Origin of the sequence: Paenibacillus sp. GM2 (genome assembly GCF_900069005.2) — a bacterium.
In the GTDB taxonomy this organism is placed as follows: Bacteria; Bacillota; Bacilli; order Paenibacillales; family Paenibacillaceae; genus Fontibacillus.
Window position 1 is genome coordinate 57,672 of the sequence record NZ_LN831274.1, and the last position, 44,164, is coordinate 101,835.

General features: G+C 49.1%; 35 protein-coding genes, 2 tRNA genes and 1 pseudogene (1 of these 38 running past the window's edge). 10 read left to right on the plus strand and 28 right to left on the minus strand.

Annotated elements, in window-relative coordinates; translation table 11 throughout:
• A protein-coding gene (locus BN1360_RS01515; protein WP_068778148.1) for a phospholipase D-like domain-containing protein crosses the window boundary here: on the plus strand, positions 1–1,254 show its 3' portion. The gene continues 207 nt to the left of window position 1, outside the view; 1,254 of the gene's 1,461 nt are visible here — the last part of the coding sequence; its start codon lies beyond the left edge, outside the window; its stop codon occupies positions 1,252–1,254.
• A 187-nt stretch (positions 1,255–1,441) separates the two neighbouring features.
• Here BN1360_RS01515 and BN1360_RS01520 read toward each other — a convergent pair whose 3' ends face one another.
• The 8 genes from BN1360_RS01520 to BN1360_RS01560 all read right to left on the minus strand — a co-directional run bounded on the left by BN1360_RS01520 (position 1,442) and on the right by BN1360_RS01560 (position 11,960).
• Positions 1,442–1,759, minus strand: a complete 318-nt coding sequence (locus tag BN1360_RS01520; protein ID WP_068778149.1) for a cupin domain-containing protein — start codon at positions 1,757–1,759, stop codon at positions 1,442–1,444.
• A gap of 73 nt (positions 1,760–1,832) precedes the next feature.
• A complete protein-coding gene (locus BN1360_RS01525; RefSeq protein WP_068778150.1) occupies positions 1,833–4,139 on the minus strand; it encodes a DUF4962 domain-containing protein in 2,307 nt (768 codons plus the stop codon).
• A gap of 303 nt (positions 4,140–4,442) precedes the next feature.
• Positions 4,443–5,210 (minus strand): SDR family NAD(P)-dependent oxidoreductase, encoded by a 768-nt coding sequence (locus tag BN1360_RS01530; protein ID WP_068778151.1) that lies wholly within the window; start codon positions 5,208–5,210, stop codon positions 4,443–4,445.
• On the minus strand, positions 5,207–7,012 hold the full coding sequence (locus BN1360_RS01535; protein ID WP_229520742.1) for a sensor histidine kinase: 1,806 nt from the start codon (positions 7,010–7,012) through the stop codon (positions 5,207–5,209). Before BN1360_RS01535 ends, BN1360_RS01530 begins: the two co-directional genes overlap by 4 nt.
• A 50-nt stretch (positions 7,013–7,062) precedes the next feature.
• Complete coding sequence (locus BN1360_RS01540; protein ID WP_068778153.1) at positions 7,063–8,100, minus strand: response regulator transcription factor; 1,038 nt, start codon at positions 8,098–8,100, stop codon at positions 7,063–7,065.
• 77 nt (positions 8,101–8,177) lie between these two features.
• Positions 8,178–9,731 (minus strand): extracellular solute-binding protein, encoded by a 1,554-nt coding sequence (locus BN1360_RS01545; RefSeq protein WP_068778154.1) that lies wholly within the window; start codon positions 9,729–9,731, stop codon positions 8,178–8,180.
• A gap of 403 nt (positions 9,732–10,134) precedes the next feature.
• On the minus strand, positions 10,135–11,016 hold the full coding sequence (locus BN1360_RS01555; RefSeq protein WP_068778156.1) for a carbohydrate ABC transporter permease: 882 nt from the start codon (positions 11,014–11,016) through the stop codon (positions 10,135–10,137).
• 17 nt (positions 11,017–11,033) lie between these two features.
• Positions 11,034–11,960, minus strand: a complete 927-nt coding sequence (locus BN1360_RS01560) for an ABC transporter permease (protein ID WP_068778185.1) — start codon at positions 11,958–11,960, stop codon at positions 11,034–11,036.
• 178 nt (positions 11,961–12,138) lie between these two features.
• Here BN1360_RS01560 and BN1360_RS01565 point away from each other — a divergent pair, with 178 nt between their 5' ends.
• Positions 12,139–12,303: a hypothetical protein gene (locus tag BN1360_RS01565; protein ID WP_195714215.1), complete on the plus strand. Its 165-nt coding sequence runs from the start codon at positions 12,139–12,141 to the stop codon at positions 12,301–12,303.
• Positions 12,304–13,456: 1,153 nt separating this feature from the next.
• Here the strand turns inward: BN1360_RS01565 and BN1360_RS01570 are convergent.
• From BN1360_RS01570 to BN1360_RS01595, 6 genes are all read right to left on the minus strand, one after another.
• Positions 13,457–14,767: an MFS transporter gene (locus BN1360_RS01570; protein ID WP_068778157.1), complete on the minus strand. Its 1,311-nt coding sequence runs from the start codon at positions 14,765–14,767 to the stop codon at positions 13,457–13,459.
• 60 nt (positions 14,768–14,827) lie between these two features.
• On the minus strand, positions 14,828–15,985 hold the full coding sequence (locus tag BN1360_RS01575; protein WP_068778158.1) for a winged helix-turn-helix domain-containing protein: 1,158 nt from the start codon (positions 15,983–15,985) through the stop codon (positions 14,828–14,830).
• A gap of 180 nt (positions 15,986–16,165) precedes the next feature.
• On the minus strand, positions 16,166–17,749 hold the full coding sequence (locus BN1360_RS01580) for a multicopper oxidase family protein (protein ID WP_068778159.1): 1,584 nt from the start codon (positions 17,747–17,749) through the stop codon (positions 16,166–16,168).
• 120 nt (positions 17,750–17,869) lie between these two features.
• Positions 17,870–18,748, minus strand: a complete 879-nt coding sequence (locus tag BN1360_RS01585) for a M15 family metallopeptidase (protein ID WP_068778160.1) — start codon at positions 18,746–18,748, stop codon at positions 17,870–17,872.
• 110 nt (positions 18,749–18,858) lie between these two features.
• The gene (locus BN1360_RS01590; RefSeq protein WP_068778161.1) at positions 18,859–19,968 is read right to left on the minus strand and encodes a HAMP domain-containing sensor histidine kinase; all 1,110 of its coding nucleotides are present in this window, start codon (positions 19,966–19,968) and stop codon (positions 18,859–18,861) included.
• On the minus strand, positions 19,961–20,656 hold the full coding sequence (locus tag BN1360_RS01595; RefSeq protein ID WP_068778162.1) for a response regulator transcription factor: 696 nt from the start codon (positions 20,654–20,656) through the stop codon (positions 19,961–19,963). Before BN1360_RS01595 ends, BN1360_RS01590 begins: the two co-directional genes overlap by 8 nt.
• 227 nt (positions 20,657–20,883) lie before the next feature.
• Here BN1360_RS01595 and BN1360_RS01600 point away from each other — a divergent pair, with 227 nt between their 5' ends.
• From BN1360_RS01600 to BN1360_RS01615, 4 genes are all read left to right on the plus strand, one after another.
• A complete protein-coding gene (locus BN1360_RS01600) occupies positions 20,884–21,084 on the plus strand; it encodes a DUF6199 family natural product biosynthesis protein (RefSeq protein WP_068778163.1) in 201 nt (66 codons plus the stop codon).
• A gap of 84 nt (positions 21,085–21,168) precedes the next feature.
• Positions 21,169–21,651, plus strand: coding sequence for a glutathione peroxidase (locus tag BN1360_RS01605; protein WP_068778164.1), 483 nt, complete (start codon positions 21,169–21,171; stop codon positions 21,649–21,651).
• Positions 21,652–21,708: 57 nt separating this feature from the next.
• A tRNA-Gly gene (locus BN1360_RS01610) sits at positions 21,709–21,782 on the plus strand.
• A gap of 154 nt (positions 21,783–21,936) precedes the next feature.
• Positions 21,937–22,614, plus strand: coding sequence for a phosphatase PAP2 family protein (locus tag BN1360_RS01615; RefSeq protein WP_179015555.1), 678 nt, complete (start codon positions 21,937–21,939; stop codon positions 22,612–22,614).
• Between the two features lie 60 nt (positions 22,615–22,674).
• Here the strand turns inward: BN1360_RS01615 and BN1360_RS01620 are convergent, their stop codons facing one another.
• From BN1360_RS01620 to BN1360_RS01640, 5 genes are all read right to left on the minus strand, one after another.
• A complete protein-coding gene (locus BN1360_RS01620) occupies positions 22,675–23,616 on the minus strand; it encodes an ROK family protein (protein WP_068778166.1) in 942 nt (313 codons plus the stop codon).
• A gap of 100 nt (positions 23,617–23,716) precedes the next feature.
• Complete coding sequence (locus BN1360_RS01625; RefSeq protein WP_068778167.1) at positions 23,717–24,397, minus strand: N-acetylmannosamine-6-phosphate 2-epimerase; 681 nt, start codon at positions 24,395–24,397, stop codon at positions 23,717–23,719.
• A gap of 794 nt (positions 24,398–25,191) precedes the next feature.
• Positions 25,192–25,265: transfer RNA gene (locus BN1360_RS01630), tRNA-Arg, on the minus strand.
• 68 nt (positions 25,266–25,333) lie between these two features.
• The gene (locus BN1360_RS01635) at positions 25,334–25,714 is read right to left on the minus strand and encodes a hypothetical protein (RefSeq protein WP_068778168.1); all 381 of its coding nucleotides are present in this window, start codon (positions 25,712–25,714) and stop codon (positions 25,334–25,336) included.
• 23 nt (positions 25,715–25,737) lie between these two features.
• Positions 25,738–26,046, minus strand: coding sequence for a hypothetical protein (locus BN1360_RS01640; protein ID WP_068778169.1), 309 nt, complete (start codon positions 26,044–26,046; stop codon positions 25,738–25,740).
• A 154-nt stretch (positions 26,047–26,200) separates the two neighbouring features.
• Here BN1360_RS01640 and asnB point away from each other — a divergent pair, with 154 nt between their 5' ends.
• On the plus strand, positions 26,201–28,045 hold the full coding sequence (asnB, locus tag BN1360_RS01645) for an asparagine synthase (glutamine-hydrolyzing) (RefSeq protein WP_068778170.1): 1,845 nt from the start codon (positions 26,201–26,203) through the stop codon (positions 28,043–28,045).
• A gap of 92 nt (positions 28,046–28,137) precedes the next feature.
• Here asnB and BN1360_RS01650 read toward each other — a convergent pair whose 3' ends face one another.
• The 5 genes from BN1360_RS01650 to BN1360_RS01670 form a co-directional block, all read right to left on the minus strand.
• On the minus strand, positions 28,138–31,893 hold the full coding sequence (locus BN1360_RS01650; RefSeq protein WP_068778171.1) for a glycosyl hydrolase family 18 protein: 3,756 nt from the start codon (positions 31,891–31,893) through the stop codon (positions 28,138–28,140).
• A gap of 55 nt (positions 31,894–31,948) precedes the next feature.
• Entirely contained in the window at positions 31,949–32,131 is a 183-nt protein-coding gene (locus tag BN1360_RS01655; protein ID WP_068778172.1) for a hypothetical protein, read from the minus strand.
• Between the two features lie 282 nt (positions 32,132–32,413).
• Positions 32,414–33,046, minus strand: coding sequence for an XTP/dITP diphosphatase (locus BN1360_RS01660; RefSeq protein ID WP_068778173.1), 633 nt, complete (start codon positions 33,044–33,046; stop codon positions 32,414–32,416).
• Entirely contained in the window at positions 33,046–33,807 is a 762-nt protein-coding gene (gene rph, locus BN1360_RS01665; RefSeq protein ID WP_068778174.1) for a ribonuclease PH, read from the minus strand. Before rph ends, BN1360_RS01660 begins: the two co-directional genes overlap by 1 nt.
• Positions 33,808–34,141: 334 nt before the next feature.
• Entirely contained in the window at positions 34,142–35,203 is a 1,062-nt protein-coding gene (locus BN1360_RS01670) for a GerMN domain-containing protein (protein ID WP_068778175.1), read from the minus strand.
• Between the two features lie 144 nt (positions 35,204–35,347).
• Here BN1360_RS01670 and BN1360_RS01675 point away from each other — a divergent pair, with 144 nt between their 5' ends.
• Positions 35,348–35,917: a phosphatidylglycerophosphatase A family protein gene (locus BN1360_RS01675; protein ID WP_068778176.1), complete on the plus strand. Its 570-nt coding sequence runs from the start codon at positions 35,348–35,350 to the stop codon at positions 35,915–35,917.
• A gap of 50 nt (positions 35,918–35,967) precedes the next feature.
• On the opposite strand, the gene BN1360_RS01680 is transcribed toward BN1360_RS01675, so the two are convergent.
• From BN1360_RS01680 to BN1360_RS01690, 3 genes are all read right to left on the minus strand, one after another.
• Positions 35,968–36,978, minus strand: coding sequence for an MBL fold metallo-hydrolase (locus tag BN1360_RS01680; protein WP_068778177.1), 1,011 nt, complete (start codon positions 36,976–36,978; stop codon positions 35,968–35,970).
• On the minus strand, positions 36,975–37,727 hold the full coding sequence (locus BN1360_RS01685; RefSeq protein WP_068778178.1) for a class I SAM-dependent methyltransferase: 753 nt from the start codon (positions 37,725–37,727) through the stop codon (positions 36,975–36,977). Before BN1360_RS01685 ends, BN1360_RS01680 begins: the two co-directional genes overlap by 4 nt.
• 177 nt (positions 37,728–37,904) lie before the next feature.
• The gene (locus BN1360_RS01690) at positions 37,905–39,152 is read right to left on the minus strand and encodes a peptidyl-prolyl cis-trans isomerase (RefSeq protein ID WP_068778179.1); all 1,248 of its coding nucleotides are present in this window, start codon (positions 39,150–39,152) and stop codon (positions 37,905–37,907) included.
• A 210-nt stretch (positions 39,153–39,362) separates the two neighbouring features.
• On the opposite strand from BN1360_RS01690, the gene BN1360_RS01695 reads away from it, so the two are divergent.
• Both BN1360_RS01695 and BN1360_RS01700 read left to right on the plus strand, forming a co-directional pair.
• Complete coding sequence (locus BN1360_RS01695) at positions 39,363–40,718, plus strand: dipeptidase (protein WP_068778180.1); 1,356 nt, start codon at positions 39,363–39,365, stop codon at positions 40,716–40,718.
• Positions 40,719–41,151: 433 nt separating this feature from the next.
• A complete protein-coding gene (locus tag BN1360_RS01700; protein WP_068778182.1) occupies positions 41,152–43,782 on the plus strand; it encodes a cation-translocating P-type ATPase in 2,631 nt (876 codons plus the stop codon).
• 171 nt (positions 43,783–43,953) lie between these two features.
• Here BN1360_RS01700 and BN1360_RS01705 read toward each other — a convergent pair.
• Positions 43,954–44,055: pseudogene (locus tag BN1360_RS01705) on the minus strand (LuxR C-terminal-related transcriptional regulator); the annotation flags it as partial.
• Positions 44,056–44,164 lie beyond the last annotated feature (109 nt).

Here is a 44,164-nt window from a genome sequence, read left to right on the forward strand (position 1 = left end):
GAGGCCGGGCTGGAAGCGCGTGTTGGCCTGATTCATGCCGCTCAAAGCAGCCTAGATGTATCGTATTACTCCACCCATTGGGGCGACAGCACCCAAGTCTTCTTCGGCGCTCTGCTTGATGCTGCGAACCGTGGAGTTAAAGTCCGCTTTCTGATTGACGGAGTTGCCCATCACCTGACAAGCCAAGCGAAAACAACGGCCTATGCATTGGTGCAGAATCCAAATGTTGAGTTGAAATTTTATAATCCCGTGCAATTGCTTAAACCATGGACCTTCAATGGGAGGCTGCATGACAAATACATCATCGTGGATGATACGTTTGTGTTGCTTGGCGGACGGAATATCGGAGACAAATACTTTGAGATGGAAGGATACAACAAGTCATACAGTCTGGATCGGGACGTACTGGTCTACAACACGGCTGCCGGAACATCTGATTCAGCTCAAAGCGTCATTCCACGGGTAAAACTGTATTTTGGGAAAATATGGGGCCTGAACACCTCTAAGCATACTTACGGCAAATTATCAGCGGTGCAAACCGCTGCTGGACAGCTGCAGACGGAGAGATTGGTTGAAACTTATCAGCATTTCATCGAGAACAAACCTTATCTTGTATCCGAGCATATTAATGCGGAGAAGATCACCGTACCTACAGCAAAAATCAGCTTCATCCACAATCCAAGCTATACGCTGAAAAAAGAACCCCTTCTATGGTATCAACTCAGTGAACTAATCCTGAACGCCGATCATAAAGTGACTATCCAAAGCCCTTACACCGTCTTGAATCGGACCATGGAAAATACCTTGAGGCAGGTTGGAAATAAAATTGAGCAATTCAGTCTGCTCACGAACTCACAGGCTTCTTCACCAAATGTGCTTGCTTATTCCAGTTACCTGGCCTCACGGACGGCTCTGGCAGATACCTTTGATCAAATCTATGAATATCAAGGCGATCATTCCTTACACGGAAAATCCTATTTAATTGATGACGATCTATCCTTGGTCGGCTCCTACAATCTGGATCTAAGAAGCACCTATATTAATACCGAGGTCATGCTGGTGGTTCACGGTCGTCAGTTCCATGACCGGCTTGAAGATCATATGAGTGCTTACCAAACCGCTTCTGTGGTATACGACAAAAAGAATGGCTATTCCGATAGCTCGCAAATCCCCCCAAGAGACATCCCGTGGTACAAAAAATGGATCTCCTACCCGCTGCAGAAAATATCTTGGCTGTATAAGTTTTTACTATAAAAAATAAAACAAGGGGGCAGGCGCCCCCTCTTCTATTCATATTTCTATACATATTACCTCTGTGCAGGCTAACGAATTTTTTATTTGGTGAATGTCGTCTCGGTTGATGGCTGTCATATGACAAGACGACGGCTAAGCAACTTCAAGCATGACACGATAGATATACCGCTTTCTACCCTGGAACCTGCTACCTTCTGACTAAATCCTCCCGTACTGGTGTAAAGCAGTCCAGCAGCGCGCTTGGCTCCAAGGCTTTGGCGCCATGTCTGGCTCCACCCGGAATAACCATGGTTTCCCCGGCCGCAATAACCCTCTTCTCTCCATCAATCGTAAACTCAACCTTGCCCTTCAGGCAGTAGGACATCTGCTCATGCGGATGCGCATGCTCATATCCTTCTGCCCCCGCTTCGAAATGAACCTCCATCATCATCAATGCAGCACCGGGCTGCATAATTTTGCGTGTGACACCAGGCTCGGCATTCTCCCATTTTCCAATATTGCTCATCTCCGCTCCTCCTCTCCATGCGTAATTCCTTGGACCTAGGACAATAATTTCAGCCTGTTTTTAACCATTCCTATCAAAAAGCCTTGCCGATCTCTATTTTCTGCGTCCGCCCCTGATCCGTAAAATAAAGATTGTAGCTGAAGCCTTGGTCATCCATAAAGTAGGACACATATTTTCCGCGTTCACTATGCCGCTTCGGTACAAGCAATGTAGCGATCCGGTGCGCGGCCGCAGGCGGCGTCTCGGCACGCAAATGCCAGTGTCTGGCAAGCCCTTCAATTTCCGCCGAATCAACACCTGTAAACTCGTCAGACTGGGTCAAGGTTAAATCCCCTGCAGAGCTGAACACAAAGCGGCCCTCCATATCCGCCTTGCACCCATGAACATGAAATGCCTGACCCTTCAGCTCCATCTCATAGAGCGTGTGAAAGAGCCACTCTACACGTCCTGGCTGCTCCAAATCTATCGAATCGACGATCACGAAATAAGCGTTCTGCACAAAATAAATTTCCCTTTTATATTGTTTTAAATAGGGTACGTGCTCAAGATAAGCTGGTGTCGGATTCATCCGCACATAGCAATAGTCTTTGTGGTGAAAGGCGTCCTCCACTTCGCCCCGGGCAGCAATATTCAGCGGCTTATTCATATCTGCAAACTGGCCTTGATTATCGATCAGGATGGCGTTCTTGGAATGCGTCTGTCTGCGCCACTTCACATGCATCGAGCTGTTAAAAGCAATATAATACCCGCTCTCTATCGCCAGCGGCTCGCCGAAGGCATGCAGCAGGAATGCCCCTTGATCACCGTGGCTATGGCTAACAGAGCCGTAACGACTGCTCTTGGCAATCAGCGTGATTTGCTCCTCAGGATTATGCATCCGATGATGTAGCGCTACCCAGCCGATATCTCGGAACCATTTGACCGGCTCAATCCCCTCAGGCTCTACCGCTTGAACTATCGGATAGTTATAGCGATACAACAGCTCGTCGAAGTGGAAATCCCACCAACCATAGTTATAAAACATTTTATCCGCTTCCGGGTTCCGATCCTTGAGCTGTTCATAATACCATTGATACCAACCGTTGCCGGTCACCCCCGCATACTGGCGCATGTTATAGCCCGCTTTCTTGATGAAGCCGTCCCCCAGCGAAGAATTATCACCGAATGAAGCACGGGTCGATGTGACGGGGCTGTAGCAGTATAGCGGAAAATCTCCCGTACGCTGAAAAAAGGGCCGCCGGAATACGTCCAGCCCGGTAAAGTTTCTCAGCAAATCGAGCGCTTCAGTCAGATAAGCCATGCCTGTAGTCCAATAATGCGGGCCTTCGGCCCAACCGCCATCTTTTCCTCCCCAAGGAGAGAACAGCGTATAGTAATACTCTACCGTATAATCGAGCCACTTCCTCACCTCGGGCTCATCATCCAATAAAGCGATGCAGCAAGGAATCAGCACCGACGAAAGAGAGCGGACAGCGTGGCTGTCATAAGGCACATGATGGATTTTGGAGCGTTCTATCACATGTACAGCAACCTGACGGGCGCGGCGCAGGAGTTGATTCCGCACAAGTCCCCGCTCATCCTCCGACAGCTCTTCAAAGAGCCAGTCATACCCCCAGGCAAGCGCACCGGCGATGCGGAAGGCAGCCTCATCGTTATAATCGCGGCTGGTTGGGCCATCGGGATCCCAAGAAGCGGCATGCAGCAGCCAGCGTTTAGCCTGATCAAATAGTTCTTCGTCCTTCAGCACGACAGCAGCAATACTCAAATGCCGAATCGCATACAGAACCTCCTGGCAATCTAGATAGCTCTGACGCCACAGCGCAGCCGTCCGCTGATTGCCCGGATATGGCTTCGGCTCCGCGATTAAATCCCGGCTGACCCAGGGCAACACGGACCGTTCGTAAAACTCAGACCAGCCAGCGTCCGCTGCGTTATGCTCTATCCTTTCACGAAAAGCTTCCAGCTGATGAGCCTGAAGCCATAACCTAGGATGTGCAGTCTGAGCCTGTACATATCGGTCGACCCGTGAAGCCAGAGGGGTCTCCGGCAGCCCGACAGGAACCATAAACCTCCGTACCTGGCTCCAGTCAGACCGCTCGCCCGTGCTCTCTATCAGCGCATAACGCCAATAATAATTCCCCGGCGATAGCGCTGCATCAGGGGTGAAAAAATTATAGGAAACCGGTCCATACGAGCGAGTGTGCTCCTGGCTAAAATCCGGAGCCGCGGAAATCTCCAGCATATATCTATCCTCTTCCAGCTTGGCGGGAATCCAGGTGAACCGCGGCGGATTCTCATAGATTTCCGTCTCTTCGTCGGGCTGGTATTGAACCGTCAAATCTCCACTTAAAGGCTGGTACAACGCATTCGTGGTGCTCATCAGAAAGCATGCCTCCATCCTCTTATTATTGATATATGTTGAACTGCTGGCAGAGCGAAAATAGGCAAGCGGGTACAATCTTCAAAAGAAGAACCACTTTGGAGATTGATCCCAGGTGAAGTGATTCAGAAGAAGCAGCAAGCTTGCTGTAAGAAAGCTGCTTCGAAGCGAAGCGGGCTTCGCCTTTGTGAACGGATTTCTGCCTTATTGGATGCAAATACTTCATAAAGAAAATCTGTAACAGACAGCGATCGCGAGAACATTTCACCTGGCTGCCTTCATCCGTACAAATGAGTTCAACAGCTAGCGCATAAATAATCCACCATTAACCTCGATCGTCTCTCCTGTCAGATAATCGGATAGGGATGAAGCCAGATACAAGGCTGCATTCGCCACATCCTGAGGCGCTCCTTCCCGGCCAAGCGGAATTTTCGCCACGGTTGCCTCTCTCCCCTGATCGGAGGTATGCGTAGCATGAAACGCCGTCCGTCCGATAAATCCCGGCGAGATACAATTCACTTGAATGCCGTGCGGAGCAAGCTCTTTAGCCAGGCCTTTGGCATAAGCCATGACCGCAGCTTTACTCGCTGCATAGATCGAGGCTCCGGGACCACCCCCGTCATGCGCTGCTACCGAGGTCAAATGAATGATTTTCCCTGCGCCCTTGGCCTGCATCCCTGAAATCACAAGCTTGCTCATGAACACGCAGGACTTGAAATTCACATCCATGACGCGGCTATAATGCTCCTCGGTCATCTCGCCATTTAATATGCGCTTGATCAAATCTCCGGCATTGTTTACTAGAATATCTACCGTTCCGCCAAGCCGCTCCTGTGCCTCATGAACCAAAGAGGTCATATCCTCTAGCTTTGTCAAATCGGCATAACATGCCACCGCGCGGCCGCCGGCCTGAATAATGCTCGCGGCTGCGGCCTCGGCCTCCTCTTTGCCCTTGCGATAATGCACAGCAACAGCCGCTCCCGACGCGGCCAGCGTCTCAGCTATCTGCCGTCCGATTCCGGCACTTGCGCCGGTGACCAAAGCGATTTTCCCTTGCAACTGAATCATCATCCCGTACCCTCCTCATATCTGCAGACGATGCTGCCATCCGATGGCAGCGACATTATAATCTTCGTTCCCTGACCTATGAGACTATCGATTGATAAGCCATACGTCTCCCCATATACCATCTGAATCCGGCGATGCACATTCATCAGCCCCAGTCCGCCTTGATGATACGTCGTCTGCGAATCAGCTTCGGCCAACTGGTTCAAGCGCAGCTTCTCCCTGACCGCATGCAGCTGATCCACGGATATCCCTACCCCGTTATCAGCTACGGCCAGGATGAAGCGATCTCCTTCCGTATATCCGCGAATCCCGATGAAGTGATGTTTTTGAATTCCGTTCGGGAAAGCGTGCTGAAACACATTTTCGATCAACGGCTGTAAGGTGAGGCGCACCATTTTATGAAGCAGCAGATGGGGCGGTATATCTACCTCCAGCTCAAATTGCCTCTGCGTGCGATACTGTAAAATTTTCATATAATTCAGCACATGCTTCAGCTCATCAACGACCGTGATCTCCGTCAGACTCGTCTGAATGGCATAACGCAGCATCGACGCCATGGCCTCGACCATCTCCATAATCTCCTCGGAGTCCTGTACTACCGCATAGCATTTAATCGTTTCCAGCGTGTTGTAGAGAAAATGGGGATTAATTTGCAGCTGCAGCGCCTGGAATTCCGCCTTATGCTGCTCCAAGGCGATCCGCTGCACGCTCAGCTCAGCTTTCTGGGATTTCAGCTCGGCTTCATAGACCTGCTCGATCATATCCGACAGCCGGGTCAGCATTTTGTTATAGTTGTGAATCAAATAACCGAATTCATCCTCACGATCGCCTGGATCGATCGTTTGCCATTCCCCCTTTTCCATCAGACGCATATTTCGTACCAGCTTCCTCAGCGGCTGCACCAGCGACTTGCCAAATCGACCGGCGATCCAAAGCGCAACGAGCAGGGTGACCGCCCCGGCAATAACGGTCGTATAGCGAATATTCATAATCGGCTGGCGCAGTTCGCTGACCGGTACGGATATGACCATACGCCAATCGGCGGCCTGCAGCTGCTGCGAGACGTACATCCGATTCTGTCCGCCAATCCGCTCGGTAAAGGTATCCTCTCCCGCCAACAGTCTTTGTTTAATCACTTCGTCCATATATTCATCGGCCTCTACCTGATGTGGTTTGTCAACGAAGTTCCCCTTCGCATCAATAATGAAGGAATAACCTTGCTCCCCCAGATCCATCTGGCCCCACAGCTTGGAGATCTCCCGCGTATTCAGCTTCATGCCGAGGATTCCCCTCGGCTTATGCGATACGATGCCGCGTACCCGCCGCACAAAGGTAATATACTGCTCATCCTCCGGGGCAACTGACGCCGAATTAATAAGCGCTCCCATGCCATTTTCCGGGAGACTTTGTTCTATCAACTCATAATAGGATATATAATCCTTCACTTCGCTCTGGATCATATCTTTGGTTGTGATCGCTTTGCCATCCTGATTAATGATATAGATCAGCTCGATCTGCGGGTACACTATAAAAGCCGAATCGAAAACTTCGCTCTGGATTTTCTGCGACAGCTCGTAATATTGATAGCCATCGTCCGGGTCCATCTCCATGAACTTCAGGACATCGCTGCTCGATAGAATCGTCTTGCTGGCATTATCAAACGTCTGCAAATATAGGTCCGTGTGATAGGCCGCATGAGTGATCATTTGTGACAGATACCGTTCGAGCTGACGATCCAGAAGCTTGGAGGATTGGAAATAGGTAATGGTGCCGACCACCGATAAAGAGACAACGATCAGAATCATGAAATAACCGAAAATACGGTTGGATATGCTTCTGCGAAAAAAACGCGGCATCAGATTCCCAGCTTCTGACGATATTCCGAAGGTGAGATGCCTTCGTATTTTTTGAAGGTCTTGGTGAAGTTGGAGTGATCGGCATACCCAACCGCATAGGAAATATCCGTAATTCGATACCGCTCTTCGCCCAGCATTCGCTTGGCATGCTCCATTCGCCGTTTTGTCCGGTACTGTACGAAGGTCTCGCCGGTCATCTGTTTGAACATGACGCTGAAATAATTCGGATGAAGCCCAAGCAGCTCGGCAGCCTCCTCCAGGGATATTTCACTGCCCAGATTTTGCTCGATGTATTTCTTCACTTCTTCAATCGGGTCTTTTAGCTTCCCCTTCCGCCGTTTCTGTAAAAAGCATACGGTTTCCCGGATTCCATCGACAAAATAGCGATAGGCCGTGGGGAACAACATACCTTGCTCAGGTTTGAACGGAGGCAGCAGAATGTTTACATCCCGGGCCTTTAATTTCTTCTCCAGCAGGGCGTGGAGCTCTGCCAGCATCTTGGTCCGCTCCGCATCCGGCCATTGATAGGAGCCCATTTCCTGTTCCCGGATTCGCAGAAGCTCCTCCACTCGTTCCTGGTTCAAATAATAAACCGCTTGCTCCATCTCCTGGATCCATTCATCGGCTTTGGCAACAGACAGATACGAAGAAGCGGTCTTGGCGGCTTCCGCTCGCTGTACAAGCTTGCGCAGCGTATCCTGCAAATCTCGCTTACTGATTGGTTTAAGCAAATATTCCTTGACCCCGTAACTGATGCAGGTCTGCGCATACGTAAAATCACCGTAACCCGAGATGACCACCGTCTGAATCGGTACATTCATCTCCTCAATCTGTGCGCACAATGCCAGACCATCCATCACCGGCATCCGGATATCGGTAAACACAAAATCGGGGAGCTCCTCCTGAATCGCGGCAAGCGCCTCCTCACCGTTCGCGGCCTGGCGGATCGAAGCGATATCTATCCCGGACTGCTGCAAAAATACCGTCAACCCTTTTAGAATCATAGGTTCATCGTCCACAATCAGAATTCGGTACATGCTTAAGTAGCAGCTCCTTTCGATTTCGGATTTTGCTTAGCAGTTAGCCAGATAACCGTCTGCGAGGCGATTCACGTCTACTTTCTCGGCAGGAATACACCTTCTTTGGACTGATAACGGTCATTCGCTTCCTTAAGGACGTCATTTCCCCCTTTGGACTTCCATTCCTCAATAACTTTAGGCCAATTCTCGATCGGCTCCTGGCCGTACACCATCTTCACCATATGGGTAATGAGCAATGGCGGAGGTGTATCGGATAGCGGTGTAATATCCGGATTCTTCTTTAACGCTTCTAGCCGCGGATCGAATTCAATTCCGTCCCGGCCCTCATTAGCCAGCGTGTTGTCGAACACGCTCATCAGATTTCTGCCTTCCTCCGTCAGGCTTAATGAGCCTTTATTGTAGGTTGTATCTTGGACCATCCACAGAAATGCCTGGCGATAACGCTCTTCGTCAACGGCCTGAACATCGGTGGGCTGTTTATAATTAATTTTGTCTCCATCCATCGTGTAATCTTCCCCTTCAACTCCGAAGGTGAAGAACTGCTCGGCTTCATCGGATACCATCCAATTGAAGAACTGAATAATCTTCTCCGGATGCTCATATTTCGCGTTAATAAAGTAGGAGCGGGCCACATCGCCATAAAGATAATATCCGCCCTTGCCGTCCGGTCCGACCGGAGAAGCGATGATGGCAAGCTCGGCCTCCGGCACACTCTCCTTCAGCTGCGTCTGCCACTGGATCAGCTCATTGGCATTCATGGACCAAATGCCCGCTTTACCGGCCAGGATCGTATTCTTGAATGTCGTCGGATTAATGGTGGCGAACTCCTTATTGATCAGCCCTTCGTCAAACATCGTTTTATAAGTAGATAGCGCTTTCATCATATTGTCTGCGTCGAGGAATTTCGGCTGTATCTTGCCATCTACCTCCTCAAACTGACTCAGATACGGAAACACATCATAAGCTCCGAAAAACGTATCGGCATATTTGAAATCCTGCCGTCCCATATACGGATTTTCCACCCCCAAATCCTTGAAGGCGCGCATTACATTCAAATAATCGTCCACCGTCTCGGGTACAGGCAATCCCGTCTTGTCGAGCAGATCCTTACGGATCCATGTAGCGCGGCGGGAAGGGTTGCCCAGCCACTCCGGGATACCATAGATTTTACCTTGATAGCTCATCCGATTCCATGCTTCTTGCGGAATTTTCTTAAGCAGATTCGGACCGTACTCCTTCAGAAGATCGTCCAGCGGCATAAAAACCCCCGCCTCCACAGAGCCGGCCATTTCTTTCCCGGTCGTGCCGCCCCCACCCTGCACTACGTCCGGAATATCATTGGTGGCGAACATCTGCGCCATCTTCTGCTCATATTCCTTATGCGGCACGAGGCGGATGTCCATATCGGTATTGGTTAGCTCCTCCAGCCGTTTCACCCATTTATCCGCATTGATGTCCGGCGATTGCTCCACATACCCGAAATTAAGCGTCCGCAGCGATATTGAGAATTTCGTCACCGCTTCCCCCGATTCGCCCTGCTGCTCGGCAGTTCCCGGAGCCTGCTCCTTCGCTTCCTCTTTCCCCCCGCATCCTGCCAATAAGCTGATGGCGAACAAACAGGTTAACATNTGGTTAGCTCCTCCAGCCGTTTCACCCATTTATCCGCATTGATGTCCGGCGATTGCTCCACATACCCGAAATTAAGCGTCCGCAGCGATATTGAGAATTTCGTCACCGCTTCCCCCGATTCGCCCTGCTGCTCGGCAGTTCCCGGAGCCTGCTCCTTCGCTTCCTCTTTCCCCCCGCATCCTGCCAATAAGCTGATGGCGAACAAACAGGTTAACATCAAGCTTGCCCACTTCTTCAAACCGATCCCCTCTTTCCCGATAATTGAATTTACATTTGCGGGTAGCTTCATTTTGTAAGAAAATTGTATCCTTAAAATTCTAGCAAGCGTGAGGTTGCTACTTCATGTTTACCTGTCATTTTTTAAGATTATAGAAAATGAGAGTTTATAAAGTCCAGCACAAATCATGCTTTTACCGCTCCTATTGTAAGCCCTTTCACAAAATGCCTTTGCAAAAATGGGTAGATCATAATGATCGGCAGCGTCGCGATAATGATCGTGGCCATCTTGATTCCCTCAGGCGAGGTATGGGCCAGGTCGCTGAATTGCGAGGCTCCCGGATCAATGCTGATGTCATCCGTCTCGAACATCCGCTTCAGCTTGACCTGCAGCGGCCACCATTTGGGCTGATCAATATAGTAGAGCGCCCCCATATAAGCATTCCAATGGCTGACCGCATAGAAGATGCCAAGCGAAGCCATCACCGGCTTGGACAACGGCGTCACCATGCGGATCATGATGCCCAGCTCGCCGCAGCCGTCGATTCGTGCGGAGTCGATAATTTCCGGCGGCAGCTGCTTGAAGAAAGAATGCATGACGAAGAAGTTAAAGGCGCTGATCGCGCCGGGAAGAATTAATGCCCATGGCGTATTCATTAAATGTAGATTTTTGATTAGCAGGAAGTTCGGAATCAACGGTGCGCTGAATATCATCGTCACCAGGACCATGAGTACAATCACCCTTCGGCCCACATATTCCTGCCGCGATACCGGATAAGCCAGCGTCGCTGTGGCGATCAGATTGATCATCGTACCAACTATAGTCACGAACACCGATACTCCAAACGCCCGCCAGATTGAGGCATCATTGAATACATAATCGTAATTGATCAGGGTGAACTCTATTGGCCAGAAGCTGACCTTCCCCTCGGTAATGGCGCTGGATGAGCTGAACGACTGGGCGAGGACATTCAGAAACGGCAGAAACATCATCAGCCCGATCAGGGTCAAGAACAGGATATTCAATATATTGAATAGTTTATAGCTTGTTGACAATTTCGGATGCATTCTGTTCTCCCTCCCTATCAATACAGGCTCTCGCCCGTCGTTTTCCGGCTGAAGAAGTTCCCGGTCATTACCAGCGTCAGTCCCACAAGCGACTTGAAAATGCCCACTGCTGTCGTATAGCTATACTGCTGCGATAGAAGCCCCGCCCGGTAAATATAAGTATCCAGAATTTCCCCACTTTCGGTATTCAGCGCATTCAGGAACACCCATACCCGTTCAAACCCGAAGTCGAGAAATTTCCCGATATGAAGCAAAAATAAAATCATGATTGTCGGCAGCAGTGCTGGCAGGGTAATTCTTAGCGTTTGCTTCCAGCGGTTGGCCCCGTCGATCTGCGCTGCTTCATACAGTTCCGGATTGATCCCCGCCAAGGCTGCTAAATATAGAATGGTGCCATAGCCGGTATCGCGCCAAACTCCGGATCCGATAAGGACGCCGCGGATATATTTATTGTCTCCGAGAAAATATAGAGGATCGAGACCAAACCAGCCCAGCAGCTGATTTAAAATTCCCGTTGCCGGCGATAAAATCGCTACTGACATACCGGCGATGACTACCCAAGAGAGAAAATGCGGCATATATACCACGGTTTGTACCACTCGTTTGAACATCACCAGCCGCAGTTCATTAAGCAGGAGCGCCAAAATAATCGGTGCGGGAAAAGCAAAAACGAGATCATATAACCCGATCAGCACCGTATTTTTTAAAATCCGCAAAAAATCATAATGCCTGAACATTTCGGCAAAATGAGCAAACCCCACCCACTCGCTGCCGCCGAAGCCTTTGAAAATGTTATATTCCTGGAATGCAATGATTGAGCCGCCCAGCGGAATATATTTGAAGATCAGAAAATAAAGGATGCTGGGAATGGAAATCAGATAAAGCGCCTTATACTTCCATATCAAGCGCCATGTGCTGCCTTCCTTGCCTGGTCTGGGCGCCATGCCCGCGGGCAATCTTGCCGCTGTGTCCATTTTGTTATGCATCACTAGTCTTCTTTGCCTCCTTTCTGGCTTTCCTTAATAGTACTGCCGAGAAGGGCGACACTGCATGGTGTCATATGCTGTGGTCTGGTGATTTTTTAAGGTGTTTTTTTGCACGCCCAATCGTTGTTCATAGCATGTGGTCAACCGACGCCGTCATGCTGCGAAGCACCGCGCGCTGGGAGCTGCGCGCGGTGCGGAAAGAAAAACGCCGCAGGACCGATTGGCCCTGCAGCGCAGAGAGGTTGATCATTGGTGGATCATTGGTGAATCATTGGCAAATCCAGCCGAAACACGACTCTAACGAAACACCATATCTCTATTCTCCCTAAATGGAGCCGATAAAAAATTTAACGAAACTGGGGATCGTTATTTAGGTCAAATTGGGGGTTTGAGACGGGATTTCTCTTAAATAACGCTCTGTAGTTTCGTTAGATCTAGATTGCTGCTGTTTTGAGGGAAATAGCGTTCTGTAGTTTCGTTAGATTCATATTGTCGCTGGTTTTGACGGAATAACATTCTGCATGGCGATCTGCGGTTATGGTAATTTCAAATTGCTGCTGTTACTAACGAGATAGCGTTCTGTAGTTTCGTTAGATCTAGATTGCTGCTGTTTTGAGGGAAGTAGCGTTCTGTAGTTTCGTTAGAATCCATTACCGCTGGTTTTCATTCTGCACAGCAATCTACGGCTATGTTAACGTTACTGACGGAAAAACGCTGCAAGACCGATTGGCCTTGTAGCGCAGAGAGGTTGATCATTGATGGATCACTGGTGAATCATTGGTGAATCATTGGCAAATCCAGCCGAAACACTACTCTAACGAAACACTATATCGCTATTTCCCCTAAATTGGGCCCCAAAAAATTTTAACGAAACTGGGGATCGTTATTTAGGTCAAATTGGGGGTTTGAGACGGGATTTCTCTTAAATAACAATCTGTAGTTTCGTTAGATCTAGATTGCTGCTGTTTTGAGGGAAATAGCGTTCTGTAGTTTCGTTAGAATCCATTGCCGCTGTTTTGACGGAATAACATTCTGCATGGCGATCTGCGGTTATGGTAATTTCAAATTGTTGCTGTTACTGACGAAATAGCGTTCTGTAGTTTCGTCAGATTCAATTGACACTGGTTTTGACGGAATAACATTCTGCGTGGCGATCTGAGGTTATAGTAAATTCAGGCTTCTGCTGTTACTGACGAGATAGCGTTCTGTAGTTTTCGTTAGATTCAAATTGCCACTGGTTTTGGCGAAAAACATTCTGCACAGCGATCCGAGATTATGATAAATTCAAGTTCATACTGTTACTGACGAGATAGCGTTCTGTAGTTTCGTCAGATTCAATGGCCGCTGTTAACGGACCGAGCAACAATCCGCATTTCCGTTAAACATTGAATGACCAGGCTGATTCCTCTTGAAGCAGGCTTTATTCAGAGCGATTCATCCTCTTTGAACCCCGGTTAACCGGATACCTCGCCTATCTCCTGCCGCTGGACGGACTGAAGCTCTACTGGCCACAAAACCCGCCGCATAGCCAAACTTATAATGCCGATGAGGAGGATCACCAGCCCTAACCAGAAAAACACACTGCTGACTCCCATGTTGCGAATCAATAAACCGCCGATTAAAGGCGCACCGATCATCAGTGTGCTGGTGGACATGTTTTGAATGCCAAAAATCCGGCCGGTCTTGCCCTCAGGTGTTTCCTTCTGCAGCAGATAATTATAAGTTACGATACAAAGCCCGTTGCCGATACCAATTACAAAACCCAGTATAATACTCCATATCTCCTGCGAGCCTGCGGTCAGCAGTCCCATGCTTCCAAGGGCACCCCCGATCAGTGCAGCCCCTCCTCCGATGCCAAGCCCATAGCTCACTTTGCCAAGTCGGTTCAGCAGTAAAATGGTAATAAACGCTCCAACTCCGGTAGCTGCCAGCACCCAGCCCAGCAGGGATTCGTTATAGGGAGCAATCTCCCGGTACAATGTTGGAAATTGAAAATCAACCATCAGAATGATCAGCATGATAAGCAGATTCACAATAAAGCTGCTATAAAGAGCCCGGGTCTTAACGATCGCCGCCCAACCCTGCTTCCATAATGAGATAAATCCTGGCTTATCCCCTTCATTAGACCCTGTTTTTTCAGCTTTCTCGTACTTCTCGGCCTGATCGTTTTGGTCGATATGCCGCAATGTGAACAGCAGCATACAAGAGACTAAGCGCGTCACAGCATTCACCAGAATGCATAATTGCGGTGAGATCACCGTCAAGGCTACCGCCCCAAGAAGCGGGCCGATAATTTTGGAGAATTGATTGACAAGCCCATTGTACGAAGTCGCCTTGAGCAGTTGATCCTCTCTGACAACCTGTCGCGTTAACGCCTGATGCGCAGGAACACGGAACACTCCCATGGTGGCCCGAAGTGCAAGCAAAGGCAGCAGCCAGTACATACCGGGGGCAAAGAGCAGCGATATGGTAAGCAGCGCCTCGGCTGCATCGGCCAGCATCATGAGATTAACCTTCTTCCACCGGTCAGCGATGACGCCGGCAAATGAACCGAACAGAATTCCAGGAAGCGCGAGCATTACCGGGATCAGAGCGATCATGAGCGGATCAGCGCGCCAGCGGAATGCGACCAGAATCTCAATGGCAAAGGCATCAAACCAGTCGCCAAAGGATGAAATAGCATAAGCCGAGTACATTTTTGTAAAGATGCGATTGCGCCAGACAGAGGCCTGCGAGCCGATTGAGACAGATGTTGCTGTAGACATGTATAATTCCTCCGCTATCAAGATTTAAATCCACTCTAACGGAGAAATATCAGAGGAATATCAGACAGCATCCAATATCCGTTCGATCATCTGCTCGATGGGTCGCTTATGTACTGTGAGTTTATAGGTCCTTCCCAATTCATCATATCGGGCTTGGAATACCTTAAGCAGTTTGGCATCCGTATATGTCGTCTGTAAAAAATGATGCATGCCTACGACCACCCCGATAAGCAACGGGATATTATGCGCGGTCTCAGCCGCTTTCAGACCGTACTCCAAGGCGGCTACGGCCTCTTGGCGCCGATCCTGAAGGAGCAGCAATCTGCCTTTCAAGCTGTAGTAAGCTCCGATTTCCCGCAAATAAGGGGTCTGCACCAGCATTTCTTCAATCTGCGATGAGCAGCGTTCCGCCTCGGCGATACGGCCTGCGTGCAAATGAATTTGCATCTCCGATGTTGCAATATGAATTTTGAAAATATCCAGTTCGCCATTTTCTTCTTCTACAGCGCGATATGCCTCCTGCACACGCCGCAGATCCTCTTCGACCCGTCCGTTTCTGGCATATAGGCCAAGAATATTTAGTATTTTTAGCTCCCGATGCATTTCAAATGGCAATATCTCTAAATCAATGGTCCGTTCATAATAATCCAAGCATTTTTCCGGTTCGAGGTAAAAAACACAATAAAAATTCAACAGCCAATATAGTTTTCCACAGTCTTCAACGTCGCTCGCCAGGAACCAGTCCAGATCTGCCCGTACAAACTTCAGGAACATTTGGTGCATGGGATCGATACTCACGCCAAGCATTTCCTGCTGATTGACAAGGGCCTGCATCGATTGGCTCTGCCCCAGTCTGAGATAAGTGTCGAGCAGTTGTCCAATCTGCTGCTTAACTCCGTTATCTGTCAAGGAGGGGACTGCAAGTCCCGACGATTCTTCAAGCGTAAGCCGGTATCCCAGCCCTCGAACCGTATGGATCTGCACCTTTCCACTCCATGCCTTCAGTTTTTTACGGAGCCGGTATACATGATCATCCACGGTGCGTTCCCCCGGATATTCCATCGGCCACACCTGATCGAGCAGCTGTTCCCGGCTGAAGAGCTGACCGCGATTCCGGTACAGAAACTGCAGCAGCGCATACTCTTTTGCCAGTAGATGAATGTTCTCCACTTGAAAGCTGACGGAATAATCACGAGGGTCAAATTCAAGCGCGGCCATCCAGCTCCTCCTCCTTTCTTTCTCAGTACAAGATCGTCTCATATTCTTCTTATTCCTATTAAAGCACGTTTAAGAAACGTCCCTCAACCTACAGTGCGAATTTATAGCCTCCTGCAAAGACAAAAAAACCGCTCGTACCTCAAGCACGAGCGGCGTTCCATCCATTCAGATCATATTGCTTTATTCCGGTTTATTATCTACATTCGGATCAGGTGTGTATCCGCTCTGATAACCGTCATACTTCAGATCAGTCATCATTCCCGCCGAAGCATGGTGCAGATCATGACAGTGGAACATCCAGTCCCCTGGGTTATCCGCCTCAAAGGCAACTACATATTTCTCGCCCGGCTTCACATTTAAAGTATCCTTGATCACGGGAGCTCCTTCAAGCGGCTGCCCATTTTTGCTAAGCACTTGAAAGAAGTGGCCATGCAAATGCATCGGATGATCGTCTTTTGAGGATTGGTTGATAAAAGTGACCTTGACCTTCTCCCCTCTATCGACCCGGATCGGGTCAGTATCAGGAAATACTTTGCCATTAATGGTATAGACCATCTCGCCATCCTTCATCTCCGTATTTAACTTCAGCAAAACCTCCTGATCAAAGGATTGATCCAGAGAGAAGCGAGTCTCCGCTTGTTTACCGTACTTAAGCAGATCGAATTGAGGCAATTCCTCTGAGGCATTAGAGGCGTCTGTCTGCTTATTCTCCGCGCCCTCATAAGCGATGACCGCTCTCATATTCAACATTCGAGCTTCATTACCGTGCTCCTCCAGCAGCCAGTTCCCCGGATTGTTCGCAGTAAATTCAAGGTCATATCTCTCACCCGGAGCAATTGCAATTCCTTGATCGGTAATCACCGCTGGGCTGTTCACAGGTTGTCCATCAGAGGCGACAATCTTAAACTCATGGCCGTGCAGATGCATCGTATGTGTCAGATAACCGGCATTGATCAAGCGAATTCGAACCCTCTCGCCCTGTTTGACTGTCAGTTTATCAATCGCGTCACCTGTCTTGCCGTTGATGGTATAGAGATCATACATGCTCATGTTATGCCCCATTCCACGCATGTCCCCCATATCCATTTGACTGTGATCCATGCCTTCCATATCGCCCATATCCATGCTTCCATGATCCATGCCTTCCATCCCGCCGTTATTCGCGTGGTTTGCATGTTGGCTACCCGACTCTATGCCGTCAGCGCCCATCCACTCATCCAGTACAAGTGTATAGTCACGGTCGTAAGCTTCGTCTGGCCCCTCCACAATGAACGAGCCGTAGAGTCCTCGATCCAATTGATTAACGCTGTCCTGATGGGAGTGGTACCAATACGTGCCCGGGATCGTGGCCTTGAACTCATAGGTAAAGGTTTTGCCCGGTACAACTGCATCCTGTGTGACCCCAGGGATTCCATCCATTCCATTCGGTACAGGATAACCGTGCCAATGAATAGAGACGGGCTCCTCGAGTTCATTCTGCAGCTTAATCTTGACGTTGTCACCGACCTTCACACGGATTTGTGGACCCGGCACAGAATTGTTAAACGTCCATACCGGCAGAGTTTTGTCTGCGGACACCTGCAGATGGCTGGCTTTTGCTGTAATCGTGTACTCCTTGCCGCCGACAACCGGCGTTGCCCTAGTTAAAGTTGACAGACTGGCCACAGGCTGGCTGGCAGTTTCCGTAGCCTCAAACTTGGCACAGCCCACCGCCACGATGCTGATCGCTCCAATCGCCAACCCGATTTTCAATTTATTTTTCATCCTTCCAATCCTCCACTCTGGATATCCTGATAAATGTTACTTTACCCAGAAAATGTGTGGAAATAATGGAGGAAGTTTAACTTTTAATTGTTTATTTTAAATAATTTCAATTTACAATCATTACTCGTGCACCGTCATAATAAGTCCGCCCTCATTATCGCCGGAGAGCTCATACTGCTTACTCCCTGGAAGTTCAACCGTCTTGTTATGGGACTCCGGATAGTAGGTTATCGTATACTTTTTGCCATCGACCTCGGCGGAGATCCTTCCTTCCTCCTGCAAGAAGCTGATATACTCCTCCAATACAAGGCCCTTTTCATACATAATAGCGCTATGAGGCAGGCCAACATAACGAATATGCCACGGCTCATATTCGATACCGGTAATATCGATCTTGTCCTTCGGATAACGCAAAATGAATCCGTATTTCCAAGCGTTCTTCTCAATCCATCGTCCCTCAGCGGCCTCGGACATCTTCGATTGAGTCGATCCAACATCCAGTGATAATCCTAAATTATGCTCACTATTCCCCGCGGGCAAGGCAAACTCCGAACCCATTTCTTCATATAATACGTCCTGCTGCTCGAAATCGCGATAGCCACTGCTGATCAGAAAATGGTTAACTCCATCCTTAGACGCAGCCGCGACCATATCCACAAACCTCTTTGCCACTTCTTCGGACAGACGAATGTTGCGATCATACACCCCGAAACCCTGCATCAAGTCAGGGGAATCGAATAAATTAACAATATCTGTTCTGACACTTTCCTTTCGGACTGCAAATTGCCTATTAACCAGAAGCAGATTTCCTTGATATATTTGGCTTCTTTCAACTTGTATTTGACTCGTGGTCTGAGACACAAGATGCTGGGACGAATCAGAATTATACGTTTGTCTAAGACTTTGGATCTTCACATTATCTTTCAAGACCGGCTCTATTTTAATGAGTAGATAGCATAACCCTAGCATGAATAGTACAACAAATACCCTCTTCTTCATTCTCTGGCTTCCTCCTTGAAATCTGCTTGCCCATTAAGAATAGAAGGAACTTATAAAATAAAGATTAGGGTATTCTTAAAATATTTCTTAAATTTTCCGCATATCCGAAGTTATTCAATCGCTTTACTTTCTAGCGGCAAGCGCACCTCAAACACGGTTCTAGTCAAGCTGCTTTCCGCAGTAATCGTTCCCTGATGCTGGTCCACGATATTTCTGGCGATAAATAAGCCAAGTCCTTTGCTGTCCTCTTGGTGCGAGCGGGCTTTATCTCCATTAAAGAACATATCAAAGAGATGCGGCATATCTTCAGCAGGGATTATATCCCCGTAATTTACAATTTGGACGATAATCGTATCTTCGCTCTCTATATAACCGTTAATATCTACGTACTGGCCGTCCGTTCCGTATCGGCTTGCATTGGTCAGGAGATTCTCAAATACGCGAGCCAGCAAATCTCCATCCCCAATCATAGCAAGCGGTGTAGCAATATTTAGCCGGACCGTTAAATCATTCTTCTCAAAGACGGGATACAATTCCTCACTTAGCTGAATCAGCAGTTCATTAATATTGATCGGCGTCTTCTTAAGCCTCAGCATCCCGTAGTTCATCCGCGTGATTTCGAACAGCTCGTCAATCAGCTTCTCCAGACGTTGGGATTTGGTGAAAGCAATCATTAAGTAATGCCTGACCTGCTCCTGTGTTAACTGCTCTTCCTTCAAGATTAAATCGAGATATCCCAGGACCGATGTGAGCGGTGTACGCAAATCATGCGCCAGGTTGACGACCAGCTGATCCTTGCTGCTCTCCGTGAAATCCCCTCTTTCAACGGCTTGTCTAAGCTGCTCACTGGCTAAATTAATGTCCTCCGCAATAGCTCCTAATTCATCTTGGGTTGAAATCTGGACGCGCTGTTTGAAATCGCCACGGGCAAGATGATTGATCCCCTCGGAAATTTGTCTGAAGTAGATCGAATATGGTCTTGAGAGCAAATAAAAAAATAGAATGGAAAGCGGTATAAAAAGGATCAGGAAAAAGTTGACATCACCGATGCTCCGGATCCATTTACGATAATAGGCCATGGAATCCTCAAGCCGTACGTTATTGCGATAATAAATTTGCAGAATCTTATAGATGGTATAGGTGATGGCTCCAGACAACCCCATGCTGGCCGCAAACAACATCAGCATCTTAGAACGGAAACTGCGTTTGATTCTAGCCATTGAATGAATACCCTACCCCCCATACCGTTTTGATCCACTTGTCTTTTTGCTTATCTTCCATCAGCTTCTTCCGCAGGGTACGAATATGAACCATAACTGTATTACTGCCCTCAAAATAGGCCTCGCCCCATACCTGTTCAAAAATATTTTCCACGCTGAATACCTTTTTCGGGTGACTGGCCAGTAAATACAAAATATCAAATTCCTTCGGTGTGACGACGATATCCTCGCCATATAGGGTTATAGTTCGGCGGTCGACAGAGATCACTAGCCCACCGAATTCAAGCACGGCAGATTGCTCTACCCGGGGCTGGTTCAGCTTCGTGTATCTGCGCAGCTGCGCGTTAGCACGGGCCACCAATTCGATTGGTGTAAACGGCTTCGTCATATAATCATCGGCTCCGATCACCAGACCGTGCACCTTATCGAAATCGGATGTCTTCGCACTTAAAAAGATGATCGGCATGTTGTATTGTTCGCGTACCTGGCGCGTTACCTCATAGCCGTCCAGCTTCGGCATCATGATATCCAATATGAGCAGATCGATCGGCTGCGACTGAATGACCTGCATCGCTTCCAGTCCATTATAGGCTGTGATGACATGGTAGCCTTCCTTCTCCAGATGAATCGAGATCAGATCGGCAATCTCTACCTCGTCATCGGCCACCAGAATCGATATACGTTCCACTATTCCACTCCCTCATCAATTTACATCTCCTACTATTCTCTATGATTTCTCCGGCTTATTCAAGATTAAGGGCTGGCAAGGTCCATTTACATGGCGCATTATACGCGGACACGCAGATGCCTTCTTCCATATCTGAAAATAATCGCTTTTGGAAGCGAACATCCAAAGGACGGTGAATATGATGTAGCAATAGCGCCTATTTACAACACCGCAAAGGTGGAGAAGAAATGAATTGGATAATCGCAGTCCTATGTATCGCTCTGGGGGCCATGTCCGCTCTCTTTCCGGGCTCGGCCTGGTATCTGTCTTACGGATGGAGGTATAGAGATCATGCTCCCAGCCAAGCTGCACTTGTAACTCAGCGCATTGGCGGCATTTTGCTGTCTTTGATCGGCCTTGCCATGATCGCAGTCAGCTGCTCCTCCTAACCTGTCCGCCTCCTATATCATTTTGGCATTCTCAGCTGTATTGGGTTAAACTGACAATAAGATGAAAATATAGGAGGCGCGATCATGAGCATATACGATTATGAGGTACGAACCATTTCCGGCGAAATCACAACCCTGGAGCCTTATCGGGGAAAGGTGCTGTTGATCGTCAATACGGCAAGCGGCTGCGGCCTGACCCCCCATTATCAGGGGCTGCAGGAGCTATACACGGAATACGCGGAAAGAGGCTTTGCTGTTCTGGGATTTCCCTGCAATCAATTTGCTGGACAAGAACCCGGTACAGAAGAAGAAATTAAATCTTTCTGCGAGACTAATTATCAGGTGACCTTCCCGTTATTCAGCAAGATTGATGTAAAAGGCGAGCATGCGCATCCCCTCTATCAATACCTTGTGGAGCATACACCCGAGCCTTACCGTACTGGAGACATCGAATGGAATTTCGTAAAATTTTTGATCGACCGCAGCGGCAATATAATGAAGCAGTACAGCGCCCGCACCGAGCCTGAGGCGATCCGATCTGATATTGAGCAACTGCTGGAGCAATAAGCTGAGCTTCCCCCTTGATCTTCCCGCTGCATAGGATTATAATAAATAATGCTGAATGCGGGTGTAGTTCAATGGTAGAATGCCAGCTTCCCAAGCTTGAGGCGAGGGTTCGATTCCCTTCACCCGCTCCATATTTATACAAGGTTAGGCCTCTGGATGATCCAGGGGCCTTTTGGTTGTTTTTACAATAATATCCTAATAAAAAGGTTGAAGTAAGTAACGGACCGATGTACAATAGGTAGCATGCTTTCTAAGCATACTATCCCACAGAAAGGCTTTGATGATGTGAATAAGTTGATTGAGCGGCTTCCAGAGAAATGGAGAGGCTGGCTGCCTTTGTTGCTCATGCTGATTTTTCCAGTGCTTGGCGCTCTGTACAAACTTGTAAATCGCCCGAAAGCGCAGGTCTACTACCTTGGCACCTCATTTGATCAGGCGACTCCATTCGTTAAGTATTTTGCGCTTCCTTATGGAATCTGGATATTTTTTATCTATGTATGTATTGTTTATTTCTTCTTCAAAGACCGTAAGTCGTATTACCGCTCCTTGCTGCTGTACACGATCTCGGCCTTATCATGTTACGTCATTTACTTAATGTTTCAGACTACGGTGCCCCGGCCAACCATCACCGGAAATGACCCGTTCAGTCTAATTGTAAAATATATCTATAATCGTGATTTGCCGTTTAACTGCTTTCCAAGCATTCATTGCTTCTCCAGTTATATGGTGATGCGGTTGATCTGGACCAGTCCGGCTCGCAACCGTGTAAATACGCTTCTTATCAGCGGCATGTCCTTGATCATTATCGCTTCTACCCTGCTTATCAAGCAGCATGTCCTTGCCGATGCGATCGCAGGTATCGCCCTTGTTGAATTTTATATTCTGGTATTGTTCCGGCTCCCCAGCTTATATCGCAGTCGTTCTTCCAAAGGACAGGTGCATCAGCGCGGGATCAATGCCTAATTGTCAGATACAGAAAAAGCTCTCCGCTATTGGGAGAGCTTTTTGATTCTTTGTATGATTTTAAATAAAATAACCTGCGACAGCTCCAACGACTCCGCCATGATCCCCCAAAGATGCCGCAACAACTTCAATCTCCTCTGCTCTCTCCCTGAACACGGGGAGCAATTGCAGCGATAGCTGATCACGGACGGGCTTCAGCAAGAAGTCTCCTTGACCGGTAATGGCCCCTCCAATGACGATTCCTTCCGGATTAAAGATATGGACCATATTGGCTAGCCCTGCCGCAATATAACGCGTATACTGCTCAAGAACGTGCATGGCTGCTTCGCTCCCGCTCTGCGCCAAGGCGAATACCCTTTCCGGCTTATGGATCTCCGCAATTTCCGGCCCGGCCTCCTTCACCAATCTCATCAAGCCTGTTGCAGAAGCATATTGCTCCCAGCAGCCCGTTCTGCCACAATTACACGGATAGCCATCAATGCTAATAACATGATGTCCTATCTCTCCGGCAAACCCGTCGCGCCCCGGATATGGCCGATGATCGATAATCAGACAGCCTCCTATACCTGTACCCAAGGTAATGCAGATGAAATCCTTCCAGCCTCTCCCCGATCCTACCCATGCTTCCCCGAAAGCCATCGCGTTCGCATCATTATCGACCATTACGGACAAGCCGGATAGAGATTGCAGCCGATTGCCAAGCTCCATTCCGGACCATCCCGGCAAATTGGCTGTGGCCCCCATAACGACGCCTGTACGCCTATTAACTTGTCCCGCTGTGCCAATGCCAACACCCGCTACCTTCCAACCCCTGCTGTCGGAATAAAGCGCCATTTCTTTCGTAATTTCAGCAATTCGGCTTAATAATGCCTCTCCGCCTTCATGCGCCTTCGTCGGAAGGCTTAAGTGATGGAGAACCTCTCCCCGGGCATTTACAATTCCTGATTTAATGTTCGTACCGCCAATATCCAAACCGATGGCCACTTCTTCTGTATGCCGCATTCGTTCAGCCTCCATCTCTATCGGTTCATCATACAATGTTGAATGGTGCAAACCCCGCTGTGCATAATATATCAATGGTTTAAATTAATAAGACCTATTATTATCGTATAGCATCGGTGAATTTCTTTGTAATTAATTGTGGTCTGGTAATAGCGCCACCAATGACTACGGCGTAAGCCCCTGCTTGGATACACTGTGATGCCTGCCCAGGAGTATAAATCTTTCCCTCAGCTAACACAGGAATGCCGACTTTCCGGCTGAGATCTGCAACCAACTGAATATCCGGTTCTTCACCCTGCGGGCTATAGTCCGTATAACCAGACAAAGTGGTGGAGATGAGATCGAACCCTAATTTTTCCGCCTCTTCCCCTTCGGCAACGGTGGATACATCTGCCATTAATAAAACCTGATGTTTCTCCCTGATCTTTTCCACGATCTCCGCTAGATTCATACCTCCTGGTCTGGGGCGCAAGGTTGCATCCATAGCTACAATATCTGCTCCGGCCGCGATCACACCTTCGATCTCTTGCAACGTAGGGGTTATGTAAACGTCAGAACCGCTGTAATCTTGCTTCCATAGGCCGATCAGAGGTAAATGACTCACCTGCTTGATGGCCCTGATATCCTGTGGCGTGTTCGCTCTAATTCCTACCGCGTTGCCCATTTCTGCCGCTATAGCAAAACGTGCCATATAGTCGCTACCATAGAAAGGCTCGCCCTCAAGGGCCTGACAGGACACAATAAGCCCCCCCTTAAGAGATTGAATGATGGAATGCAGCATAGTACAACTCTCCTTATACCGATTTTTTCTTTATCTTGGATTGGATTTCAATACTTCTTTAATTTTAGGATATAATCTCCTTTTATAAAATAAATAAAGGTTATTTTCTTCAATTATAGTTGTGTACCTCAGCTTTGTAAACACCTATTCACTGATTCGACTTCCTCATAAATACAAAAAAACCTTGATTTAGGTAAAGAGCGCCGAAAGAGCAAACTTTTGTTCAACTGGATAACCTATATGTTTGACAGCCATAATCGTGCCCACGAGCCACACACCATGCACAAAAAAAGAGTGAGAACGATTTTAGGGGAATACGTACGCCCCCCAGAGACTCTCACCCAAAGAATGCTGAAAAGGAGATGCCCGCAAACGGCAAACAGAGGGATGGGAAAAAAATAAAAATATGTCCCGATTAGTGCTAACAAAGCATATAGGCAAAAGGCTGGACGCCTCCAACGATCTAGCTCTCTAGGCGAACGAAAGCGGTCCGGTATTCACCCCTAACCTAAGGCACAGGGGGCAGGAATTCTAATACTAGCGTGGTCGTACTTATCAGCCTGTCAATCATGCCCGAGTAATCCGCTCAAGACATGGGCGGACCGATCAGGCGCTTACGCTGATAAACTGGCCTTCGGAGGCTACGCCCCTGTCGGGGATTCGCTCCACGGCGCGAGACTGCCCCTCCCTTTCACACGTCCGCAAATGGGTTCACTTCAACGTACACCCATGGGGTTCTCCATCCCACAGGACGCAAAAAAGAGCTCTCCATAATGGAGAGCTCTTTACATCTACGTCCCAGAAGGGATTCGAACCCCTGACCGACGGCTTAGAAGGCCGTTGCTCTATCCTGCTGAGCTACTGGGACAAAAAAGAATGCGATATTTATTATATCGCATTTGGCTTATTTTTCAAGAGGTTTTATTTGACGTTAAATTACATTTTATAGGATTTTGAGGAGGAAGAAAACTTCTCTTTCAAGCTTTCGGTGACCCCTGAATATTCAAGCAATAACTGCTTGAACTGCTCCCGCTGAACCGCGGGCTCGGGCCATCCCTCATCCCCGAACTGCTCCTCAGCAATGACACCGTATGCCTGATGCAGATCATTGTTGAACCAATCGGTCTCCATTCCCGCATCGCTCCACAGCATTCTGATGATCTCATATTGCGCCTCACTGCCATTCCCAACAGAACGAGATACATACACCAGCAGCTCGGGGTCATCTACCGCACCGGGACTCACTGCGATTTCCGCACATACCACTCCCTCTATTTCTGTTAACCGGGTAACCTTGGCCTCTTTTATATAATACATTTCATTCTTATCCTCCCGACTCCTTAATTCTCATATCCTATGCGACTCAGCAGCTGCCTTGTCTCCTCCGTGCCAAGACGGCAAATCTCGCGGTACAAATCGTCCAGCACGCTCTGATAGCTGCTATTCACCGTATCCTCCGGGCTGTCCGGCCATGGGTAGGTATAAGCGAGGAAGGTACTCTCCTCCTTCTCTCCAAGCAGCTCCAGCATATGACTGATCGCATCAACCTCCTCCGGCGTAGCCTGAATCACCCATTCATAAGAGGTCGCCTGCGGGTCATCAAGTACCGAACGCCCGTGTACGGACACATAATATGTTTTTTTCTCCATTTATTCCGCTCCCTTCAAGCCTGGTCATCTATTTTAGTCATAGTTTTCCGTAAGGGACAGACATTTTATGCCTCCTTCCGGCATAATGTGTTATTACTTTTCGCCCGGTTTAACGAACGGGAACGGAAGCCATCATAGAGAGGAGAAACCACATATGTGCGGAATTACCGGCTTTATCGAATGGAACCGGGATCTGAGCGGAGAGCTGGATCTGGTTCTATCCATGACCTCCTGCCTTGAGGCAAGGGGCCCTGATGCACAAGGCACATGGATTTCAGGTCCCTGCGCCTTCGGTCATCGCCGCCTCAGTGTTATGGACCCGGAGAACGGAGCTCAACCGATGACCCTCCAGGAGGAACAGGCGGTCTTTACTATTGTATATAACGGTGAAATTTATAACGCCCCGGAGCTAAAGGAAGAATTGCGGCAACGCGGACGCCATTTCAGGACCAACTGCGACACCGAAGTTCTGCTCCAGGCTTATATCGAGTGGGGACCCGATGCGGTAGAACGCCTTAACGGAATATTTGCTTTTGCCATATGGGATAGTGTACGCGAGCACATATTATTTGCCCGGGATCGCCTCGGTGTGAAACCTCTCTTCTATAGCGAAGCAGGCGGTACTCTGGTGTTCGGTTCCGAACCCAAAGCCGTGCTCCAGCACCCGAAGGTCGAGGCCTCGGTCGGCCCTGAAGGGTTGGCGGAAATATTCGTTATCGGTCCGGCCCGAACGCCGGGACACGGGGTTTACCGCAACATCCAGGAACTGCTGCCCGGACAGGTTATGATCTTCAACCGCTCGGGACTGCGCCGCTTCTCGTATTGGAAGCTTGAAGCACAGGCTCATGAACACAGCATAGAGGAGACGGCTGCTCATGTCCGCACGCTGCTGCAGGACACAATGGATCGGCAGCTCATCTCCGATGTGCCCGTCTGCACCCTCCTGTCAGGAGGGCTTGACTCCAGCGCCCTGACTGCGTTAGCCGTCGATTACTACCGCAGAAGCGGCCAGGGACAGATGCATACGTATTCGGTGGATTACGAAGGGAATGACCAATATTTCAAGGCTCACAGCTTCCAGCCCGGAGCGGACGCCCCCTGGATCAAGCGAATGGTAGAGGAGCTTGGAACTGAGCATCACTGGATTACCTTTGATACTCCGGAGCTGGTTGACGCCCTGACGGACTCTACTTTGGCTCGCGATCTGCCTGGCATGGCCGACGTCGATGCCTCGCTGTTGTTATTTTGCAGAGAGATCAAAAAAGGAGCGACCGTTGCGATTTCCGGCGAAGCGGCCGACGAGGTGTTCGGCGGATACCCTTGGTTCCATCGTAAGGAATTGCTGGAGTCCGGCACCTTCCCTTGGTCAGTAGCCACTGAGCTCCGCGCAAGCCTGCTGTCCCCTGAAATTAGAGACTGGATTCGCCCCGAGCAGTATGTTGCGGACAGATACAGCCAGGCCGTGGCGGAAGTCCCCTATTTAAACGGGGAAACTGAAGACCAAGCCCGGATGAGACGGATGTCATATCTCAACATTACCCGCTTCATGCCCACGCTGCTGGACCGCAAGGACCGGATGAGCATGGGGGCCGGACTTGAGGTTCGCGTTCCCTTCTGTGACCATCGCCTCGTCCAATATGTCTGGAATATTCCATGGGAGATTAAGACCGTTGGCGGCCGCGAGAAGGGCATTCTGCGCAAAGCGCTTGAAGGCCTTCTTCCCGAGGACGTTCTCTACCGTAAAAAAAGCCCCTATCCAAAGACGCATCATCCCGACTATCTAGCCAAAGTAAAAGGACAAATGCTCGACATTCTCGATAATCCGGCATCGCCGATTCTTCCTCTGATCGACGCGGATAAAATACGTTCCATCGCCGCCTCGCCAGAAGCGTCCAGCAATCTACCCTGGTTCGGCCAGCTGATGTCCGGACCTCAGCTATTCGCCTATCTGACACAAGTGAATTACTGGCTATCGCATTACCGTGTCACCATCCGTTAATCAAGGAGAAGAAATTCAAGAGGGACTGTCCCCGGCCGAGTTCATCATGAACTTAGCCGGACGGACAGTCCCTCTCTTATAAAAATACTCAACTAATTCGATAAGCCAAGCGACCGAAGCATTCTCATGACTGTTACGGCCATTTGTGCTTTCGTTACATTCGTACCAGGTGACAAGGAGGTTGCAGAGACTCCCTTCATAATGTTCTGCTCTACCATCAGGGCCATCGAGCTCTGCGCATAGGCTGCGATCTCTTGGCTATCCTTAAAGCCTGCCAGCACAGAGACATTAGCTGTACTGCTCTGACCAGCGTATTTCATCGCATTAGCCAGCATTACCGCCAGTTCCTGACGAGTAATCGCCGCATCCGGATCAAAGCGGTCTGCGGATCTCCCCTGGACCAGGCCTGCCTGCTTCGCTGCAGCAATTTCCTCAGCGAATAAGGAATCCAGACTTACGTCAGCATAAGGCGCTGTACTGTTCTCTTGTGGGATAAGCCCCAGCCCTCTGACAATCATGGCGATCACTTCGGCACGCGTAATACTGCGCTTCGCCCCGAACTGATCAGCCGAATCTCCGGAAGCGATCATCTTCGTGACAGCCGCTGAAATATCTTGAGCAGCCCAGTCCAGATTGTCTTGGAAGCCGGAGCCCCCATGATCGATCAGTGTGAAAATTCCGTTAGCATTTATTTTCAGCTCAGCCGTAATCAAATCGGCATTTTTTCCGAACAAGGCCGGTACGGCATGCAAATGATCCTTGCCCGGAATATAGGCCACCCCGGCGATGCGTCCGGTATCTACGCCCGCTGCATTGAAGCTTACTTTACCGCTCACATAAATATTGCCGAAGGAGAGCGGTTCGGTTGTCTTGCCATCCGCAGATAAACTCTCTAGCTTGAGCTCAAAAGGCTGACCATAGGTTTTCTTACCAGCCAGCAGCGCCTGCAATGCTCCCTCTAACGCAGGATCAATCGCACCTAACGTCAACTTAATTGAAGTCCCGCTAGGGAACATGGACGCTGGGAGGCTGAATTCCATTCCATTCAAGACGACGGTTAGATTGGAATCGTCGAGTTCGGCAAGCGCCGCGGTCACCTCTTGCGGCAAGGTAATTTCCGCCTGCTTTAATCCTTGCTCAAGGATGAGCTTGAAGGAGGTCGTCTGTGCATTTTTAATCGATTTTACCGTATCTGCAACGGGAAGAGTGACGATAGCTTTCTCGCCTTCCTTAACGACTTTCATCGGTAGTGCTCCCTTGTCTTTGGATTCCGGTTGAGGTGCGGGTGCCGTTCCTCCCCCGGAACTGGAACCGCCTCCGGATGGAGAGGTCGAGCCCGAATCCGTATCTGTCTTCACATTCAGAATCTCCGATGCTGCGGAAACTCTATTGAACTTCTCGCCATCCCGATCGATCGCCAGAACAAGAATTTGATATTGGGTAGCAGGTGTTAATCCCCCTACCGTATAGCTTGTTGTTTCGGAATAACCTGTGAATTGATGATCTACATAAATCTCATAGGCAGTTGCCCCTTCTACGGCATCCCATTTTACCTGTACCAACTTTGTGGTTTTAGATACGACTGTCGGCAGCTTGGGTGCTGACAGTTCCCGATCATTGACCTTGCCCTCAAGCGACAAGGCCTCGTTCAACACCTTAACCAGCTTATTGTCCCGGTCCCCGCTAATATCCCAGTTCATCGTACCGGCGATATCGAGCGATTTTACCAGTGAGGCGGTATATAACATGGTGTTCTCATCATTGTAGGTAATAAAAATCTGCTTCTCCGGATTGTACAGATAGGCCACCTTGGCTGCATCATTCCAATAACGGACATAGCCATTCTTATTTACGTAATTTCTGTCCAGATCGGAATAATCAAAGATTCCCGTCTCCCAGCTGCCTAAGGAGGTTGAAGACTTGGTGCAAGTCTGATATTCACCGTTGGCAGGACATCCTTCCCAACCCTTTCCATAAAAAGGAATACCCACAACCAGCTTATAATTCGGCACACCGCCGTTCAAGTGACCCAGCAGCCCGCCCTGTACATTATTTCTTGGAGCGCTTGAGCCAGGCAGTTTCTTGTCATAATACAGCGGTGCATTATGGTTCGCCATCGTCTGCCAGCTGCCGCCGTAGTCATAGGTCATGATGTTGATGTAATCGAGATAAGCCGCCGAATTGGCAAAATCAGCATTGATAACAAAGTTATCGCCTTGGCCCGAGGCCATGGACAGCAGATAATACTTTCCGTCCTCAGACCCGGCCGCATCCAGCGCCTCCCGTACTGCGGACATCATCAGAGTGAAATTTTGCTTGTCTTCCGGCCTTCTGGAGTTCGATTCTTCTCCCCCTTCAACCGGGTACTCCCAGTCAATATCAATTCCATCCAGCTGATATTCTCTCAGGAACTTCACTACTGAGTTGGCAAACGTGCGGCGTGTAATTTCATCTGCAGACATATTAGAGAAGTTCTTCGACCAAGACCAACCTCCAACAGAGGCCATCAGCTTCAGAGTCGGGTGCTCACCTCGGATAGCTCTAAATTTAGCGAAATTATCCAGGTCAACCTCGGTATCACCTACAATAATCTCACCGTCAAAAACATAGTCCTGCTGGAGGGGAATATCTTCGTTCTGACATTCAGCGCCCCCGGAGCCGGACTTTTTCCAGCAGAGATCTGCAAAAGCATAGTTGATATGAGTCATCCTTGATACATCAACATCTTCCGGATCATACTCTCTCTCATATACAGACCAGGCCATATAATAGCTCACTAAAGTATAATCACTGCCTGGTACGGCTGTTGTCGCAGCGCTCATAGGCGATTCCCACAGCTTATTTTTGGCTACCACGGCAAAAGAGTAGGACTTTCCTTCCACAAGACCGCGGGCAACATAACGATTAACCTCGCTGCTGCCCAGGAAGGCGCCATCCCTATAGATATCATAAGACGTCGCTCCCGGTACGGGCGCCCATCCCAAGGAGACGGTCTGACGAGTCGCTGTAATCACTTGCAGATCCTGCGGAGAGTCCAGCGTCCCCCAGCTGATCGTCACCGCATTGCTGTCCACTGACGGCAGAACCCCCGCTTTCTGGGCCCCGACAGTGAAGGTGAACTTGGTGCCTGCTTCAATCCGATCACCTAGAGAATATGTGACGGAAGTTGCTGTATTCTCCCAGGTCCCTGTTTTCCAAGCGCCGTTCACATACAGATCATAGCCCGTTGCCTCAGGGCTGGCACCCCAGTTCAAAGTTACATCTTGATTCGTTATATCGGTTATTCTTAAATAACTTGGCGGAGTCAAAGGAGGATCCTTATATTCACTCGTATCGGGGAGGGTTGTGAATTCCAGAATATTGCTTTTGTACTCTTTCGAAGGCCTATCTTTATTCCAGGTAATATACACTCTATACGTAGTCTCCGGTGTAAGACCCGGAATAGATCTGGTCCAGAGGTTTCCCCAAGTGATATAGCTTCCGGTATCAGCATTCCAGATATCGATATCATTAGCTTCGCCTTCGATGAAGTCCCACTTTAATACGACCTGGTTATGGGACAACTCTTCGATCGCGAGATTTGTTGGACCCGACTTCACTTCGGAATCTGAATCACTGCTTAATTCGGCCGCTGCATCTGCAGCTTCGTTCTCAGATGGGGTTAATTCTTCAACTACAGGTTCGGAAGGTTCTTGCTCTTCAGGCTGGACAATTTCAATCATTTGATCCGTAGGTTCCTGCTCGGCAGCATCGACTTGCGAGGAATCAAGCAATGGCCCAAAGGCCAGGAGGAGGGCTAAAAAAATAATTGCAGCCCTAATAAACTTTTTACGAAATCGAAAAAGCAAATCCGGTCACCCCTCTAACTAAATTTTGAAAATAAGTGCTTGTTCAAGTGAAGTGTTATTCTTGGAAGTATTGTAGAGTCTGATCTACATAAGGCTTGAAAGAATAATGTCTTTGCCTGCTGCACATGATCTCGTTCGTATCATCATTTTCAAAATCCAGCATATTGAAAGCGGTTACCATAGACGGTATATTAACGCCTCGCCTCCCTTCCTTACATAAATCCTGCTTTGCATTCATTGCCTCTCCTCTTTGTTTCTTTAAGAGGATTGCAGATAAGAGTATCTGAGAAGTGATATGAGTTATATTAAATCATGAGACCTCAAAGATAAGAACGGAAGGGATAAATTCATATCATTTAGGGGGAATAAATTACAAAATCGACTTTTTGTGACATACTTCATTTCATTTATTGAGAACACAACAAACTTTTCGGCCGGATCAAAGAATCTTCCAAAACCAAAAAAGCCTGACCCGAAAGAAGATATTCTCTCGAATCAAGCCCCGTCGTCAATTTATATATTAACGTGAACGCTGTTCCAGCTTCTCCGTCAATTGTCTTAATGCGGCACCGCGATGGCTGATCGCCTGCTTCTCTTCAATGCTCAATTCGGCCATCGTCTTCTCGTACTCCGGCAGATAGAACAGCGGATCATAGCCGAAGCCTCCCGAGCCTGCACGCTCCGCCGTAATCCAGCCCTCAACGGAGCCTTCCGCCTCAATGCATTGACCGGTAGCCGGATCGTATAAGGCCAGATGACAGACGAACCTCGCCGTGCTCAGCAGCGGCTGATCGGTATCCTCACCCTGCTGGATGCGTTCCAGCGCCTTCAGCAGCTTCTCATTGTTGTCCTCATCCGAAGCCGCTTCCCCGGCATAGCGGGCGGAATAAACGCCTGGTTCTCCGTTTAATTGATCCACACACAAGCCGGAGTCATCCGCGAGTACAGGCTGCCCAAGCCGGTCGCCTACCTCCTTGGCCTTCTTGCGCGCATTATCCGCAAACGTCTCTCCATCCTCAATGACCTCCGGCACATCGGGGAAATCGTACATACTCTTCACCGGCTTGTTCAGAAATCCAAGCGCATGCGCAAATTCACGAACCTTGCCCTGATTACGGGTAGCCACAATAATTACATTCCCATCCAGGCCCACTATGCTTGTCCTCCAGTCTCATCACCGCGAATTTTGAAGGCAATGGGCCCCAGGACTTCCTGCTGCTGCATTACCATCTCATTGATCCCCTGCTCCGCGAGAGCTAGCATCTGGTCAAGCTCCCGCCGTGAGAACGGGCTCTCCTCCCCAGTTCCCTGCACTTCAACAAATTGGCCTTGTCCGGTCATAACTACATTCATATCCACCTTGGCTTTGGAATCCTCTTCATATTCAAGATCCAATACCATATTCTCTCCGACAATCCCGACGCTGACAGCAGCCAAGAAATCCTTAATCGGGAACACAGGCAGATTATGCTTCTGTACAAGCTTATTGATAGCAAATGCCATCGCGACAAATGCACCGGTAATCGATGCGGTCCGCGTACCGCCATCCGCTTGAATGACATCGCAGTCAACCGTAACGGAGCGCTCTCCAAGGGCATGAAGATCGACGACCGAACGCAGTGAACGACCGATCAGTCGCTGAATCTCCATCGTTCGGCCGCTGAGCTTGCCGCGCGCCGATTCACGCTGATTACGGGTCTGCGTCGCCCGCGGCAGCATCGAATATTCCGCTGTAATCCAGCCTTTGCCCTGCCCTTTCATGAACATGGGAACCTTCTCATCAACAGTCGCCGTACAGATTACCTTCGTATCACCGACCTCAATATACACAGAGCCCTCTGCGTATTTATTTATGTTTACGGTCAATTTCATTGGCCGCCGCTCATTCACTTCACGTCCGTTAGGTCTCATCATAATTGCCTCCTACATTTTTCATGCTGTCTGTTTGCTTCCCTATTCTACCAAAACATAAACATAAAAGCATCTTTTCGCCTTCATTTATGGAAAGCTCCATTTTCAGACCATTCTTTACCATAACCAATTATCCGGCGATTATCCGAAGCGAATCCTTCCTCCCCAGACTAGATCCTGAACTATATTGCAAAATAAAGGAGGGACCTGTATGGTGCCCTCCTAAGCTTCGAGTATTTAACACTTTATAGAGGCTGTTCTAAAAGTCTCCGTTCCTCAGGCCCTGCCTGCAAATCAAACTTCCCGGTGCCGAAACCCGGCCTTTTTGAACAGACATTTATAGCGGTAAATCGTTGATTACCTGCGGCCGCAGTACCGGCTGCCCATAGTCCTGATTGTCCGTTGCGAATACTTCTTTCTCCCCGTTGAACCAGATCCGGACCTTGTCCTGCGCCGAATTCTCCGCTACCGTAAGAACCAGTGATTGCATCATTTGCGCTGGCAGCTTCTCCCCGGGATCAAACATATCATCCTCGATCGATACGGTGACTACCCCGTTGTCAGAACGTTCAACCCCATCAAACGATGTATTTTGGGTCAACACATTCTCGAGTCCATCCCCCTTGAGCGGGCCTTTGATCAGTTCATCAACAGCGGAAGCAACCAAGTCGCTGCCATAAGGTACAAACCGGGTGACCGGAACGAAATAAGCGGTCCCATCCTGCGTTGCTGCGGAGAAGTAGATCGTTACCGGACTGGATTGCGACAGATTAACCTCATTGTCGAGCTGCAGGTTGATTCCAAGCGAGCGATTCAGCGGTCTGTCCAGCGGCATGCCGCCCACCGGCATTTCGTTCAGCTTGGCACCATCCATCCATACCTGCACATTTTGAATCTCGGGATTGTCGATCAAGGTCCAGGTCAACGCCTCGGCAATTTTCCGCTCATCCACAGCAGGGTAATTAGCGAATTCCTTGCTAAACTCGACGACTGCCAGCTTCTCCTCCGGCTTCAGCGTCACCGCCTTCACTTCCGTACCCTTCGGAAGCACACCCTTGAAGCCGGCGGGAAGCAGCTTGGCGTAAGCGCCCTCGCTGACTAGCGCTTCCAGCGCCGCTTTCGTCTTCGCCGCAGCATCCTCTCCCTGCGGCAAATGCAGCGAGATCGGAGCGAGCAGACCATGATCATTTTGCAAATATACCGTCGATACTGCTCCTCCTGCCGTAAGGCTTGTCTGGCCGTCGCTAGCTCCTTGCATCATTTGCGCTTCAATATCTGAAGGCGGAGGGTCGATCTGCGATGAGGGGCCTGTACCAAACATGCTGCAGCCTGATAACACGATCGGCAGGGCCAGCACGCTGACCATAGCCGAATTTCGAATCTGGCGGTTCCATTTCATAACCTGGGTTCCTCCCTAACAATTTACTAAGGTTTGTATTACTATATATACGAGCCCTCCCTGCGAAAAATAACTATATTTTTCCGGGAACTGGACATACTGCATCATGCAATTGTGTGATGGAACTATCAAGGAGTAGAGGTGATGAATTTGGAACAACCAAAAGCAAAAACGCCTTATAGTCTTAACAGTAAAAAAGTCGCTGACGCCACCAAAGCCTGGCTGCATAAACGCGGCGTAACGATGGAGGAAATTGCCGAATTGGTTCTATTTCTCCAACAGAAATACTATCCGAATCTAACGATGGAAGAATGTATCCATAATGTTGAGCAGGTGCTGACCAAGAGAGAGGTTCAGAACGCGGTGCTGACAGGTATTCAACTGGATATTCTTGCTGAACAGGGAGCCTTGATTCCCGAGCTCCAGGATATGATCTCCAATGATGAGGGCTTGTATGGAGTGGACGAAATCCTTGCTTTCTCTATCGTCAACGTCTATGGCAGCATCGGCTTCACCAATTATGGCTATGTCGATAAGCTGAAGCCGGGGGTTCTGGAGCGGTTGAATGATAAATCGCTGGGTCCGGTCAATACCTTCCTGGACGATATCGTTGGCGCCATCGCCGCTTCTGCCAGCAGCCGCATTGCCCACCGCAAGCAAGCGGAACGAGAGCGTGATAATGGCGAGGATTTCATTGAAGAGGACCATAAATGAGAAAAGAAGAGGCTGCTCGTGGAATCGATGGATTTCACCAGCAGCCTCGTTTATTTTTCAGCGAATAAATAAGTCTCGATTACTCCGCAGGAAGCATTACTTATACGATCACCGGAAATCTGTACAGCTTGTCCTCGTCTTACCAGTTCAATCAAATGAGCAAGCGCCTCTGACATGGCAAATCGCATCTGATGAATTCCCAGCTCGGTTCCGAACAATGCGCTGCATACCGCAAATCCGCTCATGGGCTGCTTCGCCAGCAACGCTTGCACTGTCTCAAGGCGTTCCTCGTGATGTTGGATTAACATGGCGGTCCGCTCAGTAAAGTGTGTAAACGGGCGGCGATGCCCCGGAAAAGCTTGAGCGACTTCATATTTCCCTAGCTTTCTTAGTGAATTTATAAATGATTGCAACGGCTGTGGGTCGCTTCCGGGCATCAGGCTTACGTTCGGGGAGATTTGCGGCAGAACTGCATCTCCACACAGCATCAAACCTCGCCGAACATCATAAAAGGATAGATGCCCCGGCGCATGTCCAGCGCTCTCGATAGCCCGCCAACGCTGCCCTCCCATAAGAAACTCATCCCCCTCATGAATATAGGTAACTTCTGCGGATGGACTGACCTGAGGTACGAAGCTCTCCATATGCGCCGGGAGCTGACTAATCCATTCAGCTGGCATGCCATGAGCCTCATACAGTTCCGTCAGAGCCTGATTCATGGTACTCTCCGGCCCCCACATCCGCTGCGTCTCTTCATGCGCACGGCGTGACAGGTAGACGGGAGCCTCGCTCCACTGCTGCAAATAACCGGCTAACCCATAATGATCCGGATGGTGATGGGTTATTACGATCGAGCAGATGTCCTGTGGCGCAAGCTTCAATTCCCTTCGAATAGCTTCCCATGCGGCTTCCCCATCCGGTGTATGCGGTCCGGGATCAATAAGCGTTACCCCCTCATCGCCATAGAGGATATAGCTATTGACGTAGCGCAGCGGAGGCGCCATCGGGACGGGGATTCGGGTAAGGTTGTAATCCGCCCATACTTCAATCTGTGAATTCATGATGATACATCCCCCACCATGATCATCCTGGGCGAGACAAGCGGATCGAAGAAATCCTCGTCATAGCTGCCATAGATCTCCTTCAGCTCCAAACCGGCTTCCTCCATCATGGCCGTAAAGTCCTCCCGGGTGTAGAGTTTGATTCTCTCCAGATAATGTCTGGGCTGTGCCTTGAAGTCCGCGGTGCGTGTTTGATCGATAATCTCGATTCTTTTTTTGACATATCTCTCTTCAATTACGCGACGCTCTTTAATAAGCTGGCCATCGTAGGTTCGTTCCGATTCAGGAACCAGATGCGTCTTCGTATATTCGGGGTTCAGGAAATCTATAATGAACTGTCCACCCGGCTTCAGCATTCTCCGCACTTCCTTCAATACCTTAATATGCTCGGCATCCTGATCGAAATAGCCAAACGAAGTGAACAAGTTAACGACCGCATCAAAACCTCCTGTCAGCGGCAAATTGCGCATATCTGCATGCATCCAGGTAACCCGTTGGCCGGGATCATTTCTCCTTGCCTCCCGCAGCAGAACCTCGGATAAATCAACGCCGGTCACTTCATACCCCGCTTCTTCAAGCGCCATCGCATGCCGTCCCATTCCACAGCAGAGGTCCAGAATTTTGGCACCCATAGGCAGCCCAAGCCAAGAGATCATTTTATGTACTTCACGTTTTGCACCCTGAAAATCGCGATGCTTATATACGAGCAAGTAATCCTCACCAAAGCTCTGTTCATACCATTCTGCCATTTCTGTCTGTCTCCTCTCTAACAGCTCCGCTCCAATACCGATCTTTGTTTTCCCTCCATTGTACCGAATCCTGTCTAGAACTCAAGCGAGATGTAGCATTATAAGAGCCAATATCACATAATATGCAAAAAAATAGAGGGGACATAATGAATATGCCCCCTCTGAGGATCTAATACTCTACTTTGCGGCTGTATCATCTTCGCCAGCTGCATCTGCGCTATTGGCAAGCTTATTGGTAATTGTCGCCTTGCCACGTACTTCATCAAGCCATGTTGAAGACATTTGCGACACTTGCTGAGAGACAAGACCCTTGCGAATCTCATCCTTCTTCTCCTCAAGAGTAGCTGTATGTGCTTCTTTGCGATCCGTCAGCTTGATGACCTTGTATCCGTCATCCGTCTTGATCGGTGTGCTGATCTCATCCTTGGTTAATTTAAAAGCGGCCTCTTCAACGGCTTCTTCACCGTTCTCGCCCTTGCCGAAAAATCCGGTGTCGCCGCCGCTATCCTTCGTAGCTGTATCCAACGATTTGCTCTTCGCCAGTTCAGCAAAATCCGCACCACCGTTCAATTCCTTGATGATGCTCTTCGCTTCATCCTCTGTTCCGACAAGAATAACGGAAAGACGGACTTCCTCCGGCGTATTGAAGGATTCTTTGTACTGATCAAATGTTTCTTTGACTTGTTCATCGGTAACATTAATTTTCGGCTCGAGCAGCTTCGTCAGCTTGAGCTGCATATCAAGGCGCTCTTTGAACTCATCCAATGTCATCCCGGAAGAAGCGAGCGCTTGATTAAACGCATCTTCTGAACCGAAGGACTCTTTGTAAGTTTCAATTTCTTTATCGATATCAGCAGCGGTTATCTGAACGTTAGCCTTCTTCGCTTCCTGGTTCACCAGCTCACGGTTAATGAGGTTGTCAAGCGCTGCTTCTCCACCCCCGGAGGCGGCCAATTCATCAAACAGAGTGTCTTTGGAAATCTCAACTCCATTGACCGTAGCGATCGCCTCAGCCTTATTGCTGGCAAACGGCGGCTTAATAAGCACGATGATCAGCAATACAGCAAGCACCAGCGATACGATCGGCCACACCTTGGAGCCTGACTTCCCGCTGTTCTCAGGCTCCTGGGATGGCGTCCAGCTATAATGCTCGACAGGCTTAGGCTCATCGCGGTCATCAGCCAGCTCTTCCTTCACTACATTTTCTCCGTCCGCTTCATCTGTGTTGTCCGCTTGCGGTTGTTCTTCTATATCTGTCTGATTATTCTCTGTAGTCTCTGCCGAAGCATGGGACTCTGTTGTCAAGTTTGCTTCCTCGCTATCAGGAACAGCTTGTCCGGCCGAATCCTCATGATCATTCTCCGGTTCGCCCGCCGTGTCCTCTTGCTTGCCTGTTAGCTCAAGATCTTTCTCTTTGTCTTCCATTCAGCTTGTGACTCCCTTCTTCAATTGGAAACTCTTTCACTTCTATGACTTTAACAGATTTGTCCCTTTTTAACCTTAAAGAAATATAAAATATTGTTTTTTTATTTGCTTTTTGTGAACAATCAATATGTAAGATCGAGCTATCATTTCTGTTCTGGCTCAAAAAGTAGTAAAATGATAAGGAAAACACGTTCGGGAGGAACTGAAAAAATGGATTATCAAAATTATTTCCAAAATAACCGCCAGACTCATCTGGATGAGCTGACGGAACTGTTGAAAATCGCTAGCATCTCGGCACTGTCTGATCATAAAGGTGATGTACAGAAGGCGGCTGAATGGATTGCAGGCTCGCTTCGTCAAGCGGGAATGGAGAACGTAGAGGTTAACCCTACGGCTGGACATCCTATCGTAACTGGCGAATATTTGCACGCCCCTGGAAAGCCAACGGTACTCGTATACGGGCACTATGATGTGCAGCCCGTTGACCCGCTCAATCTGTGGGATACGCCGCCATTCGAGCCTTCGATCCGTGACGGCAAGCTATACGCTCGCGGCGCTACCGACGACAAAGGACAAATGTTCCTACATATCAAAGCTGTAGAAGCGATCCTCAAGCAAGAGAAAGAGCTTCCTGTAAATATCAAATTCTGCATCGAGGGTGAAGAAGAGGTTGGCAGCCCGAATCTTCCTATTTTCCTGGAGAAAAATCAGGACAAACTGGCAGCCGACGTCGTGGTCATCTCCGATACTTCACTGCTTGAGCCTGGCAAGCCGGCCATCTGCACGGGACTTCGTGGTCTTTGCTCCCTGGAAGTTAGCGTGCATACGGCAAATACGGACCTGCACTCCGGTACATTTGGCGGCGGAGTTCCTAATGCGCTGCATGCGCTCGTGGCTTTGCTTGCTTCCCTGCATGACGACAAAGGACGCGTGGCTGTGGAAGGCTTCTATAAAGGCACGCCTGAGCTGCCTGTTGAATTGAGAGAGGAGATCTCCAAGCGCGGGCTGGATGAGAACAAGCTTGCAGCAAGCCTCGGCCTGGAGACGTTGTATGGCGAAGAAGGCTACAGCTTCGCAGAACGTACCGGTGTTCGTCCAACCTTGGAGCTGAATGGGGTATACGGCGGTTTCCAAGGCGAGGGCAGCAAAACCGTAATTCCGAAGGAAGCTCATGCCAAGATTACTTGCCGTCTGGTTGGCGATCAAGACCCGCAGGATATTCTCGATAAGATCGATGTTCACCTGCAACAGCGTGTGCAGCCCGGCGCCAAGCTGGTCGTGAAGCAGATGGAAAAAGCTCACGCCTTCAACATCGATCCGGAGATTCCAATGCTGCAAAAGGCTGCTGACGCTTATGAGAAAGTGTATGGGACGCGCGCTTTGTTCACCAAGGACGGCGGCTCGATCCCGATCGTAGAGACCTTGTCCCGTGTTCTTGAAGCTCCGGCTGTCATGATGGGCTTTGGTCTTCCTGACGAGAACCTGCATGCACCAAACGAGCACTTCAACCTTGAAAACTTCGACAAAGGTCTGCTGACCATCGTTGAATATCTGAAATCCCTGTAGCTGCGGGATGTAATCGCAAAAAGGCTATCCGCCAGGTCATTTACGGATGACGGGCGGATAGTCTTTTTTTGCATAAAAAACCTCCGTCTTTCTTCCAACCGGAAGAAAAAGAAGGTCCAAGAACTCGGCGACCTCGATTAAACCGTCAGATTTAACTTCCCAAGCTGGATCTTGGCGGAGATATGCTCTCAGACGCTGAATTGCGCCCGTAGATCTGCCCGCTCCACAGCATAATGATTGGACGCATAACGCTGGACACAACGCTGGAAGGCTTCTATAAAAGCCCATCTGAGCTTCCTGCTGAAATGAGTTTGAGTAAATTTACGTGCTGGATCGTATATAGTAATAATCCAATCGATTACTTCTGATCGATGAGGTTACAATGTAGATAACACAAACTTGCATTTTATCAAAAATAAGAGGTGTTTCTTGGATGTGGCATTCAAAATCGCAGGAAGAAGTGCTTAAGGAGCTGCAAGTCAATCCGGCGGTTGGGCTTTCAGAGGAAGAAGTAAGCGCGAGGCTGGAGCAGCACGGGCCAAACAAACTAAGGGGCAAACCGAAAAAAAGCATGCTCGCTCTGTTTCTGGCCCAGTTAAAGGATATGCTCATTTATGTGCTATTGGGCGCAGCGGTAGTAACCCTTATCGTAGGGGAATATGTGGATGCCATCATTATTCTGGCTGTTGTTCTGCTCAATGCACTGATCGGCGTATTCCAGGAGCACAAGGCGGAAAAGGCTATTGAGGCCCTTCAGCAAATGACTACGCCCAAGTCGCTCGTTCGCCGTCAAGGAGAAGTGAAGGAGATCAATTCCGAGGATATCGTTCCCGGGGACATTGTGATACTGGATGCGGGTCGATACATACCGGCTGATCTCAGACTGCTCGAGAGCGCCAACTTGCAGATTGAGGAATCCGCTTTAACTGGGGAGTCCCTGCCTTCGGATAAGGATGCCGCTTCTCTGTTCGAAGATCCCAAGACTCCAATTGGGGATATGTCCAACATGGCCTTCATGTCTACCCTGGTAACCTATGGAAGAGGGGAAGGCATTGCCGTAGCTACAGGGATGAACACAGAAATGGGGAAAATCGCGACGATTCTGGATGAAGACATCCATGAGATGACCCCGTTGCAGAAGAAGCTTGAAGAGCTTGGCAAGACGCTGGGCTTCATCGCTATAGGCATATGCGTGCTGATTTTCGTTATCGGTCTTATTCAGAAGCGCGATATATTTGAGTTATTCCTGACAGCCATCAGCTTGGCTGTGGCAGCGATTCCGGAAGGCCTTCCGGCGATTGTTGCGATTGTGCTTGCACTAGGCGTAACCAGAATGTCCAGAATCAACGCTATCGTGAAGAAACTTCCCGCTGTAGAGACGCTGGGCTCTGTCAATATTATTTGTTCCGACAAGACAGGTACGCTAACGCAAAATAAAATGACGGTCGTCAAGTACTACACCGCTACTCCCCTCGGTGATGAACCTCCGGTGGAGTTAATTAAATCATTCGTGCTCTGTTCCGATGCGACGCATGAGAACGGAGAAAGCACGGGAGATCCGACCGAGGTTGCCCTCGTCATTTACGGTGAACAGAACCAAATTATGAAGAAATCGCTGGAGGCTGAGTACAAAAGAGTCTCGGAAAAGCCTTTCGACTCCGACCGCAAGCTCATGTCCACATTAAACAAGACGAGAACAGGCTACCGTGTTCATACTAAAGGAGCCCTCGATCAATTGCTGAATATTTCAACCTCTGCCATTGTAAGCGGGGAAGTGGTTCCCTTAACCGAGGAGCTGAAGCAGCAATATGTGAAAGCGGCCGAGGGAATGTCGGATAATGCCTTGAGAGTGCTTGGCGCAGCATACAAAGACACGGAACAGCTTCTGTCAGCGGATGAGATGGAACAAGATTTAACGATCCTGGGCTTCGTCGGCATGATTGACCCGCCGAGACTTGAAGTGAAGGACTCTATCCAAGAGGCGAAGTCGGCCGGTATTACTGCTGTGATGATTACGGGAGACCATCGGAACACAGCTGTAGCCATTGCCAAGGAGCTCGGCATTGCCAATTCGATCGACCAGAGCATGACCGGTGCAGAAATTGATGAGCTCTCTGACGAGGTATTTGCGCAAAAAATCAAAAATATTCGAGTCTTTGCCCGCGTCTCGCCAGAGCACAAAGTGAAGATCGTGAAAGCTTACAAAGCGCAAGGAAATACGGTATCGATGACCGGTGACGGGGTAAATGATGCTCCTTCCTTAAAGAACGCCGACATCGGCGTTGCCATGGGAATCACTGGCACCGACGTGTCGAAGGGCGCCAGCGACATGATCCTGACGGATGATAACTTCACCACGATTGTGCATGCGATCCGGGAAGGACGAAATATCTACTCGAACATCCGTAAGACCGTCACTTTCCTCTTGTCCTGTAATTTCGGAGAGGTCATTGCCATCCTGGCATCGATCTTGTTCTTCTGGCCACTGCCGCTATTGGCTACGCAGATTCTCTGGGTCAACCTGGTCACAGATACGCTGCCGGCTATCGCGCTGGGTGTGGATCCAGGCGAAAAGGATGTGATGAAGCGAAAGCCGAGAGATCCCAAGGAAAGCTTTTTTGCCGGTGGTGCGGCATTCCGGGCCATTCTTGGCGGCGTTCTGATCGGAGCTTTAACTTTAGTTGCCTTTTACCTGGGATTAAGAGAGCATGGCTTTAGCCTGAACTCGGCGAATATCTCCGAAGAGGCGATGACTTATGCCCGGACAATGGCCTTTGTTGTTCTTGCCGCATCGCAGTTGTTTTACTCGTTCTCCAAGCGAAGCGACACGAAATCAATTTTCCAGATCGGCTTGTTATCCAACAAGTTTCTGGTTGGCGCGGTCGCGGCGGGTCTGATTCTCCAGTTTGCCTCGATCAGCATTCCATTCCTGGCGGCGGCATTCCAAGTGCACAATCTATCCCTCGTTGATTGGGGAGTAGTCATTGGTTTGTCCTTGCTTCCGCTCATCATAAACGAGATTATCAAGATGTTCATGCGAATGGGCGCGGTGAAGCAAGCCTAAGACAAGAATGAAATGTCCTATAACGAGCAAGGCTGTCGATGAAACGATGGCCTTGTTTTTTTGTACGCCCAGCATAGGCCAGGAAGATAAAATAAAACAAAAAACCTCCCCTTTCTTCCCGCTATGGAGGGAAAAGGAAGGTCCATGTTCTCTGCGCCCTTGGTAAAACCGTCAGATTTTTAGCTCCCCAAGCTTGATCAGCTCAACAACCGCCTGCGCGCGACCCTTGACATTAAGCTTTTGCATGACATTGGAGATGTGGTTTGAAACACACCAAAATTTATCGCTTATGTTGAAATTTCCGTAATGTTAATCAGTTCTTTAATCTCTTCAATCGTGAAACACGGGTACCTACTGTGAATCATACTGTGACAATTTGAAC

What these genes read in the sequence shown, in the direction of transcription:
- BN1360_RS01520 (WP_068778149.1), bottom strand. Translation starts at nt 1,759, where the DNA reads ATGAGCAATATTGGAAAATGGGAGAATGCCGAGCCTGGTGTCACACGC.
- BN1360_RS01525 (WP_068778150.1), bottom strand. Translation starts at nt 4,139, where the DNA reads ATGAGCACCACGAATGCGTTGTACCAGCCTTTAAGTGGAGATTTGACG.
- BN1360_RS01530 (WP_068778151.1), bottom strand. Translation starts at nt 5,210, where the DNA reads ATGATGATTCAGTTGCAAGGGAAAATCGCTTTGGTCACCGGCGCAAGT.
- BN1360_RS01535 (WP_229520742.1), bottom strand. Translation starts at nt 7,012, where the DNA reads ATGATTCTGATCGTTGTCTCTTTATCGGTGGTCGGCACCATTACCTAT.
- BN1360_RS01540 (WP_068778153.1), bottom strand. Translation starts at nt 8,100, where the DNA reads ATGTACCGAATTCTGATTGTGGACGATGAACCTATGATTCTAAAAGGG.
- BN1360_RS01545 (WP_068778154.1), bottom strand. Translation starts at nt 9,731, where the DNA reads ATGTTAACCTGTTTGTTCGCCATCAGCTTATTGGCAGGATGCGGGGGG.
- BN1360_RS01555 (WP_068778156.1), bottom strand. Translation starts at nt 11,016, where the DNA reads ATGCATCCGAAATTGTCAACAAGCTATAAACTATTCAATATATTGAAT.
- BN1360_RS01560 (WP_068778185.1), bottom strand. Translation starts at nt 11,960, where the DNA reads ATGGCGCCCAGACCAGGCAAGGAAGGCAGCACATGGCGCTTGATATGG.
- BN1360_RS01570 (WP_068778157.1), bottom strand. Translation starts at nt 14,767, where the DNA reads ATGTCTACAGCAACATCTGTCTCAATCGGCTCGCAGGCCTCTGTCTGG.
- BN1360_RS01575 (WP_068778158.1), bottom strand. Translation starts at nt 15,985, where the DNA reads ATGGCCGCGCTTGAATTTGACCCTCGTGATTATTCCGTCAGCTTTCAA.
- BN1360_RS01580 (WP_068778159.1), bottom strand. Translation starts at nt 17,749, where the DNA reads ATGAAAAATAAATTGAAAATCGGGTTGGCGATTGGAGCGATCAGCATC.
- BN1360_RS01585 (WP_068778160.1), bottom strand. Translation starts at nt 18,748, where the DNA reads ATGAAGAAGAGGGTATTTGTTGTACTATTCATGCTAGGGTTATGCTAT.
- BN1360_RS01590 (WP_068778161.1), bottom strand. Translation starts at nt 19,968, where the DNA reads ATGGCTAGAATCAAACGCAGTTTCCGTTCTAAGATGCTGATGTTGTTT.
- BN1360_RS01600 (WP_068778163.1), top strand. Translation starts at nt 20,884, where the DNA reads ATGAATTGGATAATCGCAGTCCTATGTATCGCTCTGGGGGCCATGTCC.
- BN1360_RS01605 (WP_068778164.1), top strand. Translation starts at nt 21,169, where the DNA reads ATGAGCATATACGATTATGAGGTACGAACCATTTCCGGCGAAATCACA.
- BN1360_RS01620 (WP_068778166.1), bottom strand. Translation starts at nt 23,616, where the DNA reads ATGCGGCATACAGAAGAAGTGGCCATCGGTTTGGATATTGGCGGTACG.
- BN1360_RS01625 (WP_068778167.1), bottom strand. Translation starts at nt 24,397, where the DNA reads ATGCTGCATTCCATCATTCAATCTCTTAAGGGGGGGCTTATTGTGTCC.
- BN1360_RS01635 (WP_068778168.1), bottom strand. Translation starts at nt 25,714, where the DNA reads ATGTATTATATAAAAGAGGCCAAGGTTACCCGGTTAACAGAAATAGAG.
- BN1360_RS01640 (WP_068778169.1), bottom strand. Translation starts at nt 26,046, where the DNA reads ATGGAGAAAAAAACATATTATGTGTCCGTACACGGGCGTTCGGTACTT.
- asnB (WP_068778170.1), top strand. Translation starts at nt 26,201, where the DNA reads ATGTGCGGAATTACCGGCTTTATCGAATGGAACCGGGATCTGAGCGGA.
- BN1360_RS01655 (WP_068778172.1), bottom strand. Translation starts at nt 32,131, where the DNA reads ATGAATGCAAAGCAGGATTTATGTAAGGAAGGGAGGCGAGGCGTTAAT.
- rph (WP_068778174.1), bottom strand. Translation starts at nt 33,807, where the DNA reads ATGATGAGACCTAACGGACGTGAAGTGAATGAGCGGCGGCCAATGAAA.
- BN1360_RS01670 (WP_068778175.1), bottom strand. Translation starts at nt 35,203, where the DNA reads ATGAAATGGAACCGCCAGATTCGAAATTCGGCTATGGTCAGCGTGCTG.
- BN1360_RS01675 (WP_068778176.1), top strand. Translation starts at nt 35,348, where the DNA reads ATGAATTTGGAACAACCAAAAGCAAAAACGCCTTATAGTCTTAACAGT.
- BN1360_RS01680 (WP_068778177.1), bottom strand. Translation starts at nt 36,978, where the DNA reads ATGAATTCACAGATTGAAGTATGGGCGGATTACAACCTTACCCGAATC.
- BN1360_RS01685 (WP_068778178.1), bottom strand. Translation starts at nt 37,727, where the DNA reads ATGGCAGAATGGTATGAACAGAGCTTTGGTGAGGATTACTTGCTCGTA.
- BN1360_RS01690 (WP_068778179.1), bottom strand. Translation starts at nt 39,152, where the DNA reads ATGGAAGACAAAGAGAAAGATCTTGAGCTAACAGGCAAGCAAGAGGAC.
- BN1360_RS01695 (WP_068778180.1), top strand. Translation starts at nt 39,363, where the DNA reads ATGGATTATCAAAATTATTTCCAAAATAACCGCCAGACTCATCTGGAT.
- BN1360_RS01700 (WP_068778182.1), top strand. Translation starts at nt 41,152, where the DNA reads ATGTGGCATTCAAAATCGCAGGAAGAAGTGCTTAAGGAGCTGCAAGTC.